The sequence below is a fragment of the Chitinophaga oryziterrae genome (assembly GCF_009758125.1).
GTDB classification, from domain to species: Bacteria; Bacteroidota; Bacteroidia; order Chitinophagales; family Chitinophagaceae; genus Chitinophaga; species Chitinophaga oryziterrae.
This window is the reverse complement of record NZ_WRXO01000006.1, coordinates 346,028-403,698: the sequence shown is the minus strand read 5'-3', so window position 1 is coordinate 403,698 and position 57,671 is coordinate 346,028. Positions and strand designations below refer to the sequence as shown.

50 protein-coding genes and 1 other RNA gene (2 of these 51 running past the window's edge) are annotated in these 57,671 nt (G+C 43.5%); 14 read left to right on the top strand and 37 right to left on the bottom strand.

Going from position 1 to position 57,671, the window contains the following annotated elements:
* Positions 1-772, top strand: partial view of a S8 family peptidase gene (locus GO495_RS21380; RefSeq protein WP_240915285.1) — the 3' end only. 917 nt of this gene lie to the left of the window's left edge; the window shows 772 of its 1,689 coding nt (coding positions 918-1,689); the start codon falls outside the window, past its left edge; its stop codon occupies positions 770-772.
* Positions 773-883: 111 nt separating this feature from the next.
* On the opposite strand, the gene GO495_RS21375 is transcribed toward GO495_RS21380, so the two are convergent.
* From GO495_RS21375 to bioD, 12 genes are all read right to left on the bottom strand, one after another.
* A complete protein-coding gene (locus GO495_RS21375) occupies positions 884-1,297 on the bottom strand; it encodes a DUF4870 domain-containing protein (RefSeq protein ID WP_157301762.1) in 414 nt (137 codons plus the stop codon).
* A gap of 33 nt (positions 1,298-1,330) precedes the next feature.
* A complete protein-coding gene (locus GO495_RS21370; protein ID WP_157301761.1) occupies positions 1,331-2,053 on the bottom strand; it encodes a DUF4276 family protein in 723 nt (240 codons plus the stop codon).
* Positions 2,050-3,123 carry an ATP-binding protein gene (locus tag GO495_RS21365; RefSeq protein WP_157301760.1) on the bottom strand — a complete coding sequence of 358 codons (1,074 nt, stop codon included), beginning with the start codon at positions 3,121-3,123 and terminating at the stop codon, positions 2,050-2,052. The genes GO495_RS21370 and GO495_RS21365 overlap by 4 nt, the downstream gene beginning before the upstream one ends.
* 317 nt (positions 3,124-3,440) lie before the next feature.
* An RNA gene (gene rnpB / locus GO495_RS21360) (RNase P RNA component class A) lies at positions 3,441-3,799 on the bottom strand.
* Positions 3,800-3,826: 27 nt separating this feature from the next.
* The gene (locus GO495_RS21355) at positions 3,827-4,846 is read right to left on the bottom strand and encodes a Smr/MutS family protein (protein ID WP_157301759.1); all 1,020 of its coding nucleotides are present in this window, start codon (positions 4,844-4,846) and stop codon (positions 3,827-3,829) included.
* Positions 4,847-4,941: 95 nt separating this feature from the next.
* Positions 4,942-5,379, bottom strand: coding sequence for a DoxX family protein (locus GO495_RS21350; RefSeq protein ID WP_157301758.1), 438 nt, complete (start codon positions 5,377-5,379; stop codon positions 4,942-4,944).
* A gap of 74 nt (positions 5,380-5,453) precedes the next feature.
* Positions 5,454-7,112, bottom strand: coding sequence for an amino acid permease (locus tag GO495_RS21345; protein ID WP_157301757.1), 1,659 nt, complete (start codon positions 7,110-7,112; stop codon positions 5,454-5,456).
* Between the two features lie 63 nt (positions 7,113-7,175).
* Positions 7,176-8,147, bottom strand: coding sequence for a polyprenyl synthetase family protein (locus GO495_RS21340; protein WP_157301756.1), 972 nt, complete (start codon positions 8,145-8,147; stop codon positions 7,176-7,178).
* A gap of 6 nt (positions 8,148-8,153) precedes the next feature.
* On the bottom strand, positions 8,154-10,343 hold the full coding sequence (gene rnr / locus GO495_RS21335) for a ribonuclease R (RefSeq protein WP_157301755.1): 2,190 nt from the start codon (positions 10,341-10,343) through the stop codon (positions 8,154-8,156).
* 11 nt (positions 10,344-10,354) lie between these two features.
* Entirely contained in the window at positions 10,355-11,422 is a 1,068-nt protein-coding gene (gene lpxK / locus GO495_RS21330; protein WP_157301754.1) for a tetraacyldisaccharide 4'-kinase, read from the bottom strand.
* Positions 11,419-12,000, bottom strand: coding sequence for a 5-formyltetrahydrofolate cyclo-ligase (locus GO495_RS21325; protein ID WP_157301753.1), 582 nt, complete (start codon positions 11,998-12,000; stop codon positions 11,419-11,421). Before GO495_RS21325 ends, lpxK begins: the two co-directional genes overlap by 4 nt.
* Before the next feature lie 5 nt (positions 12,001-12,005).
* Positions 12,006-12,647, bottom strand: coding sequence for a dethiobiotin synthase (gene bioD / locus GO495_RS21320; RefSeq protein WP_157301752.1), 642 nt, complete (start codon positions 12,645-12,647; stop codon positions 12,006-12,008).
* A 357-nt stretch (positions 12,648-13,004) separates the two neighbouring features.
* On the opposite strand from bioD, the gene GO495_RS21315 reads away from it, so the two are divergent.
* From GO495_RS21315 to GO495_RS21285, 7 genes are all read left to right on the top strand, one after another.
* On the top strand, positions 13,005-14,363 hold the full coding sequence (locus GO495_RS21315; RefSeq protein ID WP_157301751.1) for a pyridoxal-phosphate dependent enzyme: 1,359 nt from the start codon (positions 13,005-13,007) through the stop codon (positions 14,361-14,363).
* Positions 14,353-15,138: a helical backbone metal receptor gene (locus GO495_RS21310; protein ID WP_157301750.1), complete on the top strand. Its 786-nt coding sequence runs from the start codon at positions 14,353-14,355 to the stop codon at positions 15,136-15,138. Before GO495_RS21315 ends, GO495_RS21310 begins: the two co-directional genes overlap by 11 nt.
* A 78-nt stretch (positions 15,139-15,216) precedes the next feature.
* Positions 15,217-16,284, top strand: coding sequence for a class II fructose-bisphosphate aldolase (gene fbaA, locus GO495_RS21305; RefSeq protein ID WP_157301749.1), 1,068 nt, complete (start codon positions 15,217-15,219; stop codon positions 16,282-16,284).
* Between the two features lie 218 nt (positions 16,285-16,502).
* Positions 16,503-17,351 (top strand): acetyl-CoA carboxylase, carboxyltransferase subunit beta, encoded by an 849-nt coding sequence (gene accD, locus GO495_RS21300; protein WP_089785460.1) that lies wholly within the window; start codon positions 16,503-16,505, stop codon positions 17,349-17,351.
* A gap of 73 nt (positions 17,352-17,424) precedes the next feature.
* Complete coding sequence (smpB, locus tag GO495_RS21295) at positions 17,425-17,862, top strand: SsrA-binding protein (RefSeq protein ID WP_089785458.1); 438 nt, start codon at positions 17,425-17,427, stop codon at positions 17,860-17,862.
* Positions 17,863-17,889: 27 nt separating this feature from the next.
* Positions 17,890-19,023 carry a hypothetical protein gene (locus GO495_RS21290; protein WP_157301748.1) on the top strand — a complete coding sequence of 378 codons (1,134 nt, stop codon included), beginning with the start codon at positions 17,890-17,892 and terminating at the stop codon, positions 19,021-19,023.
* Positions 19,024-19,313: 290 nt separating this feature from the next.
* Positions 19,314-19,796: a hypothetical protein gene (locus GO495_RS21285; RefSeq protein WP_157301747.1), complete on the top strand. Its 483-nt coding sequence runs from the start codon at positions 19,314-19,316 to the stop codon at positions 19,794-19,796.
* A gap of 58 nt (positions 19,797-19,854) precedes the next feature.
* Here GO495_RS21285 and GO495_RS21280 read toward each other — a convergent pair whose 3' ends face one another.
* The 5 genes from GO495_RS21280 to GO495_RS21260 all read right to left on the bottom strand — a co-directional run bounded on the left by GO495_RS21280 (position 19,855) and on the right by GO495_RS21260 (position 27,499).
* On the bottom strand, positions 19,855-20,958 hold the full coding sequence (locus tag GO495_RS21280) for a TlpA disulfide reductase family protein (RefSeq protein WP_157301746.1): 1,104 nt from the start codon (positions 20,956-20,958) through the stop codon (positions 19,855-19,857).
* Between the two features lie 9 nt (positions 20,959-20,967).
* Positions 20,968-22,290, bottom strand: coding sequence for a RagB/SusD family nutrient uptake outer membrane protein (locus tag GO495_RS21275; protein ID WP_170302701.1), 1,323 nt, complete (start codon positions 22,288-22,290; stop codon positions 20,968-20,970).
* A gap of 12 nt (positions 22,291-22,302) precedes the next feature.
* A complete protein-coding gene (locus GO495_RS21270) occupies positions 22,303-25,578 on the bottom strand; it encodes a SusC/RagA family TonB-linked outer membrane protein (protein WP_170302700.1) in 3,276 nt (1,091 codons plus the stop codon).
* A 108-nt stretch (positions 25,579-25,686) separates the two neighbouring features.
* A complete protein-coding gene (locus tag GO495_RS21265) occupies positions 25,687-26,832 on the bottom strand; it encodes a FecR family protein (RefSeq protein WP_157301743.1) in 1,146 nt (381 codons plus the stop codon).
* Between the two features lie 70 nt (positions 26,833-26,902).
* Positions 26,903-27,499, bottom strand: a complete 597-nt coding sequence (locus GO495_RS21260; RefSeq protein WP_157301742.1) for an RNA polymerase sigma factor — start codon at positions 27,497-27,499, stop codon at positions 26,903-26,905.
* Positions 27,500-27,817: 318 nt separating this feature from the next.
* Between GO495_RS21260 and GO495_RS21255 the strand changes: the two genes are divergently transcribed.
* Together GO495_RS21255 and GO495_RS21250 are read left to right on the top strand one after the other, a co-directional pair.
* Positions 27,818-30,814, top strand: a complete 2,997-nt coding sequence (locus tag GO495_RS21255; RefSeq protein WP_157301741.1) for a SusC/RagA family TonB-linked outer membrane protein — start codon at positions 27,818-27,820, stop codon at positions 30,812-30,814.
* A gap of 20 nt (positions 30,815-30,834) precedes the next feature.
* Positions 30,835-32,142, top strand: coding sequence for a RagB/SusD family nutrient uptake outer membrane protein (locus GO495_RS21250; protein WP_157301740.1), 1,308 nt, complete (start codon positions 30,835-30,837; stop codon positions 32,140-32,142).
* A gap of 427 nt (positions 32,143-32,569) precedes the next feature.
* On the opposite strand, the gene GO495_RS21245 is transcribed toward GO495_RS21250, so the two are convergent.
* A complete protein-coding gene (locus tag GO495_RS21245) occupies positions 32,570-33,223 on the bottom strand; it encodes a suppressor of fused domain protein (protein ID WP_157301739.1) in 654 nt (217 codons plus the stop codon).
* A 310-nt stretch (positions 33,224-33,533) separates the two neighbouring features.
* On the opposite strand from GO495_RS21245, the gene GO495_RS21240 reads away from it, so the two are divergent.
* Positions 33,534-34,724, top strand: coding sequence for a glycosyltransferase family 2 protein (locus GO495_RS21240; RefSeq protein WP_157301738.1), 1,191 nt, complete (start codon positions 33,534-33,536; stop codon positions 34,722-34,724).
* Between the two features lie 296 nt (positions 34,725-35,020).
* Here GO495_RS21240 and GO495_RS21235 read toward each other — a convergent pair whose 3' ends face one another.
* From GO495_RS21235 to GO495_RS21210, 6 genes are all read right to left on the bottom strand, one after another.
* Complete coding sequence (locus GO495_RS21235) at positions 35,021-35,845, bottom strand: hypothetical protein (RefSeq protein ID WP_157301737.1); 825 nt, start codon at positions 35,843-35,845, stop codon at positions 35,021-35,023.
* Positions 35,846-36,802: 957 nt separating this feature from the next.
* Complete coding sequence (locus GO495_RS21230) at positions 36,803-37,201, bottom strand: hypothetical protein (RefSeq protein WP_157301736.1); 399 nt, start codon at positions 37,199-37,201, stop codon at positions 36,803-36,805.
* Positions 37,198-37,557 carry a hypothetical protein gene (locus GO495_RS21225; RefSeq protein ID WP_157301735.1) on the bottom strand — a complete coding sequence of 120 codons (360 nt, stop codon included), beginning with the start codon at positions 37,555-37,557 and terminating at the stop codon, positions 37,198-37,200. The genes GO495_RS21230 and GO495_RS21225 overlap by 4 nt, the downstream gene beginning before the upstream one ends.
* 13 nt (positions 37,558-37,570) lie before the next feature.
* Complete coding sequence (locus GO495_RS21220; RefSeq protein WP_157301734.1) at positions 37,571-38,965, bottom strand: RHS repeat domain-containing protein; 1,395 nt, start codon at positions 38,963-38,965, stop codon at positions 37,571-37,573.
* Between the two features lie 66 nt (positions 38,966-39,031).
* Positions 39,032-39,829: a hypothetical protein gene (locus GO495_RS21215; RefSeq protein WP_157301733.1), complete on the bottom strand. Its 798-nt coding sequence runs from the start codon at positions 39,827-39,829 to the stop codon at positions 39,032-39,034.
* Positions 39,798-39,992, bottom strand: coding sequence for a hypothetical protein (locus tag GO495_RS21210; protein ID WP_157301732.1), 195 nt, complete (start codon positions 39,990-39,992; stop codon positions 39,798-39,800). Before GO495_RS21210 ends, GO495_RS21215 begins: the two co-directional genes overlap by 32 nt.
* A 535-nt stretch (positions 39,993-40,527) precedes the next feature.
* Here GO495_RS21210 and GO495_RS21205 point away from each other — a divergent pair.
* From GO495_RS21205 to GO495_RS21195, 3 genes are all read left to right on the top strand, one after another.
* Entirely contained in the window at positions 40,528-40,866 is a 339-nt protein-coding gene (locus GO495_RS21205; protein ID WP_157301731.1) for an ArsR/SmtB family transcription factor, read from the top strand.
* On the top strand, positions 40,863-41,291 hold the full coding sequence (locus GO495_RS21200; protein ID WP_157301730.1) for an SRPBCC family protein: 429 nt from the start codon (positions 40,863-40,865) through the stop codon (positions 41,289-41,291). Before GO495_RS21205 ends, GO495_RS21200 begins: the two co-directional genes overlap by 4 nt.
* Before the next feature lie 300 nt (positions 41,292-41,591).
* Positions 41,592-42,047, top strand: a complete 456-nt coding sequence (locus GO495_RS21195; protein WP_157301729.1) for an ankyrin repeat domain-containing protein — start codon at positions 41,592-41,594, stop codon at positions 42,045-42,047.
* Between the two features lie 41 nt (positions 42,048-42,088).
* On the opposite strand, the gene rnhA is transcribed toward GO495_RS21195, so the two are convergent.
* The 13 genes from rnhA to GO495_RS21130 all read right to left on the bottom strand — a co-directional run.
* On the bottom strand, positions 42,089-42,553 hold the full coding sequence (gene rnhA / locus GO495_RS21190; protein ID WP_157301728.1) for a ribonuclease HI: 465 nt from the start codon (positions 42,551-42,553) through the stop codon (positions 42,089-42,091).
* An 18-nt stretch (positions 42,554-42,571) separates the two neighbouring features.
* Complete coding sequence (locus GO495_RS21185; RefSeq protein WP_157301727.1) at positions 42,572-44,209, bottom strand: acyl-CoA carboxylase subunit beta; 1,638 nt, start codon at positions 44,207-44,209, stop codon at positions 42,572-42,574.
* A gap of 67 nt (positions 44,210-44,276) precedes the next feature.
* A complete protein-coding gene (locus GO495_RS21180; RefSeq protein ID WP_157301726.1) occupies positions 44,277-44,906 on the bottom strand; it encodes a C40 family peptidase in 630 nt (209 codons plus the stop codon).
* A 12-nt stretch (positions 44,907-44,918) separates the two neighbouring features.
* A complete protein-coding gene (locus GO495_RS21175) occupies positions 44,919-46,031 on the bottom strand; it encodes a CapA family protein (RefSeq protein ID WP_157301725.1) in 1,113 nt (370 codons plus the stop codon).
* A 232-nt stretch (positions 46,032-46,263) separates the two neighbouring features.
* Positions 46,264-47,193, bottom strand: a complete 930-nt coding sequence (locus GO495_RS21170; RefSeq protein ID WP_157301724.1) for a bifunctional helix-turn-helix transcriptional regulator/GNAT family N-acetyltransferase — start codon at positions 47,191-47,193, stop codon at positions 46,264-46,266.
* Positions 47,194-47,444: 251 nt separating this feature from the next.
* Positions 47,445-47,867 carry a c-type cytochrome gene (locus tag GO495_RS21165; protein WP_157301723.1) on the bottom strand — a complete coding sequence of 141 codons (423 nt, stop codon included), beginning with the start codon at positions 47,865-47,867 and terminating at the stop codon, positions 47,445-47,447.
* A 1-nt stretch (position 47,868) separates the two neighbouring features.
* A complete protein-coding gene (locus GO495_RS21160; protein ID WP_157301722.1) occupies positions 47,869-49,167 on the bottom strand; it encodes a PQQ-dependent sugar dehydrogenase in 1,299 nt (432 codons plus the stop codon).
* 360 nt (positions 49,168-49,527) lie between these two features.
* Complete coding sequence (locus GO495_RS21155; RefSeq protein WP_157301721.1) at positions 49,528-51,375, bottom strand: RagB/SusD family nutrient uptake outer membrane protein; 1,848 nt, start codon at positions 51,373-51,375, stop codon at positions 49,528-49,530.
* Between the two features lie 10 nt (positions 51,376-51,385).
* On the bottom strand, positions 51,386-54,613 hold the full coding sequence (locus tag GO495_RS21150) for a SusC/RagA family TonB-linked outer membrane protein (RefSeq protein ID WP_157301720.1): 3,228 nt from the start codon (positions 54,611-54,613) through the stop codon (positions 51,386-51,388).
* 338 nt (positions 54,614-54,951) lie between these two features.
* The gene (locus GO495_RS21145; protein ID WP_157301719.1) at positions 54,952-55,437 is read right to left on the bottom strand and encodes a GNAT family N-acetyltransferase; all 486 of its coding nucleotides are present in this window, start codon (positions 55,435-55,437) and stop codon (positions 54,952-54,954) included.
* Between the two features lie 44 nt (positions 55,438-55,481).
* Positions 55,482-55,922 carry a carbohydrate-binding protein gene (locus GO495_RS32230; RefSeq protein WP_157301718.1) on the bottom strand — a complete coding sequence of 147 codons (441 nt, stop codon included), beginning with the start codon at positions 55,920-55,922 and terminating at the stop codon, positions 55,482-55,484.
* Positions 55,923-56,490: 568 nt separating this feature from the next.
* Entirely contained in the window at positions 56,491-57,093 is a 603-nt protein-coding gene (locus GO495_RS21135) for an LURP-one-related family protein (RefSeq protein ID WP_157301717.1), read from the bottom strand.
* 124 nt (positions 57,094-57,217) lie between these two features.
* Positions 57,218-57,671 carry the final stretch of a RagB/SusD family nutrient uptake outer membrane protein gene (locus GO495_RS21130; protein WP_157301716.1) on the bottom strand. The gene runs 1,076 nt beyond the window's last position, so 454 of the gene's 1,530 nt are visible here — the last part of the coding sequence; its start codon lies beyond the right edge, outside the window; the stop codon is at positions 57,218-57,220.

The following is a 57,671-nucleotide window of genomic DNA, read 5'->3' as shown; positions in this document are numbered from 1 at the left end:
TGCCGTAAGGAATAATGGCGTTGGCATGGACGGCATCGCTGATAATGTGAAGATTATGCTGGTAAAAGCAGTACCTGACGGAGATGAACGTGATAAAGATATTGCCCTGGCTATCCGCTACGCAGTAGACAACGGCGCCCGTGTGATCAATATGAGTTTTGGTAAAGGTTTCTCTCCGCACAAAGACTGGGTAGATGCTGCTATTAAATATGCAGATGAAAAAGGAGTATTGCTTGTACATGCTGCCGGTAACGACGGTAACAACAACGACTCTACGGATAACTTCCCGAACCCTGATTTCGCAGACCATACCCACCCTGCCAACTTCATCACTGTAGGCGCCAGCAGCAATGGTAAACAAGGCCCTAAGATTGCAGGTTTCTCTAACTATGGTAAGAAGAGCGTAGACCTGTTCGCCCCCGGTGTACAGATCTATTCTACCGTACCAGGTGGTAATAAGTACGGCAGCGCCAGCGGAACAAGTATGGCCTCTCCTGTAGTAGCAGGAGTAGCGGCGCTGGTCCTTTCCTATTATCCTGATCTGAGTGCCAGACAGTTAAAGTATGTGCTTGAGAAATCTGCTACACCTTTACCTGATGGTACCAAAGAAGTGATCAAACCAAATACGGATGAGAAAGTCCCTTTCTCTGACCTCTCTATCAGCGGCGGCATAGTAAATGCGTATGAAGCATTAAAACTGGCGGCTACTGTTAAAGGTGACCTGGCCCCGAAGAAAGGGAAAGCCAAGGTAAACCCTATTAAAAAAGGATAATCTCACTATAGATAAAAACAAACTCCCGGCAAAAATACTTTGCCGGGAGTTTGCATAAAAAAGCTCCTGCAGACAAATACCTGCAGGAGCTTTTTTAATATTGAAATATCCTTATTTCACAATTCTCCAGCTAAGTGGATATCTGTACGCTTCTCCCTTATTCGCCTTCACAGCGCCCATAATAGAAAAGATAAGATTGAGCAGCCATATCAGACCATAACCTCCTGAGACAAAAGTAATGTCTGAGAAATCAAAATTCCCCCTGTGGAAGATGATTGAGTTTAATGACCAGAAGCCCATACTAATAGCACTGATAATACCTAAAGCGGCACTCACGATGCTAACGGTGATCTGGAAATTCAGTGCTTCTTTACCCTGATCATCAACGAATGTATACTCATTACGTTTAACCAGCCAGATAATCAAAGCGCCGAGAATATTACCTACTGAGGGTAAAATCAGCGAACCGATAATCCCGCCCAAATGTGCGAGTGTTCCCCAGGTTCTTTCTTCTTTTTGTTGCATAAGGGATTTATTATAGGTTAGAAAAATAAATTATTATGTGGTTGGTATTTGCAGATATTGATAGAATTCCTTAAAAGATTGACACTTGTCGCTCTCCAGCAACTCTAAGTAATCATCCCTTTCAATGTGACTAACCAGGGCGTTAATATCACCTTTACTTTTACTATATCGTTGCCCCACAAGTTTAAATATCTCTTCTACATTATCTGCAGGATGAAAAAATATATTCTCCGGATCTTCTTTATTTAAGTCAAATCCCAAATGCTGCTGAATAAATGCTGGTGTTAATTGGTTGTCCATCCGTTCGAAAGATTTCCTTAACCCCAACAGCCAGGTTTCTATTTCCATAATGGCAAAAGAAAAGAAGATATTGTCTGATTTAATTTGTGATCTATGTCCTTCAATGAATTTTTGATTAATCCCGAGATCTATTCTATGATTTTTAACCTGTTTTTTATAGTCTTCCGAATACATATCTCTCAAGCCTATAATCCGTCCAAAACCAGCATTTTTCATTTGTGGTTCCCTCTTCAGAATTCTTGTAAGAACGCTTTGATCACTCCCTACATTGATTATCTGAAAATAATGATCTGCATGTTCATTAGGAAAGGCATATTCTGTAGCATGAAAATTTACATCAGTAAAGAGAGTAAAGCATTCCAGCGATATATTCTGATATTCGAATACTTTTAACAATAACTCCCTAACGAAGATCAATTCCGTTTGTCCTTCAACAAATATAGCCGTTTTCGTCATTTCTTAATTTTTTGGGCTATATAATCAGAAGCCAGAAAATCGAAATTAGACAGACCGGTAAATTGAAAATCATTAAACAGATCTGGTTGATTTTTAGGATTTAATGCAGTAACGATTCCTCCTTCTCTTTGTAACAGATTCCAATATTTTAAATCGACTACATCCATGAGAAACATATCATTGGAAGTTGCGATTAACTGGATATTATTCTGCATACAATTATCAAACAATAGCTTGCCTAATTTAGTAGCCCTGTCATAATCCAGCCCTTCACACAAATCATCAATAATGATAGTTGCCGGTTGTTTTTGGGAAAGCAGGTATTCTATAAAAATCAATATATAGAGGCTGCGAAACATCCCTTGGGATAGTTGATAATGTCCAAGCGTTTTTGCTAAATCAGATTCCTTAATAAACAGGAAGTTTGTAGGGCTGCCTTCTGCGAAAACAATATCATCAATCTTATATCCGATTTTGACCAGGTTACACTTGACCCGTTCCTGACTTTCTTCACTTAATGTTTTATGCAAAGAAGGTATATCATCAATTGCATTAAGCAGGTTATAGTTTAAATTATGAGGTAATTCAGGCCCTATGATTCCAAATTTAAACCCGTATGAATGTTCTGCCCAATTGATGATTTCTTCCAGGTAAGGATATTTCTTTATATCGCGGGTAGTATGAATCGTCAATTTACCTTCAGGGGGATAGATTTCCTGCAGAGTTTTATCTAATTCGCTAAAAAGTGTTGTTCGCTCTGAATTTCTCTGCAAATAAATCTTACCACCTATTGTTATTTTTTCATATTCAACTATCGGATCTCCGATAGTTAAGCCTGTTTTAAACTGATAATTAATAACCCCGAATTCGTTAGAAAGGAACGTTACATTCCAGTCACCTCTTCCTGGCAGACTTACTTTTTGGGTAATAATTTTACCCAGTAGATCTAAAACACCTAATGTCTTCGACTTTCCAGTCGAATTTTTACCAACGATTAAACTAACGTTATCAAATTCGAGATTCTTAATCTCCCAATCGGTTGTTTTATACGATAATTCTGTTAACCTCATTTTTATTTGCTGCTTAATAGCTAGTTAACGAAGATATTATTTGATTTCGGAACAGGCTTACTAACCTGATTTCTGGTAGTGGCTCAGTTTGATTACATAATCTTCGCGCTGGATGTTGTTGATCAATAAATACACCTTATCTGACGTGAATATTAGGTGAAGTTATATTAAAAAACAAATCCTGAACCCATATTCCAAAGCCAAATCAGGGAACTAAACAGTCAGATGCAGTGTATTTATGATCAACAACATCTGCCAATCTACGCTGTCATAACATTTAAACTGAGTCATTGCCTGATTTCCTAATGATACAAAAATAAAACTACAAACCTGTAAGCCGGATTCTGTTCACGGGCAAGCCCGTGATGCTATCATTTATCTGCGATGACGTTCACACGCCCTCTGTATCTGCCTACCCTCGGTCATCGGGCGAGCCGCCCTCAATCGACCGTATACATGGCGTTTCAGCACGCAAGGTTTACCCTTCTATAATGTTACCATTACGGAACGTGGGCTCTTACCCCACATTTTCACCCTTACTCTTTGCAGAGCGGTTATTTTCTGTGGCACTTTCTGTACCTGTTTCCAGGCCCCACCCGTTAGGTGGTGCGTTGCCCTATGCTGTCCGGACTTTCCTCGTCGGGATTACTCCCAAAGCGATAGCACGGTCTGTAGTTTGTGCAAAAGTAATAGAATTAAGGTGCTAATGTCTGAAAAATATCTCAGTGGCCCCATAGCCGTAGCGGGGGTGATATTCATTGACGAAACGTTCTACTTCCGCCGTCTGTTTCAGTACTTCATGGATCTCTTCCTTCAGCCTGCCCCTTCCCAGTCCGTGTATCACGATCATACTATGCTGATGATGCGAAATGGCAAGGTCCAGGTAACGCTGAAATTCATTCAATTGTATCGCCAGGATCGCAATGTTCTTTAAACCTCTCCATTCAGTTAACAGGTTCTCTATATGCAGGTCCAGTTCGTATTTGGGCTGTAATGGAGGTTCAACAGGTACAGGGGTCGTAATACCCGTAGCTGCCAGGGAACCGATATTACCCGTTTCAAATTCGCTGATGGCCGACTTCTCCTTCAACGGATATTTCTCAAATAAAGGATAACTGAGGGTAGCATCCCTGCGGGCCTGTAATTCACTCAGTTGCTGAAACATTTGTTTCGGCTTTATCTTCCAGATCTTCTGATAAGCCGGCGCCAGTGTAGCGTCCTTCTCTTTGGGGTAGAACGTAAATTCCAGCCGCGGACTATCATTCAGGGATTCAAATAAAAGGTCGGAGAGATAAAAGTGTTTAAAAGGATCGATCTCATTACGGATTTCGAGTTCCAGCTTATTGCGCAGCCATACCTGGAACTGAAAACGATAGGCCATATTCGTTTCGTTGAGCAGGTGAAATTTCAATACCTGCACATTCTCCTCATACCCTTCTACCAGGAATACCGGTAAAACAGACAGGAATACGCCTTTACTTTCTTTGAAAACTTCTTGCTTTTTCTCTGGTTTAATGTCCCATCCCGGTACTATGCGGGTGGGTTCTACCGCTTTGGGAGCTGTAAAGCGGTGAAAATAGGGGAAATCTATCTGGTCGAGATACACAGGGAAAGTTACCTTGCCAACTTCTACCATTACCATTTCGGTATTGATAATGTCCACAACAGTGCCTTCTTCCTTAGAATGTAATAACAGAATCTTATCGCCGATCTCGTATTTCATATGATTGGCAAATCTATGAAAAATGGGCGACGATACACAAATACCAGTGGCAGGACGACCATAAGATCAGCCATCCTGACCACCAGTAAAGATCATCATGCCGGGTGACGGCGCATATATCCATCGAAAGAAATGGGGCCGCTGCCCTCCACTAGGAAGAAGACCAGTAACAGCAGAACAAGGATAGAAAGGCCGGCTTCTCCATGTACGTTAAATAACCCCGTTGGGGTATGTACAAAAATAAGCGCGCCTATTAAAATGGGGATCTGAGCTATGATGGCAACTCGCGTTAATAAACCGAATGTGATGAGAACACCACCTGCCAGATGAGCAAAGACAATGTAATGAGCTAGCCAGAAAGATAATACCGTGATTACGGGGCTCTGGGTGATCACCGCTTTAAGAACATCAATATTTTGTATGAAAACCACCCCTTTCCAGAACAGAAAAATTCCTAACAGGACACGAATTCCATCCACCCATTTAGGATGGTGAGATTCGCCCCAACGGTCAATTCGTTGTAGCAGATTCATAAAATTTGATTTTAAAGAGCTAATATGAATATACATAAAAAAATGCATAGCACAAAATCAGCCTTTAAAATATTCTAAACCAATGTGATACGTCTTACCTGGTTCAGTTTGCTGTTCCGGTAGCTGTATCCGAAATAAATAACCAGTCCCATCATCAGCCAGATAGAGAATACTACCCAGTTCCTGAAACCAATCTCAGTCATCAGATAAAAACAGCTTAACAGCCCCAGCACCGGAATGAGTGACAGCTTGCGCACAAAAGACAATACGGAAAATACAATTGCTGCAACGGCAAAGAAAAAGAAGGGGATATTATGCTTCCATACTTCCCAGCCACCATCAAAAGAAAACTTCTGCGGCAGTTGTTCACGGAACAGGTAAGCAAATGCAATAATGATCACAGGGACGATCCACCGGCCATTAATATAAGGGAGACGGAAACGCTTGTTATTAGGATCAGCCTTTTCCTGGGGAGGCAGCAGCAATACCCCGCCACATACCAGTATAAAGGCAAATAAAGTACCGATACTGGTAAGGTCAGTTACTACCGTCAGGTTCAGGAACAAAGCCGGGACACCTACTATGATACCAGTAATGATCGTGGCAAAGGAAGGTGTTTTAAAACGCGGATGGATCTTACTGAAACGCTTAGGCAATAAACCATCCCTGCTCATACTCATCCATATCCTTGGCTGCCCGATCTGGAATACCAGTAATACGCTGGTGGTGGCCACCACCGCACTTACAGAGATAATGTACCCAATCCAGTTCTGGTGTACTGCCTGGAACACAAAGGCCAGCGGATCATTCACTTTCAACTGGGTATAAGACACCATACCTGTCAGTACCAGCGCAATAAGAATATATAATACCGTACAGATTATGAGAGAATAGATCATCCCTTTAGGCAGATCGCGCTGGGGATTAGAACATTCTTCCGCCGTTGTACTGATAGCATCAAAACCGATATAAGCAAAGAATACAGCAGAAACGCCCTTCATGACCCCCGAGAATCCGTTAGGCATAAAAGGGTGCCAGTTATTGGTATTCACATAAAAACTACCTACCGCAATTACGAACAGGATCACCAGGATCTTCAACCCTACCATGAAGTTAGCGCTGCGCTTACTCTCCTGTATACCCAGGTAAGCCAGGTAAGTAACCAGCACCACAATGATAAAAGCAGGCAGATTAAGGATCACCGGTACACCGGCAATATGCGGGGCAGATGCTACAATTTCCGCAGTAGCGCTATCGTAGTTGCTGGTAAGCCAGGAAGGTAATGACAACCCTATCCCGGCCAGCAGGTTATTGAAATAGCCGCTCCAGGAGATCGCCACGGCAATGTTCCCAATGGCATATTCCAGGATCAGCGCCCAGCCGATTACCCAGGCAGCGAGTTCTCCGAATGTTACATAAGAATAAGTATAGGCACTGCCGGACACCGGTACGCGGGATGCGAATTCGGCATAGCAGAGCGCTGAGAAACCACAGGTTACTGCGGTGATAATGAAGAGTAAGGAAACACCCGGGCCCCCATGGAAAGAGGCTTCACCGATCGTGGAAAAGATACCGGCGCCTATTACCGCTGCAATACCCATTGCAGTGAGATCTTTTACACCCAATACTTTTTGTAATTTGCTACCACCACCACCATGGCCCTCCGTTAAACCATCATGTGCATCTTTTAATATTACAGCAATAGATTTTTTTCTAAAAAGCGATTTAGACATTGGGTGATATCAATTAGTTGTGAATAACATTTCCAGGTTTAGCGATGCGCGAATATATCAAAATTAATGCTCTCTCTTCAGTAAATAACCGGCCAGTTCCATTAACGGTTTCTTACGGGCCGATAATACCGCGATACTCTCCAGGTGTTCAAACGCTATCTGCTGGAAACGGTCCTTTTCCTTTTCTGCCCACTCATCTACTTTACAGTCGTGGAAAAGCTGTAATACCTGTGCTACCTTATCATCCGGATTAGAAGATAATAACTCTTTCAGTCTGGTCCGTTGGGCAGGGTTACACATTTCCAGGGCTTTCAGCAGCAGGAAAGTCTTCTTATTCACCAGGATATCTCCCCCCTGTTGTTTACCAAACTTTTCAGGATCCCCGAAGGCATCCAGGTAATCGTCCTGGATCTGGAAAGCAATACCTATGTTCTTCCCGAACTCATAGATATGCTGCTGGTTATATTCACTTCCCCCGCCTATAATAGCGCCCATCTGTAAGCTGGCAGCCAGCAGTACGGATGTTTTAAGGGCGATCATATTTACATAGTCATTGTAATGTACCTGTTCAGGTTCCATCTCCTCAAAGTCCATATCTATCTGCTGGCCTTCACAAACTTCCCTGGCAGCCTTGTTAAAGGCAGATATGAGTTTCTGTTTATAATGAGGCTGGACCCTGTTCAGGTAATCATATACATTGATGAGCATCACATCTCCGGCCAGTATGGCGGTGGACTCCCCGTACAGGGTATGTACGGTAGGATGGTTGCGGCGCAATGGCGCTTTATCCATAATATCGTCATGTACCAGGGTGAAATTATGGAACATCTCTACGGCAATACCCACCTGGAATACATCCGGATGTATATTATCAAAGAGTTCGTTCCCCATGATACTGAGGACGGGGCGAATACGCTTTCCACCTATTTTAAGAATATGGGTTACCGATTCATACAGCCTCTTAGGCCGCTCCGGGAAATGTTCTCTGTTAAAATGTTCTCCAAACTGTACGGTTAATTCCTGAAATGAATGCATATGCTTCTAATCATTTTTTCTTTTAGGTTTTCCTGTAGATGGTTTTGATCTTCCACCGGAAGATTTCTTTTCTCCTGAGGAAGATTTTCTCTCCCCTGAGGAAGATCTTCTGTCGCCTGTTGAAGACCGTCTGTCTCCGGAGGAAGTTTTCTTACCACCGGACTGTTTCCTGCTGGTACCTCTCCTGGTATCATCCGCAGGTTTACGACGGTACTGAGGCCTCGATGATACATCAGGTCCGTCTCCCCAGTCTTCGATCAGATCATAATCCAGCTGGCGCTTCACTAAGTTGGCAGCCACTACCCGGATCTTTACTCTGTCCCCGATACGGATCTTCTTACCGGTATACTGTCCTACCAGTGCATACTCCCCTTCATCATATACAAACTCATCTTTGGCCGTCATATTGTGTATGCTTACCAAACCCTCACACTTGGTTTCCACGGTCTCTACCCAGAAACCAAAGTGCGCCACACCACTTACCACGCCTTCAAATTCCTCCCCGAGGAACTGCTGCATGTATTCCACCTGTTTGTATTTGTTAGCCGCTCTTTCCGCCTCCATGGCCTTACGTTCCATTTCAGAAGAATGCTTGCACTTACTCTCCATGTTCTTGTCCGGATGTACATCATGGACCAGGCATTCTGCCAGTACACGATGTACCAGCACATCCGGATAACGGCGTATAGGCGAGGTGAAGTGACAGTAGTGTTCAAATCCTAATCCATAGTGACCAATATTACCGGTGGTATACACCGCCTTGGCCATTGTACGGATACCTAAGGTTTCCAGTACATGCTGTTCTGGTTTGCCTTTGGCAAAGGCCAGCATCTCATTGAAAGAAGACGCTAACTTATCAGGATCGCTTACGTCCAGTGAATGCCCGAATTTCTTTGCAAATACGGCAAACACCTTCAGCTTTTCTTCATCAGGTGTATCATGTATCCTGTATGGGAAAGGTACGGACTGATTAGTACCTATCTTGATATTAAATACATACTCGGCCACCGTACGGTTAGCCAGCAGCATGAGCTCTTCAATCAGTTGATGAGCCTCTTTACTTTCTTTAATGACAATACCAATTGGCTTCGCATTTTCATCCAGCTGAAAGCGTACTTCCTGTGAAGAGAAATTGATAGCGCCATTTTTAAACCTTTCCGCACGGAGTGTTTGTGCGATCGTGTTTAACAACAGCACTTCGTCTTCATACTGTCCGGCTTTCTTCTCAATCACTTCCTGTACATCTTCATAAGTAAAGCGATGATCAGAGTGAATGATAGTTCTGCCTATCCAGTGTTCTTTGATCTCTCCTTTTTCATTCATTTTAAAAACGGTAGAGAAGGTAAGTTTATCTTCATTGGGACGAAGAGAACACAATTCATTAGAGATCTTCTCCGGCAACATAGGAGATACACGGTCTGGCAGATATACGGAGGTGGCACGTTTATACGCCTCTTTATCCAGGGAGGTGTCGGGCAGTACATAATGACTTACATCAGCAATATGTACACCGATCTCATACCAGCCACCGCGCATTTTTTTAATAGATATCGCATCATCGAAATCCTTTGCGTCAACAGGATCTATCGTAAACGTCAATGTTTTACGGAAGTCCTTACGCTTCTTTATTTCATCGGTATTGATATCTTCTTTCACCAGTGCCAGTTCTTTTATCACATCTTCCGGAAAGCTGAGCGGGAACCCTGTTTCTATCAGGATCTCCTTCATGGCCAGGTCATTGGTATTAGTGGCATCCAGTAATTCAATGATCTCTCCCACAGGTTTGCGGGTCTTGTCTCCCCAGCTCACCACACGTACCAGCGCTTTATCGCCGGTCTTACCATCCTTCAGTACATTGGCCGGGATATAGATGTCCGGCATGAACAGGGATTTATCCAGTATCAGGAAGGCAAAGCCTTTATTCACCTGCAGGGTACCCGTAAATTCTGTTTTCTTGCGTGTAATGATCTCCGTTACCACACCTTCCATGCGGCCCTGGTTCTTACCCTGCTTGATAACAGAGACTGTCACTTCGTCTCCGTCCAGCGCGGTATTCAGGTTTTGTTGCCTTACCATTACGTCTTTATCCTGTCCTTCTACAATTACAAAGGACATACCCGAACGGGTTATTTGTACAGTACCCCTGAATGTATTTTGGGTGCTGTTGCTTTTTTGAGGTTTTTTACTTTTTGTCATTCTCGTAACATTTAATCATGGTTACTTCCAAACTGCTCCACGTAATCAAAAATATAATTATTAAATGAATATGCTTCCCCGAACAGGAAAGATATTTCTACCGGCATAACGGCAATGCGTATGTCTAACTCCTTCAGGCGTTCTTCAAGCAGGTGAAGGCGTACGGCGTCTTTTTCGGTGGTAATCACCATTTTTTTATCCCCTGGTAAGTCTCCCAGTTCTTTTTTAATCTTTTCCAGATCATGACCGGCGTAGTAATAATGATCGGGGAAAGACAGCAGGTACACCTGTTCGTGTGTACTTTTCAACTGCTGTAACAGCGGTTCAGGGCGGGCAATACCACATACCAGCATCAGGGTGGTATCAGCCGGCACATCTACCGGTTCTCCACTGAACATGTCATATAATGTGCCATACTGTAAAGAGGTAAAGTACAGTTGCTGGCCGTGCAGCGGGTTTATTTCCTTGCTGATAGCGGCTTTTTCTGCTTCTGATAAAGCCGGCGGACATTTCGAAACAATGATACAATTGGCCCTTTCATATCCTTTGCGGCCTTCCCGCAGACGGCCAAAGGGTACTACATGGTCTTTTGTAAAACGGCGGCTGTAATCCGTTATCAGGATATTCATGCCCGGTTTGATAGAGCGGTGCTGGAAAGCATCATCCAGCAATATCACCTGTGTTTCCGGGCGTTCTCCTAATAACTGGGGTATGGCCAGCATGCGCTCCTCTCCTACACAAACGCTGATATCCGGGAATTTCTGATGGAACTGCATGGGTTCATCTCCCAGTTGTGCCGCCGTGCTTTGCGCATCTGCCAGCAGGTAACCTCTGGTATGGCGGTTATATCCCCGGCTAAGGGTGGCAGTACGGTATTTGTCTTTCAGCAGCCGGATCAGGTGTTCCACATGTGGTGTTTTGCCGGTCCCGCCAACAGAGAGGTTACCTACCGCAATCACGGGCAGGTCAAACTCCACCGCCGTGAGTACATTGGTATCGTAAAAACGGTTCCGGACCCACATCACCAGGCCATATAACAGGGAAAAAGGGTATAATAAAACTTTCAGGTATTGTATCATTTTTTCTTGAATTGATAGATAAGACCCGGGGTGATCACCATATCCAGTGGCACGTCCAGGCTATCTGTATCAGTAATTGAATCAACCGGGTCAAACAGGGACAACCCGATGGTAGTGGCATCGGGCCTGCATTCCTGAAGAAAACGGTCGTACATCCCTTTTCCGTATCCCACACGATGTCCTTTATGGTCAAATGCCAGCAGGGGAACAAAGACAAGATCAAGCATCGCAGGGGGGATCAGGGTGCCGCTTTCCGGTTCCGGGATACCGTATTTATTATTGACCAGCAGGGTATCGGGTTCCCAGAGGTAGTGTAACATCAGACCTGTGCTAAGGTCCGACTTAGACAATACCCATTGTACATCAGGCCATGCAATCCTGGCCCAGTCAACCAGGGCATAGGTATCCACTTCCTTTTTTTCGGTAATGGGCAGAAAGATGTGAACCAGGGTAAAAGAGCTGAGATCGAGCTGCCTGCATTTTTCCAGCAGTTGCCTGTTTAGCGTGGTAGATAGGTCATCCGGAAGATTGAGCCGTTTTTCCAGGTATTGTTTTCGTATATCCTTTTTTGTTAACAAGTAGGTTAAAAATATGTTGTTGTCCGCAAAGATAACTTATCTCCCTGTTCTTTCACAAATGCCTTATCTACCAGGGGCGTTCTGGGAATCCGGCCCAGGTGCGGGAACCCGCTCCATGAAACCACTTCTTCCTCATTACTATGATAATCGCCGCTGAAAACCCATCCCATCACCGGGATACCGCTATGTTTCAGCACACGGGCAGTTAACAGTGCGTGATTGATACTACCCAGGTAGTTCTGGGCAACGATGATCACCTTTGCCTGTAATTGTTGTATAAAATCGATCGTGAATGTCTGTTCATTCAGGGGGACCATGAGTCCACCTGCACCTTCAATCACCAGCGGACGGTTAGCAGGTTGCAGGCTTTCAGCTACTTCAATAATGCGTTTTACGTTGATGGTCACTTCTTCCATACGGGCAGCCAGATGCGGTGAAGCGGGTTCTTCCAGGCAATATGCCTCGCGGTGGCATACTGATACCGGGTTGGATAGCAACCCACGTACGGTATCTGTGTCTGTCCCCTCTTTCAGGCCGGTTTGTACGGGTTTCCAATAATCAGCTTGCAGCGCCTCTGTAATGCAGGCTGCTGTTAGTGTTTTCCCCACCCCGGTCCCTATGCCGGTTATAAAAATCCGCTGACTCATATTGCAAATATAGGAGAATACGGCTTATAAAGAGGTATTGGATAAGTATCTTCCGAAGCCTTTCTGAGTAGTGACTCAGTTGAATTATCAAAGCGAAGATTGCCAGATGCAGTTGATCATAAATACACTGCATCTGCCTGTTTAGTTCGCTAATTTAGCTTTGAAATATAGGTTTAGGATTTGTTTTTCAATTTAACTTCACCTGATAATCACGGCAGATAAGGTATATTTATTAATCAACTACATCTGGCACGCGAAGATTATATTATGTAATCAAACTGATGCACTACCCCTTTCCGAGGCCCTTTTAAGTTAACTTTATTTCCTTATTTTCGCTGGAATTCAACATCTCATCATATGGATTTTTGCAATAGTATCCTTGAAACAATAGGAAATACCCCGTTAGTGAAATTACACCGCGTTACCGCCGGATTACCCTGCCCCGTACTGGCAAAAGTAGAATTCTTTAACCCGGGCAACTCAATTAAAGACCGTATGGCGCTGAAGATGGTAGAAGTGGCAGAGGAAAAGGGACTGTTAAAACCAGGCGGTACCATTATAGAAGGTACGTCCGGTAACACCGGTATGGGACTGGCACTTGCCGCCGTGGTGAAAGGCTATAAATGCATTTTCGCAACTACAGATAAACAATCCAAAGAAAAGGTAGATATCCTGAAAGCCGTAGGCGCCGAAGTGATCGTGTGCCCTACCAATGTGGAACCGGAAGATCCCCGCTCTTACTATTCAGTAGCAGCCCGGCTGGCAAAGGAAATACCCAACTCCTACTACATGAACCAGTATGATAACCTGGCCAACCGCGATGCCCATTACGAGCAAACCGGTCCGGAGATCTGGAAACAGACAGATGGAAAGGTGACCCACCTGGTAGTAGCCACAGGTACAGGCGGAACGATTACCGGTACCGGTAAATATCTCAAAGAGAAAAATCCTGATATACAGCTCTGGGCAATAGACAGTTACGGTTCCCTGCTGAAAAAGTTCCATGAAACCGGAGAACTGGACATGAGTGAGGTATATCCTTATATCACAGAAGGGATAGGAGAAGATTTTGTTCCACAGAACTACGACATGTCCCTCATCGACCATTTCGAAAAAGTAACGGATAAGGATGGCGCAGTCATGGCCCGCCGTATCTCTAAAGAAGAAGGTATTTTCGTGGGTTACTCCGCCGGTTCCGCTATTGCAGGGCTACAGCAGCTGAAAAGCCGGTTGAAGCCGACCGACCTGGTAGTGGTGATCTTTCATGATCATGGCAGCCGTTATGTAGGCAAGGTATATAATGATCAGTGGATGATGGAACGCGGTTTCTTAGACGTTAAAACCGTGAAAGACGTGGTGAATGCCCGCCGTAATCAGCCACTGGTAACAATTGGGCCGGAAGACAAAGTAAGTGACGTGATCGTGAAAATGAAGAAATACGATATTGAGCATATCCCGGTATTACATAACAACGAAATAATAGGCGCCATCTCTGAAAACGGTTTGTTTATCAGGTTGATAGATGATGCCAACTTAAAAGATGCACATGTAAAACAGGTGATGCAGCCGGCCTTCCCGGAAGTACGGATGGATACGCCTATAGAAAAACTATCTGTCTATATTAATAAGGAAAATGGCGCCGTCTTAACCAAAGACGATAGCGGCAACTATCATATTGTTACCAAATACGACATTATACAGGCTCTTGGAAATTAATCCTATTTATATTGATCAGTTGGGCCGGCGGGTAGCTATTCCTTTCCCGCCGCGCCGGATCATATCGCTTGTCCCCTCTCAGACGGAATTATTATATCATATTGGCGCCGACGTTGCCGGTATCACTAAATTCTGTGTTCACCCCGACGAATGGTTCCGGACAAAACCCCGTATAGGAGGCACCAAACAACTCCATATAGATAAGATACGTGCCCTGCAACCAGACCTTATCATCGCTAATAAAGAAGAGAACGAACCGGAACAGGTGAAAGCCTTAATGGAAGAATTCCCGGTATGGGTGAGTGACATTCATAACCTGCGGGATGCGATGGAGATGATCCGGTGGTTAGGAGTGATTACAGGCCATAGCCCCGAAGCTGTTGATTTAGTCATACAAATAATGGCAGGTTTCAGGGGCCTGCCTGCCTTAGCCCCCATAAAAGCAGCTTACTTTATCTGGAAAGATCCCTGGATGGTAGCGGGTGGGGATACCTTTATCAATGAGATGATGAAGGCCTGCGGCCTGGAAAATATCTTCGGAGATAAACCCAGGTATCCTGTTATTACCCCGGACCAGTTACAGGGAACTGATTGCCGGTTAATCCTGCTCTCCTCAGAACCCTACCCCTTTAAAGATAAACATATCGCAGCATTACAGGTTATATTCCCCCAGGCAAAGGTGCTGCTGGTAGACGGTGAAATGTACTCCTGGTATGGAAGCAGGTTATTAGAGGCTCCCGCGTATTTCAGGGAAATAATGGCGGCCTTCCGCTAAAAGTCTATTTAAACGCTATAATAAGTACTATTAAGTACTTATATTTGCTGTCCTTAAATGTAAAACAATTCGTAAGCTATGGGAAAATACAGAGCTGGCGTGTTATTCGGCGAAGAGCTGGATGCGCTGTACAATGATGCTAAGAACAATGCGTTCGCAATGCCTGCCGTGAACGTGGTAGGAACAAACACTGTTAACGCAGTACTGGAAGCCGCTGCAAAAGTTAACTCACCTGTAATTATACAGTTTTCTAACGGCGGTGCACAGTTCTATGCCGGTAAAGGAATGCCTAACGATAAGCTGCAGGCCAATATTGCTGGTGGTGTATCAGGTGCAAAACACGTGCATGAAGTAGCCAAATACTATGGTGTACCTGTAGTATTACATACAGACCATGCTGCCAAGAAATGGTTGCCATGGATCGACGGTCTGCTGGACGCAGGTGAAGCTTTCAAAAAGCAAACCGGTCAGCCGCTGTACAGTTCCCATATGCTGGACCTCTCCGAAGAGCCTATTCATGAGAATATCGAAACTTCTCTGAAATACTTCGAGCGCATGAACAAGCTGGGTATGTCTATCGAAATCGAACTGGGTGTAACCGGTGGTGAGGAAGATGGTGTTGACAACTCCGGTATCGACAACTCCAAGCTGTACACTCAGCCTGAAGAAGTAGCTTACGCTTACGAAGAACTGTCCAAGATCGGTACCCGTTTCACCGTAGCAGCTGCTTTCGGTAACGTACACGGTGTATATACTCCGGGTAATGTAGAATTACGCCCTGTGATTTTACAGAACAGCCAGGAATTCATCCAGGAAAAATTCAAGACTGCTGCTAAACCAGTGTTTTATGTATTCCATGGTGGTTCAGGTTCTCCAAAACACCAGATCGCGGAAGCACTGGGTTATGGTGTAATTAAAATGAACCTGGATACAGATATGCAGTGGGCATACTGGGCAGGTGTTCACGACTTCTACGAGTCTAAGAAAGCATACCTGCAGGGTCAGTTGGGTAATCCGGAAGGACCGGATAAACCAAACAAGAAATATTACGATCCACGTGTGTGGCTGCGTAAAGGTGAAGAATCCTTTGTAAAACGTTTGGAAGAAGCATTTGCTGATCTGAACTGCATCAACAGAAACGCGTAATTCGTTATTAATCAATATTAAAATAAAGCCCTCCCCTCACGGAGGGCTTTATTTTATCTCCTATCAGCCAAATCTCCTATTACTTGAATTAAATATATATCTTTCCCCGCCAAAATACTGGTTCCCAGGTACTTTAAGCATAATATTGCGAATGAGATACTTTGGAAGTTAATTTAATTTGTATCTTGCACAACTATTTTGTAACCTAATAGTACAATATGTCAAGCTGGTTTAAGCGCATTAAACAAGGCATTCAAACGTCTACAAGTGAGAAGAAGGAAGCGCCGGATGGGTTGTGGCACAAATGTCCTAACTGCAAAAAAACCGTCACGGTCAGAGACCTGAAAGAACACTTTTATGTATGTGATAAATGTAATTATCACAATCGTATTAATTCTGCAGAATATTTCGATATCATTTTTGATGAAAATGGATTCGAAGAGCTTTTTGACAATATCTATCCGAAGGACTTCCTCGGCTTTAAAGACCTGAAACCTTACGGTGCCAGGTTAGTAGAGGCCCAGAAGAAATCAGGATTAAAAGATGCCATGAGAGTGGGTGTTGGGAAAGTGATGGATAACGACCTGGTCGTAGCCTGTATGGACTTCGCCTTCATCGGTGGTTCCATGGGTTCTGTTGTAGGTGAAAAGATTGCCCGTTCTATTGATTATTGTATCGCGCACAAAATGCCGCTGATGATCATTTCAAAATCGGGTGGTGCACGTATGATGGAAAGTGCGTTCTCATTGATGCAGATGGCTAAAACGTCCGCTAAATTAACGCAACTGGCAGACGCCAAGTTACCGTACATTTCCATGATGACAGATCCTACTACGGGTGGTGTTACCGCGTCCTTCGCGATGCTGGGAGACCTTAACGTATCAGAACCTAAAGCGCTGATAGGCTTTGCCGGTCCGCGTATCATCAAGGAAACGATCAAGAAAGATCTTCCGGAAGGTTTCCAGAGTGCAGAATTTGTACTGGAACACGGTTTCCTCGATCTGATCATCGATCGTAAAGAACTGAAACCCAAGTTAGCAGAGCTGCTTGTGTTATTTAAGAATTAAGAACATTATAAATACAGGCTGGCCAGGAAATGTTGTTGTTTAACATCATTTTTTGGCCAGTCACTTAAAATAAATGGCAGAATTAAGAAATAGATCAGCATTCTTTGAATACGCAATTGAAGATAAATTCATTGCAGGCCTTGTATTGTCCGGTACAGAGATAAAATCTATCCGCGCCAGCAGGGTGAGTTTCAATGATGCTTTCTGCTATTTCTCACACGGAGAACTGTACGTAAAAAGCCTCCACGTTTCGGCTTATACGCACGGGACCTTCTATAATCATGATCCACTCAGGGAACGTAAATTACTGCTCACAAAACGGGAATTACGTAAACTGGAAATGAAGATAAAAGAGAAAGGCTATAGCATCATTCCATTACGCATTTTTATCTCTGAAAAAGGATATGCGAAAATGGAAATAGGACTGGGTAAAGGTAAGAAGCTGCATGATAAACGAGACAGTATCAGAGAGCGTGAAAACGACAGAGAGATGAGACGATACATAAAGTAGCAGGATTATACACACATCGAGAAATATATGCAAAACCGTTACTGGTTGCTGATAGCACCTATCCTATTCATTCTGTCATGTAAATCAGGGGAAAAACTGTATAACAAAGGCCGTTACGATCAGGCCGTACAGGCATTTGTAAAGAAATTACAAAAGCATCCCCAGCACACTACATCCCTGCAACTGCTTCCTCAGGCATATGCGCAATCCCAACACCAGCACGAAGACAAAGTGAATGGTTACCTGGCCTCTGACAACCCCCTGAAATGGGAATATGTACGACAGGAATACCGCTCACTCCAAACCCTCTACGATATTATTCACACCTCTCCTGCTGCACTGGCTGTAGTGACGCCTAAAGACTACCGTAACGCTATTACCGGCGCTCAGGAAAATGCGGCGGAAGTACGCTATCAGAGAGGCGTTGTTTTATTAAAGAAAGAGGATAAAGCCAGCGCCAGAAGAGCTTATGATGAATTCGACGCTGCCCTTAAATTAATTAACAACTACCGCAACGCTGCCGAATTAAGAGACGAGTCTTTTAACAGAGGGGTTGTCAACGTAGTAATAAGTGAACTGGAAATCAACTCATCCTACTTTCAGTTCAGCGCAGACCAGTTCAGGGATATCCTGATCCGCAACCTGCAACAACGTAATATCAACCGCTTTGTTCAGTTTACGGACGAACGTATTGCCCGCAGTAACAACCTGCAGGCCGACGAATACCTGCAACTGCGCTTCTATGATTTCGTAGTCGGACAAACCTATGTGGATAGAAGTCAGCGCGATGTTTCCAAAGAGATTGTAACAGGCAGTTACAAAGATACCAGCGGTAAATTCATCGACAGATACGAGACAGTCAGAGCAACTATCTATGTTACCCGGGCCAGCGTTATCTCTAAGGGTGCTCTGGATTACCAACTGGTAGATGTTCCCAGCAATAAGATCATCCGCAGCAACCGTCTTCCCGGTAGTTATACCTGGCAGAATGAATTCGGTACCTATAAAGGTGATAAAAGGGCGCTCAGTGAAGAAGACAAGCGCCAGATCGGTGGCTCTGATATTCCCCCTCCTCCTCCCCAGGACCTCTTTATGTTATTCACTAAACCTATTTACGATCAGTTGGCCGGCGATATGCAGTCCTTCTACAATAACCTGTAAGATGTTATTTCTGACTGTTTAGTTATCTGATTTAGCTTTGGAATATGGGTTGAGGATTTGTTTTTCAATTTAACTTCACCTAATATTCACGCCAGATAAGGTGTATTTATTGACCAATAACATCTGGAGCGAAGATTATGTAATCAAACTGAAGTACTATCTATAGATATATTAATATTTATTCATATCTTACAGGAATATCCTGTGAGTGAACTGTTACATTTAAACCTACATAAAAACCTGATTACGGGTGGAAAACCTTTTGATTCTCAATAAATAAAACTTAACCTATGAAGAAAATTGCCCTGTTTATGCTGGCTGTAAGCCTGTTTGCTATTTCCTGCAAAAAAGACGAGAATAAATCAACTGTTAAAGGCGGTTCATTTACCCTGGACGGGAAAGCCTATACTGCTGATTATGCTTACTGGAATGGTACAGATGGACTGAAGATCACCAATATCGGTGTGGCCCCTGACTACATAGAAAACTTTGTACAGATTTTCGTTGATACACTGAATTATCCTAAGTACGACTTCCTTACAAGGAATAACGGAGCCTATGATGTGAAGAAGAACTTTTCCAGCGCTGTTGTAAGATACAATGCGACTAACGTAGCTGGTGCAGGCACAGAAATCACGGGCGTTACTGCTGGTACGGTGAATGTTTCTCATTCAGGAGATAATTACACGATTAATTATACAATCACAGTCGGTGGTAAAGTAGTAACGGGTAATTTCAATGGCACATTATATCATTCTGCTCCGCAGAATTAAAATGAGGAAGGGCCTGCAATTGCAGGCCCTTCTCTATTAATCACGAACACTCACTACTTTACTGCATTAATTCCTTCAACTTCTCTTCCAGTTTCTCTCCACGAAGATCTTTCGCAATTACTTTCCCGTCTTTATCCAATAAGAAACTGGTAGGTACTGCATGTATCCCATACTCCGTTACAAGCGGGCTTTTCCAGCCTTTCAGGTCACTTACATGATTCCAGGTAAGATTATCTTTTGTAACCGCTTTCATCCACGCATCTTTATTGGTGTCCAGTGATACACTCATAATATCAAATCCTTTATCATGATACTGCTGGTATGCTTTTACCACATTCGGATTCTCTTTACGGCAAGGCCCGCACCAGCTTGCCCAGAAATCTACCAGTACATATTTCCCTCTTAAAGAAGATAATTTTACCATCTTTCCGGACGTATCTGCTACTGCAAAATCAGGCCTGGCCCCTATCGCTGTTTTTAAAGCAATTTTCTGATGTTCCGCAATCTTCTTTCCATAAAAAGAACCCTTCGCTTCTTTACCTAACATCGCCCAGGTCTTAGCTTCCATCTCAGGGTTCGGATAGTTTACAAAACGGTCCATGATGATGAACGGAGATACCGGCGACTGCGGGTATTTTGTAATGAAAGCGGTAACGGCAGCCTCTGTCTGTGTTTCCAGCGACTTCATCCCATCATCAAAAATCTTCCTTTCTTCAGGAGATTCTTTCACTTTGCCCCCTTTAGAAGCAGAATCCAGACGCATGTACATAGGTCTTGCCTGTTCCGTGATCTGCCCCCAGGTTACAAGCCATTCCTGCCATTGCTTATTGTAAGGGTTACCAGTGATCACCACCTTACTTAAAGAGTCTGCATGGCCCTTTAAAGTGGTTTTACCGGGAGCTATAAAGAATCCAGCTGCCCTGTATTGTTTTCCTGCTATGCGAAGCATATAATATGAAGCCTGACTGATCTTTCCGGTAAAACTGAAAGCACCGTTTTTGGCAAAGGCAGAATCTGTCTTATCTCCATCATTATTCAGGTAAACCTTTTCGTTGGTTAAACCGTCTAATTTGCCCGAAAGTTGGTAAGTACCCTGCGCCATAGCAGATAAGGCTAATGACAGGTTAACGAGTACAAAGCCGGCTAATTTAATTGTTGACATATGTTTTATTTATTTTGGATAACCGTCGTTTTGCACCAAAGCGGAATTCTTGATAATTTCCGCAGATGGAATAGGAGCCAGTACTGCTGTGGATTTCCAGGTAGTTGGTTTTAATGCACCGATAACAGTATTCGCCTCTCCTGTACGTTTCAGATCAAACCAGCGGTGACTGTACTCTCCGAATAATTCTACTTTACGTTCCTGCGCAATAGCTGTCAGTAAAGTAGTCTGTGTAGCAGCCGTAGTAGCTGGCAGTCCTGCCCTGCCCCTTACAGAATCAAGATCCGTCTGCGCACCGATAAGATTGGTATTCTGCTGAGCCCTTGCTTCTGCCCTGATCAGGTATTGTTCTGCCAGGCGTAAAACAACATTGTATTCACCGCCCGCCATTTTATACTTGCTGATCACGCTGTCTTTTGTCCAGGAAGTTTTACGCTTATCCCCTGCCTCAAATGATGCCGTTAAAGAAGGAGACAATACGAACTGTCCATAAGAAATATAATACGTACCCATGAAAGGGAAACTGCTCCAGGATGTAGTAGGCGCTATCTGGAAAATCGTTTCGTTACTGGTATTTAAGAATGCGGTGCTTACATCAGACAAAGTGTAGGAAATATCAGTAGCACCAATCACTTTAGAGGCTTCTGTTTCAGCATTTGCGTAGTCTTTTGTATATAGATAAGCACGTGCCAGTAAGGCGGATGCCGCATACTTATTTACCCTTGTCCTTAATGTTCCGGTATAGGCAGCAGGCAACAGGGTTTCAGCATCTTTTAAGTCGCTGATGATCTGCGCCCATACAGAATCCGCTGATGCTCTTGGCAAATACGCATCCTTCAATGGATCTCCTGTAAGTGCCAGCGGTACTCCTCCAAAATAATTCACCAGGTTGAAATAAGTGAAAGCCCTGAAGAACTTACACTCACCTAACAGCTGACTTTTAACGGTAGTCGTTAATGTAGTGGAAGCTGTTAAGCCATTAATAGCCACATTGGTTTTTGCAATGATGGAATAGGGATAGGACCAGAGATAATTTAACACATTAGCATTGGTAATAGAAACCGCTGCCTGTGCAAATTCTGTAATAGCAGGAGTGGTAGCCTGTGTATATAACATTTCATCAGACTCCACTCCGCCCAGGTAAGTAAAATTGGCAAGGCTATAAGTTGTGACATCATCAGAATATATATTCAGTACAGCGCTGGTAGCTGTAGCATCCTGTTTGTAAGCATCCGCAATCAGTAACTGATTAGGCGCTTTATCAATATCCACGTAACGCTCACAGGAAGAGAACAGTACCGTTGCCATTATCAGATATACAAAGTTCTTCATGATCATTAATTTTTAGAATGAGAGATTCAGACCTACTACCATTGTACGTAATTGCGGGAAAGCAGAATACCTTCCTGTACCTAAACCAGGGCCTGTTCCGGGCAGTGTGGTTTCAGGATCGTACGCATACTTTTGTTTAGCCCAGGTATACAGATTTTGTCCCTGTGCATACAAAGAAGCACCAGACATATGTACATGCTGCAACCATGTCTTTGGCAGGTTGTAAGTAAGACTCAGCGTTTTGAATTTGATGAAGGAAGCATCTCCCCAGTTATAGTCAGAACTGGCCAGATTAGAATAAGCCTGATCATAATTAGCACCGGCAGATGGGAAGAAAGCCTTATCCCCTGTTGTTTTCCATCTGTCAAGAATAGCAGTGCTCTGGTTCGTATACCCATAACCATATGGATAGAAATTAGATGTCAGGGTACTGTTTTTGAATCCATTGCGGTGATTGAACTGGAAGGTAAAATCAAGCGTGAAATTCTTATACGAGATATTGTTGGTAATACCACCGTAATACGGATGACCAACATTCATTGGAACTCTGTCGGTAGCATACTGAGGAGTCGCACCTTTGGAAGTAAAGGTAGGGGAACCTGTAGTTGGATCTACGCCTGTATAATGATATAACAACTGTACATCTATAGGCTGACCAATAACATAGGTGGTGCTATAACTGGAGGTAGCCAGGTTCGGGAATGAAATCAGTTTATTCCTGTTAATGGTTACATTCAGGGAAGTAGTCCATTTCACACTTTTAGACTGGATATTGGTAGTCGTTACTTCAAATTCCCATCCCTTATTCTGAATCAGCGCAGGGAAGTTACCGGTATAATTAACGAAACCGCTCTGAGTTGGTAAAGCAATGTACACTAACTGGTCTGAAGACCGGTTGCGGTAAAAGTCGGTTTTAAGCAGGATACGGTCGTTCCATAATCCCAATTCCAGGGCAAAATCCAGCTTTTTAGTCGTTTCCCAGTGCAGATCAGGATTGGAAATATTGTTTTGTACCAGTGTATTGGTACCAAGATAATTATAGCCTGTCCATGCAGAAGTATACAACGCACTATACAGGTAATTAGGGATCTGATCATTACCGGTTAAACCATAGCTACCACGTAATTTACCAAAGCTGATGACAGGGATATCCGCCATAAACTTTTCTTTGGAGAACAACCAGGCAGCACCTACTGCACCAAAGTTCCCGAAGCGGTGGTTAGGACCAAAACGGGAAGAGCCGTCCCTGCGGAAAGTTCCATCCACAATGTATTTGTCCTGCCAGTTATAATTGGCCCTGGCAAATACTGCATTGTACTTATACACGGAGTAATTGTTAGACCTCACCGTAATAGTACCTGCACTTGAGATGGAGTTCAGCAATGATTCACTGCTAAAATTTGAACCATATAAGGAGATGCCGGTTGCTTTACTCTGCTGGAAAGTTGTTCCGGCCAGCAACTGTAATTTTCCACCTTTAATACCAGTAGTATATTCTATCTGAGGTTCTACTATATAGTTATCATTGCCGTTATTGGCAGAGCTCAGATTGTTAGCAGCTGCAATCACGGCAGGTGTTGCAGTAGCTGCAATATTCTGAGAGCTGGCAGGAATGGCTACCGTTTGTTTTAGTATAGTCTGTGTAAAACCAAGGTTTGCTTTTACTGTCAGATTGGATAATATTTTATAGGAGATATCTGCAGAGCTGATAAAGTTAGTGGTTTGACCATTATACTTTTTCTTTAGATAAGACAAAGGATTGGTACGTGTCCAGTTCAATGAATTATCCGCATTATAGATAGGATAATTTGGTGGCAGATCATACAGCGAACTTAAATCGGTCTGAGGCAGGTTGTTCTTAGCGTAAGAGTAGTTCACGCCTACGTTCATATTGAATCTGTCGTCCAGACTTCTATGTCCTGCATTCAGTCTGCCGGAAAGAGAGCTGTTATCAAAATCTCCGGGGAATACGGTGCCTTGTTTACGATAGTCAGAGCTGAACAGGAAAGTGTTCTGTGCATCTCCACCGGATACAGATACGGCCGCATTGGTATAATGAGCAGTACCACCGATAGCCCATTTCTGCCAGTCGGTATAAGCATTCTGGTCCCATACCAGCAGGTCTTTAGCATTGGTAGTGGTAGGAGTAACGCCGGAATGGGCAAAAGCGTCTTTACGCATCTGCAGGTATTCCTGTGTATTCATCATGGGGATATAACGATTCACGTTAGCGATACCGTTAGATACATTGATATTGAGAGATGTTTTGCCTTTACGTCCTTTTTTGGTAGTGATCAGGATCACGCCGTTAGCGCCTCTGGAACCATATATAGCAGTAGCATCGGCATCTTTGAGGATGTCTATGCGTTCAATATCTTCCGGAGCGATCATGCTGAACGGGCTGATATTACCATTGGCGCCACTGGTACCATACGCATTCAGCGCATCAGTAGTAGGTTGTCCGCCATTAAATAAGGTGAACGGCACACCATCTATCACGTATAAGGGAATGAATCCTGCCGCAGCCGTGTTTTGTCCGCGTATCTGTACTCTCACGCCGGCACCGGGTAAACCGTTATCCTGTGTGATCTGCACACCGGGAATGTGGCCCTGTAAGGCGGTAAGAGGGTTATCTATAGTCTGGGTAGCGATCTCTTTGGAAGTGATGCTGCTGATAGCGCCGGTACTTTTACGCTGGGTAGTAGTACCATAACCGATGATCACTGTTTCGTCCAGCACTTTCCTGTCGCGTACCAGTTTTACGTTTAAGGTATGGCGGTTACCGATCCTTATCTTTTGAGGAACATAACCAATGAAAGAGAAGATCAGTATGGTCTCTTCATCAACATTAGGATCAGTAAGATCATATTCTCCTTTTGCGTTGGTGGTCATACCAATGCCTTTGCCTTCTACCTGTACCGTAACATGTTCTAACGGACCTTCATCGTCGGTCACGACACCCCGTATGACGAAAGGGGGGCCTTTTTTTACTATTCCTTTAGGTTGTACAATGATCGTTTTGTCTACGATGCGGTAAGCAAGTGGCTGGTCCTGGAAGCATTGGTCCAGTACGGTCTGGATGGAAGCCTCTTTCACCTCGATGGTCACTTTTCTGGCAGATTGTAATTGCTGGTCATCAAACAGGAACAGGTATCCCGTCTGTGCTTTGATGACACGGAAGATTTTCTCTAATGATGCATTCTTTTCTGACAAAGTGATCTTTTGTGCATAACTGCTGGCGCTCACCTGCAAACAGGCCGCGAATAAGATCAGAAATGTTAATTTCATGGTCAGTCTGATTTTGGCTGGCAGGAGCATACGGATATCCCGCCCCCTGTTAAGAAACGTTGGCTTCATCGTTTTGTTCTGATTTTGGTTTGTTGGCTGTATAGATTATTACGGCATAGCTGTTACTGTCCTGTCTGATACTTTAAAATGGATGCCACCTGTTAGCTCCAGTTTCTGTAATACCGTTGTGATGTCTGCATATCTCGAAATCTGCCCGGTAAATGTTTTGCTCTTTATATTCCCCTCGTACTTAATGTCTACATCGTACCAGCGGCTGATCTGCTGCATAATGGATACGATGGATTGCTGATTGAATTCGAAAAGACCATTTTTCCATGCGATGGCTTCTTCCATGTCCGCATTGTCTGTTATCCGTTCGTTTACGGCCTGCTGACCAGGTTTAAGCAGATGCCCGTTTACTTTGATGGCACCTGAAATCAATGTTGTTTTAATGGTTGGTTCATCTTCATATGCCATTATATTAAAACTTGTCCCTAATACGTCTACAGTTATATTGTTCGCCTTCACATGAAAAGGCATGTTTTCATTCTTTGCAACTTCAAAATAGACCTCTCCTTTTATAGTTACTGTTCGTTCTTTACCGGCGAAAGCTGCCGGGTAAGTAATGGAAGAGGCAGCATTGAGCCATACTTTTGAGCCATCCGGCAGGGTTAGTCTGTATTGCCCTCCTTTGGGGGTGGTCATGGTATTGTACAGTGTTTCCTGCCCATTACTACCTTCCGGGGTATATACCAGTTCCCCTGTAGGCAGTTTTGTTATCCTGACATTGCCCTGCTGGCTTATAATGCCGTTAGCCACGCTGTCGAGCGTGATGGTGGTACCATCGGCCAGGGTAAGTACGGCCACATCTTTGCCTGGTTTGATTTTTAGGGCGATCGCCTGTTTGGGCGCAGGATGGTAGGACAGATAAGTAACTGTTGTAATGCCAATAAGTAAGGCAGCCGCCCACCACCATCTGTTTCTCAGGAAATGTACCCTGTGAACGGGTTTTGCAAAAGGCGTTACAAACCCGATCGCCTCATATACCCGGTCGGCAGATGCTTTCAAATCCCCGTCTTCCACAGGAGTGTCCAGTACTTCTATCACTTCATGCAATAGCTCCACATTGGCAGGGTTCTCGGCCATCCAGTTGTTAAGTACCTGCTGGTCCCTGTCATTGAGTGTAGCGCCAGCCCGTTGTCTGCTGATCAATGCGGCAATATGAAGTAATTGGTCGATCTCTGTTTCTTTCATAAAAACGAATGGCTGATATAATACAAACACAGCCCAATGCCTTTTGGGTTAGTCGGGGGGCAACTTTTTTTTATTTATTTAAAAGGGACAGGAGGATAATAGCAAGGGGGTAGATATCCTTCCCCTGTAATTTCTCTTTAACAAGCTCCATAGCACGCGATTTCTGTGCTTTGATGGTATTGACGGAGATACCCAGTAAACGGGCTATTTCGCGGTTGGGAAGGCCTTCAATAAAGCCTAAACGGAATACCTGCTGCATCTTTTCAGGCAAAAGCGACACTGCTTTGTAGATTTCCGCCTTTACTTCCGCCCGGATGATCTCGTTTTCGATGAAATTCATCTCCTGGTCCATACGGGTGGTATAGTCCTGGTGACGGCGTTCCAGGTTCTTTTCCTGGCGCAGCTGATTCAAACAGCCATTCTTTGCGGTAATGTAGAGGAATGCTTTGATCGACTGGAAAGTACTGACGTTTACGTGATGCTGCCATAATTTGATGAATGCCTCTTCGGCAATGTCTTCGGCAGCGGCTTTGTCTGAGAGTATCCTTTTGGTGAAGCTGGTGATAATGGCGAAGTACCGGTCCATGACGTAGCGAAAGGCCAGTTCATCGCCCTGTTGCAGGCGTACTGCATATGCATCTTCGCTTATTATCCCCTCTTCTTTCATATTATCAGGGGTGAAAATAATTTATTTTCCCGATTTAATCTGCGCCTATATGGAAGTTGTCGAGTTGAAAATATAACTTATTAAAACCAAATAAAAAAGAAGAAAATACTTGTAAATTTTCGTAATCTGCTAAATATGAATATAACGTTATAACAAGACCGGCTTAATGAGAATAATCCTGGCAGGCGTTTTTTGTTGAAACCCAGATGTTGCCCGTACCTGCAGGACACCACAACAAAAGTAATATTCCACAAAAATCCAGAATCATGCTGCTGTAAGCATTCATTATCATTCATCATTTTCTAAATCGAACAAGCTATGTTTCTACCAAAATCCAGCTTGCTGGTGCTGCTTTGCCTGTGCAGCACTCTCGCACTATTTGCGCAGCAAAACATTTCCGGTCACATAAAGGATGCCGTGAATGGCAGACCTGTTCCCGGAGTGACCATCAGGGTACCCAACACCAATAAGGGTACTATTTCAGATGCCTCAGGCGCATACACACTGACCGTCCCTGCCGGTACACCTTCCATACAGGTGAGTTATACCGGGTACAAAACCCAGACCTTAAAGCTGACACCAGCTACTTCTGTACTGAATATTTCTTTAGAGGAAGATTTTGCCCGTTTAGATGAAGTGGTAGTGACGGGCCTTGCTACGAATGTAAAACGAAGTAATCTCGCCAATGCCGTGGCCACCATCTCCGGACGGGAACTCAACGGCGTAGCCCCTGCACAGACTTTCGACGCTGCCCTTAGCGGTAAAGTACCCGGCGCCCTCATTACCGCCAACTCCGGCGCTCCCGGTGGTGGTTTTTCTGTAAAGATGAGGGGGATCACTTCCATCTTCGGGAACTCCCAGCCCTTATATGTGGTGGATGGGGTCTTCTTTAACAACAGCAGTATTCCTGCCGGTTTAAACGATGTTTCCGGCGCAGCTACGGCCGGTAACCCCAATAACCAGGATAATCCATCCAGTCGTATTGCAGACCTCAACCCCGAAGACATTGAAAACATTGAGATCCTGAAAGGCGCATCTGCAGCGGCCATGTATGGCGCCAAAGCAGCAGCCGGTGTAATTATCATCACCACTAAAAAAGGGAAATCAGGTAAAACGAAAGTGAGCGTAAACCAGGAACTGGGCTTTGTAAAAGTAAGACACCTGATGGGCGTACGCCAGTTTACTGCTGAAACAGCAGCCGACCTGGCCGGTACAGGAGACAATCCCGATCCGGCCGTACAGGCAAGACGTGATGCCTATAAAGCACAGTTTAACGCTGCCCAAAGCGCCGGCAAGATCTACGACTATGAAAAAGAAATGTACGGGGAAACCGGACAGGTATTAAACACCGGCTTATCCATCAGCGGTGGTGGTGATAAAACAACCTTTTATCTTTCCGGTAACCGTCGCCAGGAAGAAGGTATTGTTAAAAACACGGGGTATTTCAACAATTCTGTCCGCCTCAATATTGATCATAAGATCAGTGATCGTATCTCCCTTGGCGTTACTACCAATTACATCAATTCCTCTTCCGACAGAGGTCTTACGAATAACGATAACAATGGCGTTAGCTACGGGGTGGCCCTATCTTCTACTCCGGATTTTGTGGAGTTGCATCCTAATGCACTGGGAGAATATCCCCGTAATCCTTTTGCAGCTTCCAATCCACTGGAAACGCGTGATAAGATGCGCAACAACGAGCAGACCAACCGTTTTGTGGGTGGAGCCAACCTCGATATCCGTATACAACAGAATGATCGCTCTACGACCAGGTTTATTGGTCGGGGTGGCGTAGATTACTACAACTACAAAACGGCCGCCTTGTTCCCCCGCGACCTTCAATTCGAAGAGAACGGACAGCAGGGGCATTCCATACAGGGTAACACCAATAACATCAATACCAATATCGGTGGTTTCTTTGCCAATACATTTACGCCTAATGATAAGATCAGTTTAACCAGTACAGCGGGCGCCACCCTCGAAACAGGTTTCATGGATAATATACTCACAGTAGCCACCAACCTGGTTTCCGGACAGAGTAACCTGGATGCCAGTGCGAACACGACCACTCATCAGTTCCGTCAGAAGTACCGTGATAATGGTCTCTTCATACAGGAAGACCTCTCCCTCATAGAGGCGATCACATTAAGTGCAGGCGTACGTTTCGACCGATCTACCAATAACGGGGATTATAAAAAATACTACGTATTCCCTAAAGGTTCCCTCTCCTGGAATATTGCCAAGATGAAGTTCTGGAACATGGCAGGTGTTGAGAACCTGAAAATAAGGGCCGCTTATGGACAATCCGGTAACGTACCACCTTACAGCAGTAAGTTTACCGGTATGCTTGGCAGTAATATCGGCGGGTATCCCGGTATACTGGTAGATAACCTGCAAGGTAATCCGGCCATCAAACCGGAGCGTCAGGCAGAATTTGAAACAGGGCTGGATGTAAGTATTCTGAGCGGAAGGGTAAGCCTGGAAGCGACTTATTACAACAAGAACATCTATGATGTATTATTGCGTCATTCATTGCCAGGTTCTACCGGTTATGCATCTGAGTGGAAGAACAGCGGTAACCTGAAAAACCAGGGTATTGAACTGGGACTTACGCTGGTACCTGTTAACACCGCCAATTTCAAATGGAATTCCACTATCAACTGGTGGATGAACCGTTCCAAAGTAACGAAGCTGCTGATACCACCTTATGCGATCGGTGCATTCGGTAATTCACTGGGAACTTTTTACCTGGAAGAAGGACAGCCGGCCACACAGATCAAAGGAACTGTTGGCAGTGAGCTGAAATTAATAGGTAATTCGGAGCCTAAGTTCCAGATGAGTTTCTTCAATGAGTTAACCATCTACAAAAACTTCTCTTTCCGCTTCCTGATCCATTGGAAAAAAGGTGGAGATAATATCAACCTCACGCAGTTGTTAACGGATGCGGGCGCTACTTCTCCCGACTTCGATAATCTCATCAACGGAACTAAGGCAGGCATTTATCGTCCAAGTGCAGGAGATGCTTCCATTTATGTACAGGATGCATCGTATCTGCGTATCCGTGAGATAGGGCTGTATTATAATGTCCCGCTGAAAAACACGAATATTATCAAAGGTATACGGGTAGGTATCTCTGCCAATAACTTCTTCACCTGGACAAAATACGTTGGTTATGATCCTGAAGTTTCCAACTTCGGAAGTAATACGATTACAACAGCGCAGAGTCGTGGTAGTAACGGGTTATCAACAGGAGTGGACGTTACGCCGTTCCCTGCTTCCAAGAGAGCCAGTTTTCACGTGGGTATAGATTTATGATCAATTTAAAATCATTATATATGAATAAGTATTTTGCAGCTTTTATTATACTGCTATCGTTCAGTGCCTGTCAGAAAGGAGAGATCAACAGTCTGAATACTCCTGTAGTAGATGGGATCACTGCTAATCCTACCAGAAGTGATTTATTTAACCTGGTAACAGGTGCAGAGTCCGGAATGCGTAATAACATTGCTGCCTACCTGGATGGTACCGGTGTTATCGGCAGAGAGATTTACCGCTTCTCCGGTGCAGAACCCCGTTATACCACAGATCTTTTAGGTGGTGGCACTAAAAGACTGGACAATAACACGTTCTACATTACCAACCCCTGGGCTTCCCGTTACCAGGTGATCAGGCAGTGTTTCATTCTTTTGGATGCCATCAGGAACACCCGTAGCGCTATTGCTTCTGATGCACAAAAGAAAGCCTTTACCGGTTTTGCCAAAACGCTGATCGGCTACCAGTTGCTACTCAATATCAACATGACGGATTCCAACGGCGCCCGCATCCCTGTTCCTAACGGAGCAACGCTGGGCCCTGTAATCACTGATCCTGGTGTGGTGATGGACTCTGTGCTTAAATTCCTGGATGATGGTAAGGCGGACCTTACCGGATCGGAAGTCATGTTCCCTTTGTCTGATGGCTTTTTAGGGTTCAAAGATGCGGCCGGTTTGCTCAAATTCAACCGTGCATTAGCTGCCAGGGTATATACTTACCGGAAGAACTGGACGGCGGCTTTAACTGCGCTTAACGAATCCTTCTATGATCTGAATGGTACGCTTACTACAGGTGTATATCACTCCTTCTCTACCAATGGTGGTGATCTGGCCAATACGATGTACCTGGCGCCTAATGGTAATGGTGAAGTAAGGGTAGCGAATCCTTCTTTTGTCAATGATATCGTAGCGGGTGATGACCGTATCAATAAAACCGCGCTGCGTACTTCCTCTGCGAGTCAGAGTGGCTTAACCGGTAACCGGGACCTTACTATCTGGAATTCTCTTAACTCTCCTGTCAGTATTATCCGTAATGAAGAGCTAATATTGATCTATGCGGAAGCCAAAATTCAGACCAGTGCTTTTCCGGATGCTATTGTAGCCTTAAACCGTATCCGCACGGCACATAATCTCCCTGCTTATGCGGGTGCCGTTACTTCTGCTGCATTACTGACAGAACTGCTATACAACAGGCGTTATTCTTTGTTTATGGAAGGTCATTGGTGGATAGATGCAAGACGTTATGGCTTGCTGGGAACGTTGCCAAAGGACAGGCCTGATGATGATGTGTGGGCAAGATATCCGTTACCTCAGAATGAGAGTAATATATAATAAAATGAAGAGGGCGCCTCAATTTTGAGGTGCCCTTTTAACAATTATAACCGGTGAACTTAGTTCGCTCCGATTAAAATGCCGCCGATCAGGATAGGTGCAGGATCTGCGCTGGTCATAATTTGCAGCATTGTCATTAGATCTTCGTTTTGATTCATGGTAGTTAAATTTTGAGAGTTAAAACTTATTGTAAATTTTTCAATTGGTAATTAAGGTACAATGACTCAGATGTTATTGATCATAAATACACTACATCTGACTGTTTAGTTCTCTGATTTAGTTTTGGAATATGGGTTCAGGATTTGTATTTCAATTTAACTTCACCTAATATTCACGTCAGATAAGGTGTATTTATTGATCAATAACATCTGACGCGAAGATTATATAATCATTGTGAAGCCGGATGTTGTACATCCGGCTTCCTATTTTAACTCTTTCTTGTAAGGTCTGTAATCAGCAGTGGATTTGTCTCTCTCATCTCATTGATCAGCCTCTCCACATCTGCTATTTTAGGGCTCGCTAACAATCTTTCTGTTTCTTTGGATGTTAATCCTACCATTTGCAGGAAAGATACTTCTCCATTTGGCGTCTGGATTACGCCCAGTTCGGGATCAAGGACGAATGCAAGTCCTACGATGTCTGTGTCCGTATCCAGTCTTATGGGACCATTAGCAGGGATAAAATGATAAGGTTCGAACCATTTACCGCTGCTATAGACATATTTAGCCAGGTTATTCATCATCTGTATCACCCATAAAGGATCTTCTTTATCCCCCTCAAAAGGCCTGATCCTAAAAGTGAACTCAAAACCCCATTTACTGAAAGGCTCCTCTATCTTCTCCAGGTCATAATATAATTCGGACATACCATAACTGATAATATGCCTGTGAAACGACTGTTTTTCGCTGTCATAGATACTGGAGCCGTCAATAGGGTCCTCCCCTCCTGCTGCGTAATGGAGAGGGGGAGCGTAATGCCTTGGCTCTGTATCTCCATAGATTTCCTCCAGTTTCTTATCTATAGAAAGCCATCCTACTGCATCTTCTTCGTCAAAAGCCGCCTTGTATTCTTCCTTTGTCATTATTTTAAAGTTACGGGGATTTGCCCCGGTGCCAGCGTGAAAATAAATATTTTCCGGGAGAATTGAATTTTTGGATAGCTAAACCGGACTATAAATAAAATTTCAGAGTCTTATTTTTATTGTATTTTAGGGTTAGCATTTAACCCGTAATAATCTATTTAAGTCTCAACATTTACGTAATAATTCCTACCATCCCTATCAGGAAAAACCAATTTACATTTATCACCTTATTACTGTATCTACATGCGAACACTGTAGCCTGTTATTGTTATGCCCATTTCTGATCCTGTTTAGTCCCAATTCAATCACCATGATGACGTTTCATCTTTTATTCATCGCCCTCTTCATTTACCTGCTGGCAAGCGTCAGCTATCTTTTCATGCTGGCTGTAGCCGGAAGATGGGGTACTTTAAACAAGTATACCTCTCATCCTGAAAAGTTACGTATTGCGGTTTTAATTCCCTCTTACAAAGAAGATTCTATCATCGTTCATACTGCTTCGCATGCACTGAAACAATCTTATCCTTCAGACAGATACAATGTAACCGTCATTGCAGATTCATTATTACCAGAAACAGTTAACCGGCTAAAAGCCATACCGGTTAATGTTATTGAAGTGCATTTTGATAAAAGTATGAAGGCTAAATCATTGAATACGGCTTTGAGTAAACTTGCATCACATGATATTGCTCTGATCCTCGATGCAGATAATCTCATGTCTTCGGACTGTCTAGAAAAGATCAACCATGCTTTTCACAGTGGCTGGAAAGCAGTGCAATGTCATAGAACTGCGAAGAATAGAAACATCCCTGTAGCTATTCTTGATTCATTAAGTGAAGAGATGAATAACACTATTTTTAGAAAAGGACAACGAGTGCTTGGGCTTTCTTCTGCCCTGATAGGCTCCGGTATGGCATTTGAATTCGATACCATCCAAACGATCTTTGCCTTACCCATTATTCAAAATAATACCGGCGAGGATAAAGAAGTAGATGTACAACTGGTAAAAAGAAACATTGTAGTTGAATACATCGAAGATGCTTACATTTATGATGAAAAAGTACAAAGCCCGCAGGTATTCGAGAAGCAGCGTACCCGATGGATAGCTACCCAGGTAGCCCATTTGAAAAGTTTCCTGCGGAAAGACATGCTTCGGTTATCCGGGCAGCGCATGTACCTTCATAAAGTGTTTCAATGCCTGCTCTTACCCCGGTTGTTATTAATGACCATCTTCTTCGTTCTATCCCTTCTCATGCTTGCAGATGCCTGGCTGGATGTTGATTTCATTTACCCCGGATATAACTACTGGCTAAGTGTAATGGGGCTGTATGCAGCTACTTTGTTGTTGGCTATCCCACCCTCTTTCTATAACAAATCAACGCTTTATGCCTTTTTCACTGTACCGATACTGGCGGTCTCTATGCTTCGGGCCATCCTTCATATCAGGCAGAACAGAGCGGCTTTTCTGCATACACCTAAGGTATATTCGGGCGATGATTAACCAGAAGCTGATGGCATGTACATTCGGGTTAAAGCTATAGTAACCTACTATTATAGTAGAAGGAGACATAAGGTTAGGTTGGACCTGTACCGGAGTTGGGGAGAAAAAGAGGAATTGAGGAGAATAAGCTGCCCTGAGGGAACCATTCCAGGAGTATAAAGGCAAAATCATTGTCCATTTACACTATTTGCTCCTGTTTCAAGTGGAAAAAGTTGTTAACGGGCATAGCAAAGCTATCAGAAGCAGGCTTCCAAGACATACAAATCAATATTTTTATGTAGGATAACGGAGCAATGCTATCCCTCCGGTAGGGAATTAGCGTTAACAGGTATTATCATCAAAGTACCTCCTACCGGAGTGGCAGATGGTACCCACAACCGGGGTGCTTTATTCCGATACTTTCTTTTCAGCTCTACAGGTTTTTCTACCGGTGGGAATACCGCCATTACATCCAGGGCATGTCCTTGCCTGTTTTGAGATAGATGCAGCTGTCCATTCACCTCATAAAAGGATTGTACTTCCAGCAGGATCAGTGTAATGTCTTTGCTGTTCATATTCATCGTCAACGTAACTGGGGTATGTTTTTCCCCGCGTTTGATTACAGCGGTATTACTTTCCTGTTGCCGGGTAGTTCCCCGTGCGAAATTAACCGATAAGCCTATAGCCTTTATGGCTATATGAGTGGTATTACGTAAGGCATGGCTGCTGTGGTTAAAAGTGCCAGGGAATGAGATACTGATATCACCTGTATCACTTTTTTCAATAGCAGGCTTGCTTTTTAAAAGCTGCTGAATACTGGCCGTGCTGTTGAACTGGAAATACCGCAGGAATTGTATATTGGCAGCTATCAGGGTCCGTTGTCCGGATGGGTGATTGACATCGGCCCGTAAGATCTCTCCCATCTTCGTATTCAGACGGAAATGCAGCGAGTTATCATAACAAAACCGGGTGTATTGATGAAGGGCCTTGCGAAGCAGGCTACTGCTCTTGCTGGCAGCACCAAAATCGGCAGCGGCTCTTTTCGTGGCAGGTGTTTGCTTCACTATTCCGGGAGCCTGGCGGATAAAGTAATGTTTCCGGTTTTTTCTATCTTTCCGGTAGTAGTATATATGATTCCCCATTCTTCCCGAAATGGGGATAAGGCTATTTTGAGATGGTATAAAAAATTCGTTTCAGTGTTCTATTAAGTTACTGAAAATCTGGTTTTCTGACAAATGGAAGGATTGTTTATAGCCTCCCAATTTTTCAACCTGATTCCTGTTTATGCCAACCTTAATCTGCTAAACTATTTTTCATGAGGCTGTAAGCCCATCGAACATGCCATTTGTTGTCATTTCGCCCAGATTCCATTACTCTGGCGTATAATTACTAAAAGCAATGTATATCCTTGTTTTATGAATTTTCAACAAATAGCTCTTTGCTTCCGTAAAAGAAGTAAAAGAATGATCACGTAATGAAAAATCTATAGAAGGAGCTTTATTTACAGATGACAATTTAACTGCATCCGGAGCTACCTCAACTGAGAGCTTCTTATTAGGATCTTTTAAACAGTCTATCTCAACGAAAAATAATTCTGATTTAAATCAGTAAAAATATATAATAGATTCCCCAAATGTGTTATTTAAGAACAAAGTAAATTCTTCTATATCTATCATTTTATTGTATTCGTTCCTTTGTACGTCCATGTGTCCAGTAAAAAGCGTGGACCCTATTTGATGATTGGCTCAATCACAGAAACACTCATCTTCATGATATCAAATCTCATTATGGTGCAACGGTTGTCAAAAGAGAAGCCGGTGATTAGTAAGAATACAATGATAAGAGATCGTTATACCTCAAATGCGCGCTCTCTTTGACTTTCTGGAGACATATATTACCATGAATATCCAACGAGCTACAACGAGCTATTGAATTTTATAAAGGACGCATATATTACATGACGTAAAACGCATAACCCTGTACCCCTGTATTGGGTTCGGATATAGAGGGGAATTTAAATCTTCTCAAAATCAGCTGCAACCATTATCCGATAATGGCTACAGCTCTATTGGAATATTTTTTACCAGATAATACCGTTATTAAATATCGAATATAAATCGTTTTTCCTCTTTACTATATTCAACCCCTACAGGTTCTAATTTCAGATCATAGTTTTGGGCTAACCATCCTCTCATTGCACAATATAAACCTTCTTCCTGAAAATGAACTGGATTAGTCTCGACTGACTTTATATAAAAACAAACCGGAGAACCATGTAACCTTTGATTAATAACTTCTGACAACTCCAAAATTGACCTCTTTATATATTTCTCAATATCTCGTTGAGACAAAAAAGGCAGAGAACCGTTTATTCTTAAATAAATACCTTCTATTATTTGAAGATCCCCTTCTATTATTTCAGGGTTTATAATTTCTTCAACATCGATAAAAATAGCAACGCCAAAAATACCTCTTAAAATAGCATACTTATAAATCATAACTTTCGTGCATTAAATAAATGAAAAGCGTCCTTGCTAAAAAAGTGTTCAACTCCATAGTTCCCTGTTTGCGCCTTTAAATAATCAAAACCATGCGCAGCTCCCTCTCCATATATACGGCTGTATTTACCAAAAAACAAAGTAGCCTCCTCTGTGCCAACAATTATTGTATGTGTTTTTAGTGCGCTTAATTGTGCACGACTTATTTTAAACTCAAGTATAGACATACTAATGCCCCTACTCAAATAAGTATCTAAGTATGCTTGCGCTTCGGCTTTCGTTTCCCAAGCATACAACCCTTCTCCCCATTGACCTCTTAATGCGTTGGTTGGCCATGGTGCACCTCCTTCTTCCAATAAGCGTGCTATATCAGCTCCTCCCTGCACAGAAAATTTTGCTAGACCATTTATTCCTTATCTCGCCTCCATTCTCATTGACAAAAGATTTCGCCCCCTGTCTCTGTTCCGAAGTCGAACCAAATAGACCAAAAAACAAGGCTCCATTCGGATCAATATTTCTAATTGGGTTATTACCTAATCCTGCATAATCACTAACACCAGGTCTTGATACAGGATCTAAATTCCATCTTCTCCCAATCCTAGTATCATACTCCCAGAACTCAGCAGTATTATGATTTCCACGTGAATCAATCTCATTACTCTTCTCTTGCCCGTTAAACCCATAACGGTATTTACTACTACTAAATCCTCTACCCGGCATCTGCATACCAAATGGATAATACTCCTGAGTGGAAACAATATCAGCTTCGTAATGATCGAATACACTTCCTGTGAAAATGCTGATCTTCCTGTCTGATACTGTTGCCAGTACATTACCTAAATGGTTACTTAACTCAAAGAACTTCTTACCCCGAATAAAATTAATATTAAATCCTGAACCAAGACCAGCTAAATTAATTGTCTCTGGTATTATACTGGTATCCACATTGGTATTCAATGTATTAATACCTAAACGGTTAGTCCCATATAGGTGCGTCTCTATTTGTGAAATTGCGCCATTGTTAATCGCGTTATCTCCTTTAGTATAAACACTCATCACACTTCCCGCTGCATCACGTACATACCAGGTCTGTACACCGTTCACCGTTTTGCTAACGCGGTTACCAGCCACATCGTAGGTATAGCTAATAGTAGTACCATCCGTTTTAGTGATTGCAGCAATCTTGCCGTAAACATTCCAGCTGATATTGCTAATACTGCCAGCATTGTCTTTTATAAGGTTTCCGATAGCGTCATAATCATAGTTAGCAGCAGACTGGTTATCAATATCATTATCGTAATTAGCATCCGCAATATCATCTTTTATGAAATCAAGTTTGTTTGTACCTGTTTTGTAACTGTAACTCAGGCTATCCATTTGTTTGTTTGGAGCAGCCTTATTACCATAGCGATTGTAGGTGAGAATGTTGCCATTTGCATCATAACTAATAGACTCCTTATAATCAGGTAAAGCGACTGGCGTCCAGTTATTCGTAGTGGTATTTAAACCATTGGATACCTGCATCTTTTTAAGCCTGTTAAGAACGTCGTAGTTATAGGAATATAACAAAGCATTACCCAAAGAAGGCAGATACTGGCTGATAGCAGATATATTACCGTTGAATAAGGAACTTAAACCGGGGACAGACGCAAATGGTGCTACTGAGTTATTGACAGATTGATAGTCTCTGTTACCATAGTAATGTAATGCAAATCCAACCACATCTTTTGCCACCATATTTCCGGTGGCACCATCATGCCCCATATCAAAGGCCGGTCATAGCTGTAACGATGGTAGAATGCATCTTTCTCTCCAGGTTGGTAGGCAACCTTAAAAATTCTCTGTATAAGAAATCGCGTTCACCGGATCTGTTTCGGGGTATTGCGCCTGGGACCGTACTTTCCCATTCATATCATTTAGTTCCACTTTAAAGCCCTGACTAATCGCCAGGAAGTGTTTAGCATTTATTCTCAGGAAATTGGCAAGTAAAGGTTTATACCTTTTTTTACTATCTGCCAGTAAAGTCATATCCGTCAGCGTCGGGAAATCATATGTTGTATAAAAGCAGGTTTCCTCGTAACCATTGGCTGAGCGAACATTTTTATTGTTAATCGTTCTTACCCTTACTTTACTATAACCAACAGATGGGGACGGATAAAACGCTTCTCCCAGCGGCAATTCCGAATAGCCCATACTTATGGGGGCCAGTGCGGCTACCTGTATATTGTATTGCAATGGCAAACGCCAGGGGTTTTCCTCTCCACCGATATTTGGTTCATATGTAGCAACACCACTGCTAATCAATTCATCCTGTCCGTTTACAGTACGGGTAGTAGTATATGAATACTCCTGTCCATAAACAGATTCTTTCTGTTTGGTCATCGCATTCCAGTGATCATATGAGCGGATGCGTTTTACACGTAAACCGCCGCCATACTTTCTAAGTACAGGGCTATTCAGGCGTACGTAAGAACGGGATGTATCTATCTGGTTGGCCCATCCTTTAAGGCGGGCAGTATTATCATAAGTTTGTATGGCATTCAGTAAATTATCTGCCTGTGACAACAGCACCTTTATTGCGTCTGTCCAGGCGGCATCACCGCCCACATCCATTACCATCTGTCCCATACAACTCATATTCACTGTTCAAAGCTGCCGATGCAGTTCCCTGTATAGAAAATCTTCCAAGGAACATCACATGATTCAGGAGAATATTTTTAGTATTGAAATACACGAAACTGCTATCGGGCTGACGGTTATAGAACTGGGTATAAGACAGGGTAGTATTCATAGTAATACCATGATAGGTATAATAGTGGCTCAATGAGCGGAAATACCATTAGATCTCCCTTTCCGCTGCTAGTATGTAAAAGGCTACTGCGTTGCATCTGGGCATAGGTATTGAAGCCTCCTGCCAGGGAGATAATTAATATATAGATGAATGTCTTCAATTTGCCTTAATGGTAAATTTTACTTTGAGCTAACGTAATACGAAACTGTTTGCAGTAAATGAACTACAGATAGGTAACGTCGCACGGTATATGAATAATAATGGATATTATGAACGCATAGGTAACAGTTTATCAATTGCTATATAACGGTTGTCCTGATAAAGTTTACGATTTGAATTTTTGTCCCTGGAAGAGTAAAATGAATAGTTGATATAAGGTCATTCACAAACTTTAAGTGCAGCAAATGTAATCTGTTACAAACATATTTCAAAGCTTTCATACAAATTTAATTTATCATGTTACATTTCCCTCATACAATATTTATTTGCGTAACCGAAAGGTTTCATTACATTTGTAACCGAAAGGTTTCATATTATGAGAAGAGATGTATTTCAGGCCATAGCAGACCCTACCAGAAGAGAGATTATTCATTTGGTATCCAGGCAGTCATTAACACAAAATGCTGTCGCTGATCACTTTGATATCAGCAGACCAGCCGTATCCAAACACATCAAAATACTAACAGAATGCGGCCTGATCGTGATTAAACAACAGGGGCGGGAAAGGTATTGCGAAGTACAACTGAAACAGCTAAACGAAGTATCTGACTGGATAGAACAATACCGTGAATTCTGGACCAGCAAATTAGATGCGTTAGGGAAATTCTTAGAAGAAGAAAAACGCACACCAATAAAAAAAAATAAACACAGATGAAAAACGAACCATTTGTAATTGAACAGACTTATAACGCACTTGTTGAAAAGGTGTGGCAAGCCATTACTGATAATGATCAGATGAAACAATGGTATTTTAAGCTCGAGGAATTTAAACCTGAAGTGGGTTTTGAATTTGAATTTACAGGCGGAAGTAAGGATAAAACGTATACGCACGTATGCAAGGTAACTGAGGTAATTCCCGGCAGGAAACTTACCCATACCTGGACATACAAGGATTATGAAGGAGCTTCTTATGTAACCTGGGAATTATTCCCTGAAGGTGATAAAACAAGGTTAAAACTAACCCATACCGGATTAGAAACATTCCCGCAGAACAATCCCGATTTTGCGAAAACAAGCTTCGAAAAAGGATGGACTTCCATCACCGGTGCTTCTCTGAGAAATTTTGTAGAAAAAAACTAATGCTATACGGAGTAAGGGAGATCATCTCTTACTCCTTTTTAACCTCTCTTTTATCATTCTTCCCTTTTTCTGATAAAACTCTATTATCAGCTTTCCACTACATCGTTATTACAATGTTAATTATTGTTAATGCTAGAAAATAAATTAATTAAATTATATATTTGAAATATATAAGATTCATTTAAGGGAAAATGTAACACGTTAAATAAGGACTCAAGGGTTATAAATGAATATTTTATAGCAAATCAGCCTATTAGGGAACACTGTACCAATAAACCAAGATCAAAAAATTCTATTAAAATGAAGAAACTTGCCCTCGTAATTTTATTACTGATGTCTACGTCGATGTTATTTGCTCAACAAAGCATGAATGACAGTATGTATGATGCTGTCGTAAAAGGGGACACAATAGCGATGAAGGATTTTATAAAAAGAGGTGTTGACGTCAACCTCATTATAAAACAGGGATTTGTTGAAGCAAACCTGATCATTACTGCTGTCTATAATAAAAACGCGGATGTTGTCAAATTACTGCTGAGAAATGGCGCTGATGTAGACCTGGACGATGGATTTGGCGCTACTGCCCTGATGTATGCCGTAAGCAATGCCAATGTGGAACTGGTGAAAATCTTACTGGACGCAGGGGCTGATCCTGCACTTAAAGATAAAACGGGGAATAATGCTTTCTCCAATGCCAAGGTGGCGAGGAATAAAGAGATTACCAAAATGCTGAATGAGAAGAAAACGAATGGTTAGATAAAAAAATCCCCGGTGTATGATACACCGGGGATTTTTTATTAAGAAGCAGCGCTGGCTTCAAAGCCGGTATCTACCAGCCAGTCTCCGCTATCCGCTGCCTGTGTGGCTAATTCATCACAACGGTTGTTCAAAGGATTAGAAGCATGCCCCTTCACCCAGGTAAATTTGACCTGGTGCTTTTTATAGGCAGGAATAAACCGCTGCCACAGGTCTTTATTCTTTTTATCCTTAAACCCGATCTTTACCCAGTTCCATAACCAGCCTTTTTCAATACTGTTTACTACATATTCGCTGTCTGTAAAGATGCGTACGTTCAATCCGTCCTTCTTCAGGGCTTCCAGTGCAACGATCACCGCCAGCAACTCCATACGGTTGTTGGTAGTCTTGCGATATCCCTGCGATAATTCCTTGCGGACACTATTCCACATCAGTACTATTCCATAACCTCCCGGCCCGGGATTACCGCGTGAAGAACCATCCGTATAAACAATAACTTCCGACATAGCGCGCAAAGATAATATCTACACCTGAAAAACACCCAAATTAAAACCCGCTTCCATAGGTGCCTGGTTAGCAGCTGTAATACCGGCGGCTAATATTTTACGTGTATCCGCAGGGTCTATGATCTCATCCACCCATAAACGCGCTGCCGCATAGTATGGAGTTGTCTGTGTATTATAACGCGCCATAATATCTGTTAACAAACGATTTTCATCTTCCGGAGTGATTACTTCACCTTTTGCTTTTAAGGAAGCTACCTGGATCTGTAACAATGTTTTGGCTGCCTGCTCCCCTCCCATTACAGCTATCTTTGCATTAGGCCATGCATAAATAAAACGGGGATCATATGCCTTGCCGCACATCGCATAGTTGCCCGCACCATAAGAGTTCCCCACTATCACGGTAAACTTGGGTACTACGGAATTAGCGACCGCATTCACCAGTTTAGCGCCGTCTTTGATAATGCCGGCATGCTCACTCCGGCTGCCCACCATAAATCCCGTTACATCCTGTAAGAATACCAGTGGAATTTTCTTCTGGTTACAGTTCATGATAAAACGGGCTGCCTTATCCGCACTGTCGTTATAAATAACGCCTCCCATCTGCATCTCTCCCTTCCTGCTTTTCACGATCTTGCGCTGATTAGCTACAATACCCACTGCCCAGCCATCAATACGGGCATACCCGCAGAGAATACTTTTACCATAATCTTCTTTATACTGATCAAATTCAGAACGGTCCACTATACGGCCTATCACGTCCAGCATATCATAAGGACGGGTACTGTCTTCCGGAATGATGCTGTAAATCTCAGCAGGATCTTTTTCCGGTGGTGCAGACGCAATACGATCAAATCCCGCATCCGCCGGATGTCCGAGTTTACCAATGATCTTTTTGATATGGTCCAGGCATTCTTCGTCTGTTTTGAATTTATAATCTGCGATACCGGAGATCTCTGTATGGGTAACCGCTCCTCCCAGGGTTTCGGCATCTACTGTTTCCCCTATAGCTGCTTTCACCAGGTAAGGCCCTGCAAGGAATATAGAGCCGTTCCCTTCCACCATCAGCACTTCATCACTCATAATAGGCAGATAGGCGCCACCGGCCACACAGCTGCCCATAACAGCGGCAATCTGGGTAATTCCCATAGCGCTCATGCGGGCATTGTTGCGGAAAATACGGCCGAAGTGTTCTTTATCCGGAAAGATCTCGTCCTGCATAGGCAGATATACACCGGCGCTGTCTACGAGGTAGATCACAGGCAGACGGTTCTCCATCGCTATTTCCTGCAGACGCAGGTTCTTTTTACCGGTGAGCGGGAACCAGGCCCCCGCCTTGACCGTCATGTCGTTGGCCACGATCATGCACTGACGGCCGCTTACATAACCAATACCACCTACAGTACCAGCTGCGGGGCAGCCACCATGTTCTGCATACATATCATATGCAGCAAAGGAGCCTATTTCTGCAAAATCCGTGTTTTTATCCAGCAGATAAGCAATACGTTCACGTGGGGTTAATTTTCCTTTTGCTCTGACTTTTTCGAGGTTCTTTTTGCCTCCGCCCTGTTCGATGACGGCGAAGCGTTGTTTAAGGGTGCTGAGTGCCCTGCGCATGGCATCTTCATTCCTGTTCATGTCCAGTTGCTGTGTATCCATATGATTGTTTTTGGTTCGGACCCGTGGGATCAGCACTCAAAATAAGGAAAAACACACAATTATGGATTTAATTGCAGGGTAACTCTGCGGGAATAATGGAAGAAGTGCTATCTGCCTCGAATAAACGTTTGGCATAAATAAGCCTTTCCTGGTAATACCGGCTGTTGGTAATATCAGTGATATTCACGCCCTGATCACTGGAATGGATCATGAATATTTTACCGTCTTCTACTTTGTAGACGCAGCCAACATGACTGATCTTCTTATTCTTTGAACGTCTGCGACCTGAGAAAAAGAGCAGGTCTCCGGGAGAACAGGATTCCGTAGTGATGGTTTGTCCCAGCTGCCCGATATCGGTAGCCCTGCGGGGTAAAATCCACCCTATATGAGAAAACCCGTATTTAATGAGGCCACTGCAATCGAATCTGTCAGGACCAATAGCCCCTCTTCTATAGGGCTTGCCTAACTCAGATTCCAGGACCGAGAGCATATGATTAATATTGTTACTATCGCTGGCGCTGATCGATATCGTATCTACATCAGGTGCTAAATACGCGGCTGGCAGGGAGACTACTTTCTTTTTCTTCTTGTGGAAGATAGAAAGATGGTGTCTTGTTTTCTCCTTGTTCTTTTTTCTCTCTTTCGCCTGAGCAGTTGAAAGCGTAAAGAAAGATATAAAAATTAGTAATTTCTTCATTCAAACACATTTTTACCACAAAGTCCCGGCGCCCACTTCTTTAAATCCAAAATCCTCTTCTGATAATGTCCGAATCAACCTGAAAGCCCCCATAGTACTGTCTATTTTGGGAACTCCCTCTCCTTCCTGTAAAAAAGAGAACACTTTATTCTCCGCCAAAATTCCTTTGTTCGTGATTTTTACCTGCAACAAAGGTGCAATATTATTGGGATATTTTAAATTGAATTGATGATAAGTTGCAAAATTACCCAAACTGTAAGCAATTAATTTCTCCTTATATAACTCCATTCCCCTTACTACATGGGGGCCAGAGCCTATTACCAGATCAGCTCCTGCATTTACACACATGTGAGAAAAATGCCTTACATCTCCACGGTCCTGTCCGAAGAAAATCTCTCTTCCCTTTGGCGTATGTTTTTTGGAAGCACCTTCTCCGCCGCCATGGAAAAAGACGATCAACACATCACACATCGGGCGTAGCGCTGTAATAGTAGCCTTTACCAGAGAATCATCATTCAGATCCAGGCAATTGTTATGCGGTGCAAAAGAAGCAAAGCCAAATTTGGTATTACGGACCGTGAGTGTATCTACGGGATGTTGTGGTACACCACTGGTGCGGATATTATTCTTTCCCAGAAAATCCAGCGTGTGTTCAACCCCTTTCATTCCAAAATCAAAAGAGTGGTTATTGGAGATGTTCAGGTAATCGAAGCCGGCATCTTTATAAAATTGTGCATATTTCAGCGGAGTGCGGAAAGCGAAACACTGATTACCGCCACATTGTTTGTATAATGGCGCATTGTCGGAAACGGCACTTTCCAGGTTGCCTATACGAAGATCTGTAGATTGCAATAATGTCATTGCCGCCTGCAGAATATTTCCTTCTGTATCTCCCGGTAAAAAATAAGCAGACGGATAGCTTGATCCAACCATTAAATCTCCTACTATAGAGATGCTGATCGTATCAGTTTCAGGCTCATGAACAGCCTGAATAATATCCTTTCTTACAGGTAATTGTTCTTTTACTTCAACTCTCCCTAAAAACAAAGGAGAAATGACCGCTAATCCCATTACATTGAAAAAGAATAGCTGAATTTTGTTGTTTCCTAAAGTTGCTTTTTGCACGGGGGGTCTTATGCTGATTTAATATAATATTACAATATTAGCTGAATTCAGGGAGATGGGAAAGCAGTCAGGTAATGGCTGTCCTGACTCATTTTTAGTTATTACTGATTATGAGACATTTATTACTACAGGGTATTTTTTCTTGTAGTCACTTTGTAGTCATTTTACAAATGGGATAGTATGATTTTTACCGTTTTTTACGATTATCAGCCGGTAAATATCTACAGGAAAATCAGAGGTCCATATCGTACCGCTCTTCGAATAATTGTTGTCCGTACATGCTTAATTGTTTCTCTCCGGTTTTGCGGAATCCGGTTTTTTTAAACAGGTTAGTAGCGACTTCCTGTTTACTTGTTGTCATCAGGTATACTTTCTGGAACCCTTTTTCACGGCAGAAATCCAATGCTTCATTCAGCAGTTTTTTGCCTAAGCCCATCTGCCGGAAATCAGGATGTACCAGGTACCATCTTATCTGTACTACATACCTGGAGAAGGCAGATACCACAATAGAACCGATGATCTGTGTGCCATGTAATGCCAGGAATACCTGGTCTTTAGAGGCGTTGTAGGTCTCCAGGAATTCATAGAAGGCTTTGCATACACTGGTTTCAAAAGCCAGGTTAAAACCGGCTTCCTTTGCAAAAAGAGAACCGTGCAGGTAAATGAGATAACCGGCATCACCGGGCAGTAACTGCCGGCGGAATGTGATATCGCTGGTGCTAAGCTGACTTTCTTCCGACAGGATATGACGGATCGTTTTCATAGCGGCTGCCAGCCCTTTCTGCTGATCATCTGCCAAAGGGCTAAGCAATTCCTTTATTTGAGCATTGGATTGCTCTTCCAGGCTTTCCAGGAGCTTTTTCCCTTTTGCAGTGAGTTGCAGGAACCAGGTACGGCCATCTGCGGTTGATTTTCGCTTAGACACAAGGTGGTTACCTTCGAATGCTTTTAACATACGACTCAGGTATCCGCCATCTATACCCAGTGTTTCCACCAGTTTACCGGCGGTGATTTCTTCTTCCTGTCTTACTTTTACCAATACACGTAACGCGGATAAAGAGATGCTGCTTTCTGATATATGGCGGTTTAACAACTCGACCAGCCCTGTATAGTACCCATTAAAATCACTTACCTCCTGCACAACTTCAAGATTCACTGACATGTCCCTAATTTTCAACAAATTTTAAAAATACATTTGATAAAAGCAACTATGTATTTGATTGAATCAAATAAAAGTTTGAAAATGATTATATAAAAATACCCAACACCTTCGGTGTTGGGTATTTTTATATAAGGGATTTATAGGGCCTGCGGCCCTATGACCCGCTTTATTGGAAAGCACTATGACCCGCTTTATTGGAAAGCGTTTAAAGCCGCTATAACTGCGTTTACCGGAGAGCGTTTGAAACCCTGTTATTTAATAGTTGCTCTGACAGCTTTTACCTGTCCGGGGGTAATGGCGGGCGCTTTGTTCCCGAAGCTATTGCGGACGAATGTAAGTACATCCGCTATTTCTTCATCCTTCAAAGTTGCCTGTGAAGGCATAGGATTGGAGTAATACTCCCCTTCTATCTCCACATCCTCATTCAGTCCAAGCAACAATACCTTAATCAGCTTTGTCTTATCGCCCAGTACATACTTCGTCTTAATCAAAGGAGGGTTCATCCTGGGAACACCTGTTGCATCTGCCTGATGGCAGGTAGCACAGATCTGTTTATACAGCACTTTCCCCCTGGCTATTGACGCAGTTGTACCTGCAGGCGCCTGTTTCTTTACCTGTGCAGCGGCAGACAAGGCCATGACTACCATCATGCCTGCCATTAAAATTTTCTTCATCTTATTTAGCCTTATAAACAATCCTGTAGACTGTTCCTTTTACATCATCAGATACATAGAGAGAACCATCAGGTCCCTGTGCCAGTCCACATGGACGGTGCAATGCCTGACCGGGGGATTTAACCGGGCCCGGACCTGCGAAACCATCTGCAAATACCTCCCATTTACCGGAAGGTTTGCCATCCCTGAAAGGCACAAATACTACAAAGTAACCTGCCTGGTCTTCAGGAGAACGGTTCCATGAGCCGTGGAAGGCAATAAAAGCCCCGTTACGGTACTTTTCAGGGAACTGCTTACCTGTGTAGAACAATAAGCCGTTAGGCGCCATATGGGCCGGAAAAGCGACTACAGGGTCTTCTGCACTTTCACCTGCTGTTTTAACACCATCTCCACCATATTCCGGAGCCAGCATTTTCTTATGTTTTTCAGGATCATAGTAGATGTAAGGCCATCCACAGTCAGATCCTTTCTTTACGGCATACATACATTCTGCCGGTAAATCAGCAGATTGTTTTTCGGTGTACAGGTCCGGGAACAGGTCATGCAGCTGATCGCGGCCATGCTGCATAACAAACAGCTGGTTTTGCTGCTGGTTCCAGTCCAGGCCTACTACATTACGCAAACCGGTAGCGTAATGAACGCCATCGCCATAAGTCTGATTAGCCTTATCAGCTTTAAACTGCCAGATACCGGCTGCCGAGTCCAATACCGGACATGGTTTCATCCCCATAGAACCTTTGGTCCTGTCTTTCACCTGGCAGGAGTTAGAATAGGCGCCTATGTTCACGTAGATATTACCATTGTTATCCAGTGTCAGTGATTTGGATTCATGCTGGTGACGGTCGATCAAACCGGTGATGATCTTCTCCGGAGTCTCCGTATTTATTACGTGTTGCTTAGCATCCAGTTTATAACGGAATACTTCTGTGTTGGAAGAAGCGTACAGATAGTCACCTTTTACATAAATGCCTGTACCTCCGTAATTACCGAAACCGGTTTGTTTATCGATCTTACCATCTCCATTGGTATCCTGCAGGAAGAGGATGCCTTTGCCGTCTTTGGGCCTGTCCAGTTTTACATAGATCTCCCCGGAAGAAGTAACAGCAATGTGACGGGTGTGTCCCAGACCGTCAATCGCTTTTAAAGCGCCAAAACCTGCGGGCAGTTTCAACCCTGCGTTATCTGCATCCGTTTTAACGGGAATTTCAGTTGCGCCTGGTTTGTCCGGTCCACCGGTGTATGCGTACGAAGTGGAAATACCGGCAGTTGCAATAACTGCCAGCACAAACATCTTGCTCATTTTGTGCATAAACATGGTTATTAATAAGATTGTGATTAAAGCCAAAGCCAAATTACGAAATACCAGGGGCTTAAAACAAGTCTGCTTACTATTTATTTGATGAGTGGAAAAGAGGCGTTTAATACGGTTAAAACGAGAGTAAAACGCAGGCTACTACTAGCATTCTACTATCATTCCTTTATCTCTCCTATATCACTCCTATATCATTCTACCGGCATTCCTATATCCAAACGATATAGGAATGCTGAAAGAATGCCGAAGGAATGGGCTTTCCATGATGAAGGGATATAGGATTTCAGACACAAAAAAGAGATGACCTGCCAAAGCAAGCCATCTCTTCATACGGTTTTTCTTCAGATATCAGAACCCGGGGTTCTGCACCAGTTTGCTGTTACGGTTCATTTCGTCCCTTTGGATGGGCATGAAATACATCTTATCCAGCCACAGGCGGTTTTCATTTACCAGTGTTACAGGAGTATAGGTATAGTTGTAACTAGTCAGATCATACTTGTATAAAGTTACCTTGCTGCCGGGTTTCAGCTTGCCGGTCACATTAATCCCCTTCAGGGCGCGGCCTACAGTTGCCGGGGCAATCATCCAGCGGCGCACATCGAAGAATCGTTGTTCTTCAAATACCATTTCAATTTCACGTTCACGCTGGTAAGCTGTTTTCAAAGCCGCACCTGAAGCCGTAATGGGCGGCATACCGGCACGGGTACGGATGGCATTCAGGTTGGTACGGGCTTCATCTTCCTGGCCCAGCTCTATACAGGCTTCTGCATAATTCAGGATCACTTCGGTATAGCGGAAGAACGGATAAGGTACTTCCTGGCGGAAATACTGTGCATCCACCGTAGGATCAATGAACTTCTTGATGTAGTAACCGGTGAAACTACCGTTCCAGTCTTCCACGGGGCCCTGACGGGTATCCAGTCCCGGATTAGGGACTACCTTCTGGTTATCTGCATCCCACACTTCATAAGAACCTGCCTGTACCTGGTTAGCCGGGTCTTTGGCAGTTACATCTGAAGGACGCTGGCGCCAGTCGGCCCCATCATAAAGGATGGTGGCATAAAAGCGTGGATCGCGGTTGATATAGGGATTAGCTTTTTGCTCAGTTTTGTTCCAGTCGAAGGTGGTACCATCGCTCATCTCGTAATCGTCTATCAGCAACTGGGTAGGCGTATTGCCGGACCAGTTATGATACCCGTTCAAGCCATTGTACAAGCCTATCTGCCCTCCCGCTTCGGATTTAGCATTTACAAAATAACGGGAGAAAATGCTTTCACTGTTATCTTTCAGGAACATCGCCTGGTAATTGGCGCTGGCTTCGGTCGCGCTGACAGGGTTTGGAAATGCCAGGGAATAAACGCCCAGGTCTATTACCGCCTTTGCAGCATCTTTAGCTTTCTGCCAGCGTGCCGTACGGTCGCCGGCGGGGTAAGCCAGTACTTCCGGTGTTGGGGCCGCTGCTATAACGGCGGATTTTGCTTTGGCGGTAGGAAGATCATGCAGATCACTGGCAGCGTATAACAGGATACGTGATTTTAATGCCAGTGCGCCGCCTTCATTAGCGCGGCCTTTTACAGACACCCCTTCTGTACCATGCAGATAATAGGCCGCGGAATCACAGTCTCTGGTGATATGGTCCACACATTCTGCGAAAGTATTACGGGCTTTTGTATAGTCTTTGTCATCCAGTGTGTACACAGAATCTATCAAAGGAATACCGCCGTAGGCGCGTAGCAGTTGGTGATAGTAAAATGCGCGCAGGAAGTATACTTCTCCCCTCAGCCTGCGTCCTACCATGGCTTTATCAAATGGTACTTTATTCACGTTGGCAAAGAATACATTGCAGGCACGGATCCTTTTGTACATTTCGCCCCACTGGAATGTACCCCTGTTGGTAACATATTCGGCATCGGTCGGGCTGATAGTAGCTTCCACCATATTTTTGAGACCATAGTTATGTGTGAACATGGTTTCATCTGTAGCAGATGCCAGCATGGTTTCCAGGAAACCGCCACTGCTGAGGCCATTGTATATTTCATTCACGAATGCTTCTGTTAATGCAGGATCACTCCAAACATCATCTGTAGTAGCTTCGCCCAATGGCTTTGTATTCAGGAAATCGGTTTTACAGGCACCTGCTGTAAGCAGAGATGCACAGGTAAGACCAATGTATATTTTTTTTATTAACTGTTTCATACTTGCTTACTTAAAAAGTTAACGTAAAGCCTGCATTGATGACCCTTGACTGCGGATAGTACTGACCGTTACCATTGATAGATTCCGGATCGAGGATTTTCAGGTTATCGATCGTGAACAGGTTCAGACAGTTGGCATATACCCTGAAACTGCTGATCCCTGCTTTTTTCTTAAACAGATCTCCCAGTCCATAGCCTATCTCCAGGTTCTTCAGACGCAGGTAGTTGGTGCTGCGCAACCAGTAAGTGTTGCCGGTAGACCAGTAAGTATCGTTACGGTCGTTTACACGAGGGTCCACACTGCTTGGGTTATCCGGGCTCCAGCGATGATCGTAGTAGTCTTTCGTGAAGTTGCCGATCTCACCGGATTCCGTGTTAATGGGCAAAGCCCCACCAGCAGCCCCCTGCATGAGAACAGAGAAGTCGAAGTTGCGATAGCCCAGATTGATATTCAGGCCGCCGGTAAACTTAGGCTGGGTGCTTTTGGAGTTACGCACCTTATCATCGCCATTAATTTTACCATCCCCATTAATGTCTTTGTACTTCATATCACCGGGGCGCAGGTTATTCGTCAATGCACTGTAATCGATTGTATTTTTGCTGATAGCATCAAAATCTCTGAATACGCCGTCATATTCATAGTAGAGAGCGGTGTTCATTGGCTGGCCGGTAGAACGTTGCCAGGCAGGCGCACCGGGTGTTTCATCCCAGAAAATGATCTTGTTTTTAGAATAACCGCCGTTTACACTTACATCATAGCGGAAATCAGCGCCGATCTTATCAGTATAACCTATACGGAATTCCCATCCTTTATTATCCACCTTACCGATATTTTCAGCAGGGAGCGTCATACCGGTAGATTGAGGGATAGAAGCATTTCTTCTTACCAGTATGCCTGAACGTTTATTGATAAAGGCGTCCAGTTCAAAGTAGAGTTTACCATTGAGTAATGAACCATCCAACCCAACGTTATAATTATTCGCTACTTCCCAGGTAATGTATGGGTTAGGGATACGTGCTTCATACAATGATTTCACTACATTATTGCCCAACACATAGCTGCCAAAGCCATAAGTAGAATAATACTGGTATTCCTGCAAAGTGAGCGTACCATCTCCATTATCATCATAATAAATCTGGTCATTCCCCAGTTTCCCCCAGGATGCGCGGAGTTTTAAATAGTTTACCACATGGATATTATTTTTCCAGAAGTTCTCTTCAGAGATGCGCCATCCGGCCATTACACCAGGAAAGAAACCGAAACGGGACGTCGATGGGAACATATAAGAACCATCATAACGCCATACAAATTCCGCGAGGTATTTCTCTTTGTAGTTATAAGCCGCACGTCCGAAATAGTTGAGACGGGCACGGTCCCAGGCACTACCGCCATTATCTTTTTCAAGATCTCCTCCTGCAAACATCTGGTCTATTAAAGAAGAAACGAAATACTTACGGGAAGCGTTGAAGTTATCAGAGTTGACCGTTTCACGCTCTACCCCGAATACCAGGTTAACAGTATGTTTTTTATCGAAGGTATGATCGTAAGTGAGCAATCCGCGTAACAGCATATTACTCTGGTCTTCATCCCCCTGAGCCAGGGTAGCCTGGTCCGTACCACGTTTACCTTTTACGAGTAATGGCGTGGTACCATCTGCTTCATATGTTTTTTTGTCCCAGGTATAGAGGTACCAGGGGGTCATCCATTTTTTAGTCCGTTTGAGGTATTTGTCGAATGCCACGTTACCACTCAGTTTCAACCCATCCACCCAGGGAACGGTGACGTCTAAACGGGCATTGGTTTGCATGTAGTAACGTTTGTCTCTGTCGTACCCGGTCTGGTCGGTAGTGATGACTACAGGGTTGTTACCGTATTCTATATCCGGACCAGCCAGCCCATTAGGCCAGTAGGCAGGTTCAGTAGGTTTGCCGCGCATCAGCATACGGAAGATATCGCTGGCGCTGCGGGTAGGATAATGCCGGTACTCCTGCCGCCCCATGAGGTCAACGCTTACATTCACGTATTTATTCACCCTGCTGTCCAGGTTCACACGCAAACTGTACTGATCATAACCGGTAGCTGATTTTTTGTAGTAAGCGTCCTGCGACTGATACCCAAAAGAAGCCAGGTATTTCATTGCATCCGTACCACCGGAAATCTGCAGGCTATGATTGGATTGCGGTGACCAGTCCTTGAAAGTAGCCTTATACCAATTGGTATTAGGATGCAGCCAGGGATCATTATTGGCTTTATATTTTTGTATTTCTGATTGTCCGAAAGCCACATCCCATTGCTTGTTGGTAACAGGAGAGGTATAGGTGCCATTCTGTTTGTACACTTTCCAGGCAGCATCCCATTCATTGGCGGGAACATCGCGATAGAGGCTCAGTTCATCACGCAGTTGTGCATATTGTGAAGCATCTGCCATATCGGGAATATGTGTAGGCTGAGACCATCCCTGGTTAAAGGAATACGTAAGCTGAGGTTTACCACTTTTACCACGTTTGGTAGTAACGAGTACAACCCCGTTCGCAGCTCTTGCACCATAGATAGCAGCAGATGCATCTTTCAGTACCGAGATGCTTTCAATGTCTACAGGATTGAGCCTTTCCAATCCACCGGTACGCGCAGCAACACCATCAATAACAACGAGCGGATCATTGTTACCCAGTGTGTTGGAACCGCGGATACGCAGGGAAGAACCGTCATTACCAGGTTCACCGCTGTTTTGCATAGCAGTGACACCTGGCATACGGCCTGCAATAGAGTTGGATAAATTGGTAGCAGGAGATTTGATAAGGTCCGCTCCTTTTACAGTAGCGATGGAACCCGCAACGGCTTCACGTTTTTGCGCACCATAACCGACTACCACTACTTCACTAAGACCTTTAGTATCCGCTTCCAGCGCGATATTCATGGGTCCATTCCCTTTTACGGAAACTGTTTGCGGCAGGAAACCGATAGCACTTACGGTTAACTGTGCAGTTGCAGGTACGCTTAATGTAAAAGAACCATCAGGAGTGGTAGTGGTACCACGTGGAGTACCAACTATTTTCACCGTAGCACCAATAACGGGTTCATTGTTTTTATCCAGGACCTTCCCTTTTAAGGTGATATCCTGGGCGAAGAGAGCGGTGGGTAAGAAACATACGGAAAGGAGTAGAATTAGTTTCATGCACAGTGGTATTGACTGCCAGGCATGGGAATGCCGGGCCTTCAACAGGTCTGAATTTTTCATACGTTAAGTTTGACAGTTTAGAAATGACATGCCCGTGGTAACAGCTGGTTACCGGCATGATAGATTTGGGTCTACAGGGAATGCAATAACATCCCTATAGTTTACACACTTTTGTTTCGGATAATCATCATAACGTGGTTTAATAGTTAAAGAATAGCAGGCAATGGGTCAATAGTTAACAATACAGCACGGGTTTTCTAAGCATATGGCTGTAAATATTATGTGACAAGGTGATGCGCTACAGAATTCTTTGAGTTAGTACGAACTAGTTTTCATAACGGTTGATAAATTCTTATGGTGTCAACCACACACCTAAAATAGAAAAAATTATTAAAGATTTATAATTCTTTTAACATCCAGTTAATACAGGTGAAATGACCTGTATTACCGAGAGGCCCATCCAGGTGATAAAAACCAAAATATTCATATAATTTAACGGCCTGTACTAATTCGGGCATCGTTTCCAGGTAACAATGGGTGTAATTTTCTTTACGGGCAAAATCCAGGCAATTTTCAATGATAGTACGGGCAATCCCTTTACCTCTGAATGCAGGCAGCAGGTACATTTTCTGCAGCTCGCAGATATGTGCAGGGCCACCTTCCAGGGGGTAAATACCGGCTCCTCCGGCAATTTCACCATCTACCCTTGCTACGTAGTAAACAGAACGCGGAACATTGTATATTTCTGATAAATGGTCCAGCGCCGTATCGGCAAATGCAGTACCTGGTCTGTTCAAACCAAAATCGGTTAATACACTCCTTACTATATATGCTATAGTTTGATTATCATCCGGTTGAATCAGGCTGATAGTGATAGATGGCATTTCCGGTGGTTAATTTGATTGAATTGTGAAGATAGTAAAAGTCGTTAGTATTCCTGTTCAAAGGAGATGGAAGTAATACTAAAAGGACTACCGCCTTTAGCCACGAGATAGACATCGTGTACTCCGTTGGAATACTTTGGGTTACCTGTAAATTTCAGGGCGTATGTGGTATCGCCGGTAAAGGGGATCTTCAGGGTACCGATCTTCCTGCTTTTTTTACCTCTGGGGGTGTTAATACGGAATTCCAGCCGGGCGCTTTTCTGTTTACTTTCACAAAAAACAACGACTTTAAATCCTACCTCTCCCATCCCCAGGTTCACCTGTCCAAAACCAAGAAAACTACCGGATTTCATTTTAAATTCGGTTTCAAAATTCCCTTTTTTCGCTTTCATGCTGTCCGCTGGCGGAGCGGCCGGCTGAGAGCTGGCTGGTGGTGAAATGGCCGGTGGAGGCACAGCAGTCTGCCCTCTCGCAATTAACTGCACAATAATCAAAAAAAGACATAGGATCGGCCTCATATTGAATACAGTAGGTCTTGGCGTCTTTTAAAGGAAGCTTAACCAGTGTCTAAATTACTATTTAAGACGAAAATTACGCAAATTTATATTAAAATTTACAATAATAACTATATAATGATTATCAGGCTGTTAAAACGCAAAGCAGGTAAAGGTAAATATTAAGTAACCCACGGAAAGAGTTACGCAAAATCCTGCCTTTTATTGTGTTGGGAAGAAAATTTAATATGTGAAGTGTGAGTAAGGGGTCGTTTTGAGGGGACTATTAACAAGGCGTTAAATGCCCGTTTGTAGCTATTAATGTTTACTGTTGTGTTTCGGCAAAAACATAAAAGGCTCCTGACAGAGCCCCGTGTTTGCAGCAAATAAAACAACAAAAAAGACGCCGTTAGATTCCCTGATATTGGCAATTTTAGAAGGGGCCCCCTCCGGAGTCTGTTAAGGAGGATAAAAACGTTCGCTACAAATACGGGGCTCCTGACGGAGCCTTTTTAGTGTCTGCTAATACTTTTGAGATAAACCTTTATCTATTTTTGTCTTATTTTGATTCTTTCAGTACCATATCAATGGTGATAGCACCGGCAACGATGGCTATTTTATTTACATCTTCCGGGCAATCTTTTTCAATGGTTACGCGGTATTTATCGGCAGTCGTAAACGCTTCCTTCAGGATACCGGCCCATTTTTTAGTGATGGCGCCTAATGGTTTTTCGCTGGAATCCACAATGCTGAAGTTCCAGGCTTTCCAGTCGCCTTTAATCTGTGCTATTGTTTCCCCATACTGGTTAGTAATATGGAACAGAGGCTTCATCAGTTTAAATTTCTGTTTGATACCGCCTATCTTCTCACCATTAGCATCCAGGATGTCGATTTTAGAGAACCAGAAAGTCCAGCCACGACGAATACTTGCTACCACAACTTCGTTCATGTCTTTAATATCCAGTGCAAAAGGAAATACTGCTTTACTAATGAACAGGCGCAGTATTTTATGCCATACCGGAACAACCTGCTGGATATTACCAATTTGCTGTCCCTGTTCGCCATACACCTTGTAAGCGTTTGAAAATTTGAGGAGTCCTACTTTTTCATCGATAAAATAATCATCGCATTTAAAGAATTCGGGTAAGTTCGTTTGTCCCATACAACGGTTTAATAAAGTCGGTTACAGAATAGAATGGGCGCAAAGATATGTAAAATTCACATATTATATCCCGGACATATAAAAAACGCCATAAGCATGTCATACTTATGGCGTTATCAAAGAATTAATAATCCAGGTTCTGGTACATTTTAACAGGGTCCAGTTTATACTCATCCAAAGGGATCGGGAAGTAACGGTCTTTCCTGCTGAAGTTAGCCAGCTTAGGGCTTCCGAAGTCCAACTGATTTTTTGCATGGTAGTAAGCGATCAGTTCATCCGTTGTAAAAAATCTGATCACGTCGAACCAGTATTTCTGTTCAAAAGCCAGTTCTACTCTTCTCTCATGCAGGATAGCTAATTTAAGTGTAGGGTATTTCGCTATGTAATCAGCATCTGTAACAGATACGGCGTAAGCAGGTAACCCGGCTCTTACACGTACCATATCCAGGTAACTGATAGCTGTTGCGTTGTCACCGAGGTACATATTTACTTCTGCCAGCATCAAGATTACATCTGCATAACGGATAACAGGACAATCATTACCACCATAACCTAATTTACCTGCAGCTGAAGTTGTA

Bases quoted from the DNA above. Each gene is read 5' to 3' on its own strand.
- GO495_RS21375 (WP_157301762.1), bottom strand. From the start codon at position 1,297: ATGCAACAAAAAGAAGAAAGAACCTGGGGAACACTCGCACATTTGGGC.
- GO495_RS21370 (WP_157301761.1), bottom strand. From the start codon at position 2,053: ATGACGAAAACGGCTATATTTGTTGAAGGACAAACGGAATTGATCTTC.
- GO495_RS21365 (WP_157301760.1), bottom strand. From the start codon at position 3,123: ATGAGGTTAACAGAATTATCGTATAAAACAACCGATTGGGAGATTAAG.
- GO495_RS21355 (WP_157301759.1), bottom strand. From the start codon at position 4,846: ATGAAATACGAGATCGGCGATAAGATTCTGTTATTACATTCTAAGGAA.
- GO495_RS21350 (WP_157301758.1), bottom strand. From the start codon at position 5,379: ATGAATCTGCTACAACGAATTGACCGTTGGGGCGAATCTCACCATCCT.
- GO495_RS21345 (WP_157301757.1), bottom strand. From the start codon at position 7,112: ATGTCTAAATCGCTTTTTAGAAAAAAATCTATTGCTGTAATATTAAAA.
- GO495_RS21340 (WP_157301756.1), bottom strand. From the start codon at position 8,147: ATGCATTCATTTCAGGAATTAACCGTACAGTTTGGAGAACATTTTAAC.
- rnr (WP_157301755.1), bottom strand. From the start codon at position 10,343: ATGACAAAAAGTAAAAAACCTCAAAAAAGCAACAGCACCCAAAATACA.
- lpxK (WP_157301754.1), bottom strand. From the start codon at position 11,422: ATGATACAATACCTGAAAGTTTTATTATACCCTTTTTCCCTGTTATAT.
- bioD (WP_157301752.1), bottom strand. From the start codon at position 12,647: ATGAGTCAGCGGATTTTTATAACCGGCATAGGGACCGGGGTGGGGAAA.
- GO495_RS21315 (WP_157301751.1), top strand. From the start codon at position 13,005: ATGGATTTTTGCAATAGTATCCTTGAAACAATAGGAAATACCCCGTTA.
- fbaA (WP_157301749.1), top strand. From the start codon at position 15,217: ATGGGAAAATACAGAGCTGGCGTGTTATTCGGCGAAGAGCTGGATGCG.
- accD (WP_089785460.1), top strand. From the start codon at position 16,503: ATGTCAAGCTGGTTTAAGCGCATTAAACAAGGCATTCAAACGTCTACA.
- smpB (WP_089785458.1), top strand. From the start codon at position 17,425: ATGGCAGAATTAAGAAATAGATCAGCATTCTTTGAATACGCAATTGAA.
- GO495_RS21290 (WP_157301748.1), top strand. From the start codon at position 17,890: ATGCAAAACCGTTACTGGTTGCTGATAGCACCTATCCTATTCATTCTG.
- GO495_RS21285 (WP_157301747.1), top strand. From the start codon at position 19,314: ATGAAGAAAATTGCCCTGTTTATGCTGGCTGTAAGCCTGTTTGCTATT.
- GO495_RS21280 (WP_157301746.1), bottom strand. From the start codon at position 20,958: ATGTCAACAATTAAATTAGCCGGCTTTGTACTCGTTAACCTGTCATTA.
- GO495_RS21275 (WP_170302701.1), bottom strand. From the start codon at position 22,290: ATGAAGAACTTTGTATATCTGATAATGGCAACGGTACTGTTCTCTTCC.
- GO495_RS21270 (WP_170302700.1), bottom strand. From the start codon at position 25,578: ATGAAATTAACATTTCTGATCTTATTCGCGGCCTGTTTGCAGGTGAGC.
- GO495_RS21265 (WP_157301743.1), bottom strand. From the start codon at position 26,832: ATGAAAGAAACAGAGATCGACCAATTACTTCATATTGCCGCATTGATC.
- GO495_RS21260 (WP_157301742.1), bottom strand. From the start codon at position 27,499: ATGAAAGAAGAGGGGATAATAAGCGAAGATGCATATGCAGTACGCCTG.
- GO495_RS21255 (WP_157301741.1), top strand. From the start codon at position 27,818: ATGTTTCTACCAAAATCCAGCTTGCTGGTGCTGCTTTGCCTGTGCAGC.
- GO495_RS21250 (WP_157301740.1), top strand. From the start codon at position 30,835: ATGAATAAGTATTTTGCAGCTTTTATTATACTGCTATCGTTCAGTGCC.
- GO495_RS21245 (WP_157301739.1), bottom strand. From the start codon at position 33,223: ATGACAAAGGAAGAATACAAGGCGGCTTTTGACGAAGAAGATGCAGTA.
- GO495_RS21240 (WP_157301738.1), top strand. From the start codon at position 33,534: ATGATGACGTTTCATCTTTTATTCATCGCCCTCTTCATTTACCTGCTG.
- GO495_RS21235 (WP_157301737.1), bottom strand. From the start codon at position 35,845: ATGGGGAATCATATATACTACTACCGGAAAGATAGAAAAAACCGGAAA.
- GO495_RS21230 (WP_157301736.1), bottom strand. From the start codon at position 37,201: ATGATTTATAAGTATGCTATTTTAAGAGGTATTTTTGGCGTTGCTATT.
- GO495_RS21220 (WP_157301734.1), bottom strand. From the start codon at position 38,965: ATGGGGCATGATGGTGCCACCGGAAATATGGTGGCAAAAGATGTGGTT.
- GO495_RS21215 (WP_157301733.1), bottom strand. From the start codon at position 39,829: ATGGGACAGATGGTAATGGATGTGGGCGGTGATGCCGCCTGGACAGAC.
- GO495_RS21210 (WP_157301732.1), bottom strand. From the start codon at position 39,992: ATGAATACTACCCTGTCTTATACCCAGTTCTATAACCGTCAGCCCGAT.
- GO495_RS21205 (WP_157301731.1), top strand. From the start codon at position 40,528: ATGAGAAGAGATGTATTTCAGGCCATAGCAGACCCTACCAGAAGAGAG.
- GO495_RS21200 (WP_157301730.1), top strand. From the start codon at position 40,863: ATGAAAAACGAACCATTTGTAATTGAACAGACTTATAACGCACTTGTT.
- GO495_RS21195 (WP_157301729.1), top strand. From the start codon at position 41,592: ATGAAGAAACTTGCCCTCGTAATTTTATTACTGATGTCTACGTCGATG.
- rnhA (WP_157301728.1), bottom strand. From the start codon at position 42,553: ATGTCGGAAGTTATTGTTTATACGGATGGTTCTTCACGCGGTAATCCC.
- GO495_RS21185 (WP_157301727.1), bottom strand. From the start codon at position 44,209: ATGGATACACAGCAACTGGACATGAACAGGAATGAAGATGCCATGCGC.
- GO495_RS21180 (WP_157301726.1), bottom strand. From the start codon at position 44,906: ATGAAGAAATTACTAATTTTTATATCTTTCTTTACGCTTTCAACTGCT.
- GO495_RS21170 (WP_157301724.1), bottom strand. From the start codon at position 47,193: ATGTCAGTGAATCTTGAAGTTGTGCAGGAGGTAAGTGATTTTAATGGG.
- GO495_RS21165 (WP_157301723.1), bottom strand. From the start codon at position 47,867: ATGAAGAAAATTTTAATGGCAGGCATGATGGTAGTCATGGCCTTGTCT.
- GO495_RS21160 (WP_157301722.1), bottom strand. From the start codon at position 49,167: ATGAGCAAGATGTTTGTGCTGGCAGTTATTGCAACTGCCGGTATTTCC.
- GO495_RS21155 (WP_157301721.1), bottom strand. From the start codon at position 51,375: ATGAAACAGTTAATAAAAAAAATATACATTGGTCTTACCTGTGCATCT.
- GO495_RS21150 (WP_157301720.1), bottom strand. From the start codon at position 54,613: ATGAAAAATTCAGACCTGTTGAAGGCCCGGCATTCCCATGCCTGGCAG.
- GO495_RS21145 (WP_157301719.1), bottom strand. From the start codon at position 55,437: ATGCCATCTATCACTATCAGCCTGATTCAACCGGATGATAATCAAACT.
- GO495_RS21135 (WP_157301717.1), bottom strand. From the start codon at position 57,093: ATGGGACAAACGAACTTACCCGAATTCTTTAAATGCGATGATTATTTT.